This is a genomic window from Xanthocytophaga flava, assembly GCF_030068545.1.
GTDB classification, from domain to species: domain Bacteria; phylum Bacteroidota; class Bacteroidia; order Cytophagales; family 172606-1; genus Xanthocytophaga; species Xanthocytophaga flava.
Map to the genome: position 1 here is coordinate 1 of NZ_JASJOR010000010.1, position 57671 is coordinate 57671.

The following is a 57671-nucleotide window of genomic DNA, read 5'->3' on the forward strand; positions in this document are numbered from 1 at the left end:
GAATGACAATACTCTCTGGGCTACAGGGTATAATGGATATGGTCAGTTGGGTGATGGAACTAATGATAACATTTCAACCCCTAAGCAAATTGCAACGAATGTAAAAGCAATAGCAGCTGGTAGATATCATTCATTGATTCTTAAGAATGACAATACTCTCTGGGCTACAGGTGATAATGGATATGGACAGTTAGGTGATGGAACTACAACCAGTTCTTCAACTCCGAAACAAGTTGCAACGAATGTAAAAGCAATAGCAGCTGGTAGATATCATTCATTGATTCTTAAGAATGACAATACTCTCTGGGCTACAGGGTATAATGGATATGGTCAGTTGGGTGATGGAACTAATGATAACATTTCAACCCCTAAGCAAATTGCAACGAATGTAAAAGCAATAGCAGCTGGTAGATATTTCTCTTTGATTCTTAAGAATGACAATACTCTCTGGGCTACAGGTGATAATGGATCTGGACAATTAGGTGATGGAACTAGTGATAACATTTCAACCCCTAAGCAAATTGCAACAAATGTAAAAGCAATAGCAGCTGGTTCTTACTTTTCATTAGTTCTTAAAAATGACAATACTTTTTGGGGTACTGGTGATAACGGTTATGGACAATTGGGGCAATCGTCGGAATATACTACAACATATACTCAAATTTTAGTAAATCAAATACCTGTTAAGTAAAACTTAAACTACTAAGGATTATAAATACAAAGACATACCGACTACTTTTCAAAAGTTAGCAGGTATGTCTTTTCAAACAGCTTACTTGTTATAAAAGTTGATTAGTATAAGGATTAAAAATACACAGTTTGGACATAGACTTGGTTGTTAATCAGCTTATATCCCTAACAACTTTTCCCAAAATATATCCACTTTTATAAATACTCTAAGTTTATATCTAAGTCAATATACACAACTTTTCTATTGCCTCTTCACAACAGATATTTCTTTCTTAACTTCTGCTTTTGCATTATGTGAATGGGAAGTATCAACCTTAGCAATGTAAGGAGCAATTACAAGCGCTACAATTGACATAAGTTTGATCAGAATATTCATAGATGGGCCAGATGTATCTTTAAAGGGGTCACCTACAGTATCACCAGTTACAGAAGCTTTATGAGGTTCAGACTTTTTATAGAATATTTCTGATTTGCCATTCACGATAATTTCAGCCCCTTTCTCAAACGATTTTTTGGCGTTATCCCAGGCACCACCCGCATTGTTCTGAAACATTCCCATCAATACACCACTTACCGTTGCCCCTGCTAAAAATCCACCCAAAGCTTCAGGCCCAAAAATAAAACCTATCAGTAGTGGAGAGGTTAAAGCTATAGCTCCTGGAGCTACCATCTTCTGGATAGATGCCTGTGTGGAAATAGCGACACATTTGTCATACTCCGGTTTTGCTTTTCCTTCCATAATACCAGGAATTTCACGAAACTGCCGACGTACCTCCTCTACCATTGACATGGCAGCTTCTCCTACAGCCCGTATGGCCAGTGAAGAAAAAACAAAAGGAATCATTCCTCCAACAAATAAACACGCAAGTACATCTGCTTTGTAAATATCAATACCTGTAATTCCTGCAATCCCAACAAAAGCAGCAAACAAAGCTAGTGAAGTTAATGCAGCAGAGGCAATAGCAAAGCCTTTACCTGTGGCAGCAGTAGTATTACCTACAGCATCCAGAATATCTGTCTTTTCACGTACTTCTTTGGGCAGTTCACTCATTTCAGCAATACCTCCAGCATTGTCTGCAATAGGGCCAAATGCATCAATAGCCAACTGCATGGCCGTTGTAGCCATCATACCAGCCGCAGCAATGGCAACTCCATATAATCCAGCTAATTCATAAGAACCCCAGATACCAGCAGCCAATACAATGATGGGCAGTGTAGTGGATTCCATCCCTACAGACAAACCTCCAATAATGTTAGTAGCATGCCCTGTAGATGACTGCTGAATAATAGTCTTTACAGGGCGTTTGCCCATTGCTGTGTAATACTCAGTAATCATACTCATTAGTGTTCCTACTGCCAGACCTACAATCACAGCCCCAAACACACCCATAGAAGTAAACTGATGTCCACGTAATTCCAGGTGTTCGGGCAACAACCAGGTAATCAGAAAATAGGAAGAAACTGCTGTTAATACAATAGAACCCCAGTTACCTAAGTTCAAGGCGTTCTGTACAGCATCTGGTTTCAGTGATTGATCAGAAATGCGAACGAAAAATGTACCAATAATAGAGAAGATAATACCCAGGCCAGCAATAAGCATAGGTAGAAGGATTGGCGATAAGCCGCCAAAATTATCAGTAACTGTGATTTCCTGTCCCAAAACCATTGTAGAAAGCACTGTAGCTACATAGGAACCAAATAAATCGGCACCCATTCCTGCCACATCTCCTACATTATCACCTACATTGTCCGCAATAGTGGCTGGATTTCGTGGATCATCTTCTGGAATCCCTGCCTCAACTTTACCAACCAGGTCAGCACCAACATCAGCCGCTTTGGTATAAATCCCCCCTCCTACTCGAGCAAATAGGGCAATACTTTCTGCACCTAATGAAAACCCAGTCAACACTTCAAGTGCAAGCTTCATACGTTCAGGATTCATCACGCCATCAGGCCCTACTCCACCAAATATAGACACAAACACAATAAACAATGAACCCAACCCCAGTACAGCAAGCCCAGCCACACCCATACCCATTACAGATCCACCAGCAAATGAGACTGCTAATGCCTTAGATAAGCTTGTTCTTGCAGCCTGTGCCGTACGTACATTGGCTTTTGTTGCAATACGCATACCTATATATCCTGCCAAAGCAGATAAAAATGCACCTATTAAAAAAGCCCCAACAATAATAGGACTGGAATTTTCACTAAAAGCTCCTAATATACCCAGACCAGCAGAAGCGATTATGGCAAAGATTCCCAATATTCTCCACTCTGCCCGAAGAAATGCCATTGCTCCTTCAGCAATATAACCAGCAATTTCTGTCATTCGGGCATCGCCCGCCTCTTGTTTTGTAACCCAGGCTGATCGAATAAATGTGTAGAGAAGTCCAAGCAGACCAAAAATAGGAATCAGGTAAATAATACTATTCATGAAACAGAGTGTTAAAGTGATAATTATGAACTGATTAAAAAATTCAATGTATTGCTATAGTTATATCTAATACTATTGATCTATCACAAAGACAACTTTTAATTCAGACTTATCTGCATGAAACTATACACTATCCTACCTTCTCCTGCCGCTTAGCTTTATTCATTCTTATTCAATCCGAAGACCGTTAGGCACAGGTCTGTCTGGTTGTAACAATACCACTTCTTTACTCTCTCCAATTACTCCAAGTACCAAACACTCTGACATAAAATTGGCAATCTGCTTGGGTGGAAAGTTTACAATGGCAATTACCTGCTTACCCACTAACTGTTCCTTCTCGTATAATTTGGTTATTTGTGCAGAGCTTTTTCGGATTCCATATTCTCCAAAATCAATAACCAATTGATAGGCCGGATTTTTAGCTTTGGGAAAATCGTTTGCTTCCAACACAGTTCCAACTCTCATTTCAATCTTTTCAAAATCATTCCATGAAATCATTTCTTCTCAAATAATTAATATAGGTTTATAAAAAAAGATGATCTAATCAATTACTTATGATCTAATCACTCAACCTAAAATACTATTTTTTTGAAGCAAACAAGATATTCAGGCTTTATTTCCACCGTCTCTGTGCAAAATATAGAATTCAACTCAAGTTTTAAAAGAAAAATTCTATTTTTTCATAAAATACTACAGAATACATCTTATAAAATCACTGCCTCTTATCTTATTTAAGGCAAATAAAAACTAGCTAATTGATATTCAACCAGATGTATGTATTGATAAAAAACAGGTTGTTACAGACAATGACTTTAAGAAATAAAAAACGTTTTCTATTTTTAGCATTGCCTCTAGTTATAACAATTCGTTTATAGTCATGCAGACAAATTTTATATGAAATCACTTTCTAAACGTCAGTTCCTAAAGTCTGTTGCAGGAATCAGTGGATCTCTTACCTTGTCAAACTGGGAAAATACGTTTGCTCAGGTAGCACATATTTCTGCTCCAGAACTGGCAAAGAAGGAAGAGTTTTGGGTACAAATACGAAAAGGATATACAGTAACTCCGGATTTTATTCAGCTCGAAAATGGATATTATTCCTTGGCTGCAACAGAAGTACTGGAAAAATACATAGAACATATCCGTCAGGTCAATGTGGTCTCCTCTTATTATATGCGTACACGTATGACGGACGATAAACTTGTAGCTCGTAACGAATTGGCGCGTTTGCTTGGATGTACACCTGAAGAGTTGATCATTACCCGCAATACAACGGAATCACTAGATACTGTTATCTCCGGTATTACCTGGAAGGCAGGAGATGAAGTCATTATGGCTGAACAGGATTATGGTGCCATGCTGGACATGTTTGCACTACAGGCACGTAGATATGGAATTGTCAATAAACTGGTTTCTATACCCAATCATCCCAAATCCGATGAAGAAATAGTGGGCCTGTATGAGAAAATGATTACCAGCAAAACCCGCATATTAATGGTATGTCAGATTGTAAATATTACTGGTCAGATTTTGCCAGTTCGCAAAATTGCAGATATGGCTCATCATCATAATGTAGAGGTGCTGGTAGATGGAGCCCATGCCTTTGGACACCTTGACTTTAAGATTTCAGATCTGGGTTGTGATTACTATGGTAGTAGTTTACACAAATGGCTGGGCACACCACTGGGAGCAGGTATTCTCTATGTGAGAAAAGAAAAAATTCCAGGTATCTGGCAACTATTTGGCGATATGGGATTCAAAGACGATGATATTCGTAAACTCAATCACACAGGCACTCATCCGGTAGCTACAGATCTAGCTATACAGGATGCTATACGCTTCCACGAAAAAATAGGTATTCAGCGTAAAGAAGCTCGTTTGCGTTATCTGCAACATTATTGGACAGATCAGGTTCGGAACCATCCGAATATCGTACTGAACACCCCTGCTGATCCACAACGATCGTGTGCAATCGCTAATGTACATGTCAAAGGCAAAAAACCAGACGAGTTAGCCAAGCTCCTTATGAGTAAATACAAAATCTTTACAGTAGCCATTGATCGTCCGGGAGTAGCAGGTATTCGGGTAACGCCTCACGTATATACATCCACTCAGGAACTGGATACATTTGTCAAAGCATTGAAAGAGGTTGCAGGATAAATCCTCAACGAATACACAAAAAGGGAATAAAAGCATCTCGCAAAAGTTAGCTTTTATTCCCTGAAAGAACTATCTCTGCTTATACTTGAAATAGAACTCTTATATTAATTGACTGAAGGAAGAATAGTCTCATCTCCTAAAACCTCTTTTAATTCTATAGTCTCTGCGGCTGCAGCAGGTTCAGGAAACTCAGGCTCTATTCTGGAGTACTCTCCATAAACTATAAATTTATCTCCTTTGACAACTGTCTGTACCGTTGACTGATTAATCTTTGATCCAATAGGAAGCTGTTTTTCTATCTGTTCAAAATCCACTTCTATTGTAGATACAGAAGATGTTTGCACAATGCTAATAGCCTTATCATGATCAAAAGAGATGAGGTATTCTTTTACAAAAAAGTTCTTTTTCATAAGCAGTTACAGTGACCTGATCACCGATTTGTATGATTTGGATAATCAGGTCTAAAAAAGTGTACCTACATATTATGTTACAGCAAAATACTTTGCTAAAAAACGTGATAACGGCAGCAAAGCCAGCACAATCAGTCCATAGATTCCTCCAGCAAATACAGCTGCAATAGAAGCATCCATCACAATCAACGAGATCACCCCTGCTTTCACTGCCAACCCAATATTACGAGGTTGAGGATCGTTATAAGCACGAATCAATGGCGGAAATATCAGATAGATAAATAACGATAGAAAAGGAAGGCTTTGCCAGATAGGTATTCCTGAGATAAATGCTAATGTACCAATCGATAGGATTACGATGCTATATAAGAAGAAAGGAATATAAAACGACTTCTTACTACCACCATGCACTTCTCCTCTACTCACTGAGGTAATAGCCGCTATATAGATGATGGGAATGAGACATATATAAAGAACTTTATATTGCTCAAAATGCAGTAAAAATTCGCTCTTTATAGGATTCTCAATACCCCAAGACCCAAGTTCCCCTCTAACTGGTAAAGTTGTTCCTAAAAAAAGATTTAATCCCCTACAAAGTCCCATATTTATCGGCCCCCAAGATTGATGTTTACCGACTTTGTTGTACAATAAGGCAAAAAAGGCTGTTAGGATTGCAATGTAACCACTTAAATCAGATACAGAAAATGCACACAAAACTCCCCCTATCAATAAAATACTACCCAATACAACCGCTCCAATAAATGAGGCTCGTCCACTTGGAATAGGACGTTCTGGCCTTTCTACAGCATCAAGTTTTGCATCAAAAACATCATTATAAACAACCCCTCCTCCATATAAGCCAATAGTAGAAACTAATAGTAGTAAAGCATTAAAACGATATTGCTCCCACATATATTCTACGAATTTCATATCACCTACTATCATATAGGTAAATATGTAGACAACAAAAGCCTGCCTTACAGCAAAACCTGCTAAAATATCAGCCATTGCAGTGACAATATTAGCAGGACGCATCAGTTGCAGATAGGCAAACAAACGAGATGATTTCACTTGTATAAACTAAAAGAAATGAACAGATTTTATTTAGAACACTAGGTAACCCTTCCCAAACAAATGAGAATAACTACTCTCCCATCTTTACTATTTTAAACTGTTCCCATTGCTTATTCGCATAATCCAGAAAGGCTTTGGGTGCTTTATTGAATGAGGCATCTACTATTTTAGCAGGAGTTTCAGCATAATCTTTCATAGGTGAGCCATTTTCATATAAGACTGTCCGACCACGAATCGCATATTTCTCTCCATTCTCAAGCATCATCAGTTTCAATACATCGGGACTTACATCACTTCTACATCCTACTGTATACAAAAATGTAATTTCGGCAAAGCCATCTTTGTCCAGGTCTGTTACAGACAACGATCCTGCAACATGGTCAACCATTACATCAAAGGGGCAATCTTTCTCAAAATCGTATATTTGACGAAGCTGCTGAAAGGTGTTGGTGCTTTTATCAATGTAATGAAAAGCATATAATTCTTTGCTCCTTCCATCCTTTTCCTCTTTGCCCTCTTTCATTTCCGTTTCGGTGAGTATTATCAGATTTTCACCATTCTTATCTTCCCAACTCAATGCCTGAATGAAATTTCCTTTGTATTTTATCTTTTTGGCTGCAATATCTTTGACTGTTACATAGTGAGTTTGAGGAGTTTGGGCATTGCATAAAAAAATAGTTGCCATAAAGGCTATACTCACAACAAATAATGTTCTCATAAATGGAAATAAAATAGGATGATAAAAACACCGTAAAAATACAAGAATGCCTACAATAAAAAACACCACTTCTTTTCAGAAATGGTGTTTTTTAAAATTGACTTATAGTAGAAATTAGTTTGACCAATTTGGAAATGTATTTTTCAGATCATCATCCAGTAAGTCTGCCCAATATTCCAAATCAGCTATACAAGTCGCCAGTTCGTGATAATCCATACCCCGAATATCCCGTTCATAGGTCGCATATACCCAGTTGCTGTTTGGCATTATAGTAAGCTTCACCCCTAGTTTTGAGTCGTTCAATTCTAGTAGATGACGATAAAATTTCAGCAGATCATTGGCAGGAATTTGCATTAATGCGGAGAAAATGCGCAGATAATCACGGGAGGTTCCGTTTTCAAAACGAATAGTCTGAATAAAGATATCAATATAGGCTGATCCGATACGCCAGCGCCAGGTTTTCTTTTCCGAATTGAATACCTGTTCGCGTGTCAAGCCAACAGATTCTGCGTATTGATGGATCATTTCAGTAACCTTCTCTACTTGAGGGCTAACAGATTGCGGATTTGCACTCATAAGTTTAATAGTTAAAGTATGAATAATGGGTTTGGCTTAGTAATATTCTGGTGTCTGCTACCCTTGTACGGATAAGTAGTATTGAAAGTATGAATCTATCATTTTTTATTTTTTCAGTATGATTTTTTTAATCATTTTCTATTCATTAGTTGGCAACAAGAGAAAAAGTAAACAGATTGAAAATCATATTAATGTATTTCTATCTTTGTGCCTTTATATAAAGAAACAGCTTTACAGTAAACTGAAAAATAAAACTTCGCTTTTCTTTCTAAATGATTATTGTTTAGATTCGCGCCGAGACTTTCCAGTAAAGCTTCACTCCATTTGATATAGTTTTGTAATTCTTAATCCATCAGTTGTAACCTTTAACTAGTTATTCAATAATGAACATTCACGAATATCAAGGCAAAGACATTCTGAAAAGTTACGGCGTTCGTGTTCAGGAAGGTATTGTTGTCAATACTCCTGATGAGGCTGTAGAAGCAGCACGTCAGTTGCACGAAAAAACCGGCACTAATTTCTATGTAGTAAAAGCCCAGATCCACGCTGGTGGACGCGGAAAAGGAGGCGGAGTGAAAGTGGCTAAAAATTTTGAAGAAGTACGTGAGAAAGCCAAAAATATTCTGGGAATGCAGCTGATTACTCATCAGACAGGCCCTGAAGGAAAAAAAGTACATAAAGTGTTGATTGCTCAAGATGTATACTATCCAGGTCCGTCAGAACCGAAAGAATATTATCTGAGTATTCTTTTAGATCGTGGCAAGTCTTGCAATGTGATTATGGCAAGTACTGAAGGTGGTATGGATATAGAAGAAGTGGCAGAGCATCACCCTGACAAAATTGTAAAAGAATGGATTGACCCGGTAATCGGTCTGCAACCATTCCAGGCGCGTAAAGTAGCATTTGGCTTAGGTCTTGAAGGAGAAGCATTCAAAGATATGGTGAAATTTATCACTGCTTTGTACCGTGCGTATGTAGAAACAGATTCTTCTATGTTTGAAATCAACCCTGTGTTGAAAACTTCAGACAACAAGATACTAGCGGTAGATGCCAAAGTAAACCTGGACGACAATGCATTGTATCGTCATACAAACTATGCAGATCTGCGCGACCTGAACGAAGAAGATCCTCTGGAAATTGAAGCAAGCCAATCAGGTCTGAACTATGTGAAACTGGATGGTAACGTGGGTTGTATGGTAAACGGTGCGGGTCTGGCAATGGCTACTATGGACATCATTAAATTATCAGGTGGAGAGCCTGCTAACTTCCTTGATGTAGGTGGTGGAGCCAACGCACAAACAGTAGAAGCAGGTTTCCGTATCATCCTGAAAGATCCAAATGTAAAAGCTATTCTGATCAACATCTTTGGTGGTATCGTTCGTTGTGACCGTGTTGCCAATGGTGTGGTTGAAGCGTACAAGAAAATCGGAGATATTAAAGTACCTATTATCGTTCGTCTGCAAGGAACTAACGCTGAAGAAGGTGCCCGTATCATTGACGAGTCAGGTCTGAAAGTATTCTCTGCTGTTCAGTTAAAAGATGCAGCAGCAAGAGTAACAGATGTGCTCAAGACTGTTTAATCATACTAATAATCCCAAAAACAGAAAGCCTCTTATGATAAGAGGCTTTCTGTTTTTATACAGGTGTCTCCTAATTTTGGATAGAGACTTGTGTGTCCAAGCCAGTGTGTACTAGCCTTACAACGGATTTTGCATTTAACTCACTATTACAGGACCTCATAGTTAAAGTTTAGTTAAGCATTATTCACTACAGATATACTAGTGCAGTAAATTCCGCTCCCTTTCTCTTATCGCGATGAATTCCAATCAGATTTTGTTTTTGCGGTGAACGATGCGCAAGACAAAAAAGTGATCGGAGTTCCGGTCAAAAAAGTTTTTGCCGTGAGTTATGCGCAAACAAAAAAATGATCGGAACTCTGGACAAAAGCAAAAGTGATTAGAGTTATACGAAATTCCTCGGCCAACCAGTAAACCTGCCTTGCCTTCACAAAGTTGTCTTCTGCAATGAATTATGCGCAGACTGGAAAAGTGACCATAACTCTACTCATAAATCCAGATGATTGGATTATAAAAAAGTTCTTCACGCATTGATTGTCCAATCCTTCCTTCACTAAAAAACTTTTGTATAGAAGCACGTCTTACTACTGGTGGATATTTGCATTGCAGCATAAATTTTAACAAATGCTTCTTTTAATTTGGATCAATTCTAAACAAAGGACATATTGCATATATTTCTGATACTATATGTTAACACTCGTTCTATTCAGCCTCGGTATCTGGATACAATATTCTGGTTCCCGTTATTATCCTTCAACATTTTACAAAATTTCAATTCCTGGCTTCATAAGCTGGATATTTATTGTACTAGGAACAAGCAACTGGGTTTGGCAATGGGGATGGATAAGTGGATTGATTGCAAGTCTATTAGTTTACAGTTGTATTCTTTCTCTGATGCAACTACTATGTCACTTAGTAAATAAGCTATCTCATTCATGATTTTCCATATGCCAGCAAAAAAAGAATATCTGACGACACCCAGACAACGGACATTAAAAATATCAGCAGCGGTATTGGGAGGATATTTTGTTTCCATCACCTTTCATCTTTTTCTAGCCACCATATTACCTGATAGAAATATAGTAATGCTTACAGCCACATTTACTCTCTTTCTGCTATGGGGTATTTTGATGATTGTCCCTTTTCTGGCACAAAATGGCTGGAAAATATGGGGAGTCTACCTTTTGCTCATCTGTATCTTTTCAAGTATAACCTTTTGGCTTCGTTAACTCATGAAATTCTCTGGTCTGCCTAACCGAGCTTACAACATTTTATTTCATACCCATACAGTTTCTGGAATTGTAATCAGTGTAGCACTTTATATCATTTTCTTTGCAGGAGCTTTCACATTATTTCGGGATGAATTTTACAAATGGGAAAATCCAACAGCCCGATACTATACGGGTAAACCCATAGATTATGACACTACACTACAAAAAGTTAAAAGTGTCATTCCCAATTTTGACTGGAGTGATGATACGTATTTAACAACACCATCCTATACGCGTCCTGATATATGGGTAAGTGGGCATATTCAGACCTCCAGTCACCAGGAAGAACATTTTCAGGGAACCTATTCACCAGTCAACCAAGCGTTTAGCAAAGAACTTAAAACCACTACTGGTGAAACTTTATACAGACTGCATTTCCTGGATCAACTGCCGGGCCTAGGTAGATACATAGCAGGGTTTGTGTCATTATTTTTTTTGTTTGCCACACTGACGGGCGTACTTATCCATTGGCGAAATATTGTTACCAAATTTTATGGATTCTCACTAAAAGGTTCCTGGAAGCAACTCTGGACAAATGCCCATACAGTATTAGGAATCTTAGGATTACCTTTTCAACTGCTGTATGCAATCACAGGTACATTTTATATTTTATCCATTCTTATTCTATTGCCAACAGTCCTCGTGTTTTTTGGTGGTGATCAACAGAAAGTGATTAGTGCTATACGTCCAAATGAAGGTATTGTATTGAAAGAAAATGCCCAGACTGTATCCAACCATCTTTCGATCAATCAATTTGTAACCAAAGTACAACACGAATATCCTGGATTTGAGATCAACCTGATTGGCTTAAAGCACTATAAAAAGGAAGATGCCCATATAACATTTATGTTAAAAGATGCACAAAGCTTTACAGGAGACGGACTGGTTTCGTACAGCTTAATAGATGGTAAAAAGTTAATAGAATCCATGCCTGGTAATAAAACCTATGTACAATCTGTATTATTCGGAATTGGCAGAATACATTTTGGCACCTTTGGAGGTATAATAGTAAAGATTATTTATTTCATCCTGGCACTGTTAACCTGTTTTGTTCTGATTAGTGGGATTTTAATCTGGAAAGAGGCTCGCAACAAAAAAGAATATACAGACCAGCAAAAACGATTTCATCACAAAGTAACGATGTGGTATCTGGCTATTTGCTTTGGTTTATATCCAGCTATAGCACTTCTGTTTATTTCAGAACAACTTATTCCGTTTCAACTGAGCAACAGAATTACTATTGTTAATTCCCTGTTTTTTGGAGGCTGGTTAGCTATTTCTATTTGCAGCTACTTTTATAGAACGGAGTCCCGCTTAACACGTTTTACTTTGCTTATGGGTGGTATACTCTCTTTAGCAGTACCCTTGTCTAATAGTATAGTCACAGGTGACTGGATTGGACAAGCGCTTTCTACAAAACAATATACTGTATTGGGAGTAGATTTGTTCTGGTTACTTACTGGCATTGTAAGCTTGGGCATTTTTAGTTACCTACGTAAAACAGAAAAACGCAATAATCAACTAAAGCCTGTAAAAGAAATTGCGAGATAGTGTAGTTTCTTGCCCATATTCTTCCTACAAATTATTCTCGTCCGTAACTGCTTACCATATATCAAAGTTATATATGGTAAGCAGTTGTAGTACTGTCCTCTCCACTTTTTAATATCAGACAATTGTAAAAAACAGATTCAGTAAAAGATTCCAGTCAAAACCTGCCTTTGCAATCCCCATGAAACAATCTTACATATTTTCCAGCAAGGATTTAATAAAGACTTCTTCAATCTGAATATGAGGAATGTGTCCTACATTATCAAATTCAATTAGTTTGCAGTTAGGGATTTTTTTGGCGGTTTCTTTACCCAACACCTGATACTGTCCATGTTTAGCCTTCTCTGAATCAGAGATAAATCCTTTTCCTACAATCGTTCGATCTTCTTTACCAATGAATAAAACCACCGGAACTTTTAACTGGCTAAATTCATAACATACAGGTTGTTCATAAATCATCACATAGGTAAGAGCCGCAACTTTGGCATATCTTGGAAAATCAGCACTTCCGGTTACACCTGCACCTATTTTAACTAAATAGTCGTAAGCAGGTTTCCATTCAGGGAAATAGGAGTTCTGATAATATTTTTTTACACTTTCTGCCGTAGTTTTTAATTCCTTCTGAAACTCTTCTTCTGCTGTCATATAGGGCACAAAGGTTCTGTAATCTTCTAACCCTATAGGATCTTCCAAAACTAACTTCTCTACTTTGTCAGCAAACATAAGAGCAAAACGGGTAGCCAACATCCCTCCCATCGAATGTCCCATCACTGTCACTTTTTCAATTCCTAAGGTATCCAGAAGTTTTTTGTTATTTGTAGCCAGTTGATGAAAGCTATAGTGAATGAATGCCTTAGATGATTTTCCAAAACCTATCTGGTCTGGTACCACTACCCGAAACCCTTTTCCAATCAAAGCTTTTATCACACCAGTCCAGTAATACCCGCCAAAATTCTTCCCATGAAAAAGCATTACTGTACGACCATTTGCCTTTACAATAGGCTTGATATCCATATAAGCCATTCGTAGATCCTGACCTTCTATTCTTAAGGGAAGGAACTTTACCGGATAAGGATAAGGTACATTTTCCAATGTAACTGATAAGGTATCCGATTGTGCAGATACAGCAAATACACTATTTATTAATACAAACAGTGCAAACATCATTTTTTTCATAGCAGAATAAGGCTCACAGATAATACACAAAAAAGTGCAATACAAATTATCAAAGGAATGAATCAAGAATGGAAATAGCCATAACTAATTTTACCCATCATTTTTAATGTCAATCATTTCTTCGAAATTTGGCTAAAAAACAATACCTAATAAATCAAATTATTTATCTATTATCAAATAAATAAAGTGAAGACCAGCAATCACTCAAAAAAACGGGGCGTACCGAAAAGCCTTATGAGTAGGACTATTTAGTAAACCCAGATTATGAGTACAAAATTTTTCCAGACCAACAGTTATTTTATTGACGAAAAAGTTAATTTCTTAAAATTCGAAAACGAGTACAAAGTATTTGACGAATCAGGTGCATCAACAGGGGCTGTCCTGCAAAAAATCTCTTTCGGACAAAAACTACTGCGCCTCTTAGTAAACAAAGCCATGCTTCCTTTTAAACTTGACTTTGTTAATGTTGATAATGTAGTAGAAGCTTCACTGTCAAGAGGATGGACTTTTTTTATGTCTAAACTAACAGTAACAGATGGTACAGGTACCAGTATTGCTACTATCAAACAAAAGTTCAAGTTTTTCAAACCTACCTTTCGTATCTTTGATTCAACCGAAACACAGATAGCAGAAATCACCGGAGACTGGAAGGCATGGAACTTCAGCATTAAAGATATGAACGGCAATGAAATTGGTGCCATTAGTAAAAAATGGGGAGGATTAGCTAAAGAGGTATTTACCAGTGCAGATAAATACAATGTCAGCATTACTGTACCGTTGAAAAACGAAGATCACAAAAAAGCAATATTATCTTGTGCCATTGCCATTGATATGATTCTAAAAGAAACAAAATAGCCTCTTGTGTGGCAGGATAATCCTGCCATACTTCTCTTCAATTTATCGCAAACTCTCATTGCCAATAATAACAATTTGTGGAAACCATTCTGATTACAGGGGCACGTGCACCCATAGCAATGGAACTAGCCAGAAGTTTTCATAGTCAAGGGCATACAGTTATCATGGCAGATTCACTTACACTGCCTGTGAGCAGATGGAGTAATACAGTAAGCAACTACTTTAAACTACCTTCTCCTAGATTTGCACCTCAGGAATTTGCAGATACACTACAACAGGTCATTACAACTCATCAGGTTACACACCTTATTCCAACTTGTGAAGAAGCATTCTATATCTCATCATTCAAAGATGTCTTTCCTTGTAAAGTCTGGACCTCTGGTATAGAGTTAATGAATCAATTGCATAATAAATTTCTGTTTACTCAAGTAGCAAAAGAATACTTACCCATACCCGAAACAGAATTAGTAGATAAATTTACTACCTGGACTGAAAGTGAGAATTATGTATTTAAACCTGTTTATTCCCGGTTTGCAGGACAGATCATTAGTAACAAAACTCTGGTAAACACATACTTTACCAATTCTGAGCAAAAAAACTGGATAGCGCAAAAACGCATTCAGGGTAAAGAAATATGTATCTATTCCATTTGGGATGAGGGCAAATTAAAAGCGTATGTAGCCTACCATCCTTTGTATCGTGTTGGGAAAGGGGCTGGAATTTTCTTTGAACCAGTTAACCATCCAGATGCCCATGAAAAGGTAAAGTTGTTTGGTGAAGCTATCAGCTATACAGGACAATTATGTTTTGATATAATCATTGATCAAAATGATATACCCTGGTTTATCGAATGTAACCCACGAGGAACTAGTGGAGCACATTTGGTCCATACAGACTTAGCAAATGCATTTCTTTATTCAGATACTGAAATACAACAAAACACTGCTGAATATGCAGTCAAAGGTGCGATGGCTTTTTTATATCCTCAAAAACTTCTGACTAAGCGTGTAAGGCAAGCAAAAGATGTGATTTTTCGAAAAAAGGATTTTCTACCCTTTCTGCTTCAATTTGTAAGTATATTGGAAGTAACCTATATCATGCTAATAAAACGAATGACTTGGCTTCAGGCAACCACAAGAGACATTGAATGGAATGGAAACGAACATTGAATGGGTTTTACCAGAATCGCTTCCGGAAGGAGTTCTTAAGAAGTTTTCTCTTTTATTTTCAACATATGCATCCAGTCAACTAATTCGAAATGTAGAAACACAAATCCGAATTATAAAAGTTAGTGACAATTTGTATTTTCCAGTATCTGTAAATAATACTGAATGGAATAACTCATATGTCTGTTCGCCATATACTGCCTATGTATTGTATGCAAAGGATGAGCTAACCCGAAAGGTTAAAAACAAACTATTGCAATTCCCTCTACTCTTACTGATACAAGGTATATCCGGCTGGCTCAAATCAGCACAGATTAATAAAAATATTCATGTCAATAATTTTCTTCTTTCTACCAATCCTTATCCAGACTGGAATGGTGAGCATCTGGATGCTCTAACAAATTTCCTGAAAGATCAATACCCTGAACATGCTATTATCTTTCGATCTCTTAACAGATATCAGCACTCACATCTATTAACGCAATTTAAAAACAATACCTATTACCTTATTGGAAGTCGGCAGGTATATATGTATGATGACCCATTTGAAAAATGGCTTAGTCATAATAACAATAAACAAGACAAACGCATTATTAAAAACAAAAAACTTCAGTATGTCTCTCATGAAGATATGAAAAAATACCTGCCCGAAGCATTGGATTTGTATAATCAGCTTTATCTGGAAAAATATTCACCACATAATCCTCAGTTTACACTTGAGTACTTTCAGAAAATGTATGATAATGATGTCATTCACTTCCAGGGGTATATTAATTCAGATAATCAGTTAAAGGCTTTTTCTGGACTCTTTGTGATAGAAAATACGATCACCTCTCCTTTGGTTGGCTATGATACGAAAGCTCCACAAAAAGATGCGTTATATATTCATGCCATTCAATTGATATTTGAGTATAAATATCGTTCAGGAAAGTTACTTAACCTTAGCTCAGGGGCTCCTGGCTTTAAACGCCTACGGGGAGGGCTGCCCTCAATTGAATACTCTGCTGTGTACCTAAATCACCTGAAAATATATAGAAGAATCGTATATAAAGTGCTTCAATTCATCACCAATAAGATAGGTATTCCATTGCTTGAGAAATATGAGCTGTAATGCTTACTCTTGGTTTCACTAAGCTACTAATATAGAGAAGTTAACTGATAATGAACAAATTACTATTCATTAAAGGATAACCCTTAATTGATCTTTCAACCTCTATACACTATGAACACCTATTTATGGGTACTCTGGAGCTTTGATGCACTGATAGCTCTCGTAGTCCTTTATTTCTTCTTTGTTGGACTCGCTGATGGTTCTGTATCTTTGGACAACATGCTGATGTGGTTATTGATTTTGCTAGGAATTGGAGGTATATTACTAATTGGATTATGGTTACGATCGGCTACAATACTCTGGATTCTGGCTGCTCCAGGCCTGGTATATCTTTTGTTCCTCCTGATTGTAGTCATTGGCAAACCTCGCTGGAATTAATAATTTTTTTCATATTTTCATTTACCTAATGAGTAAAATTTCAATTATCCTTTTAGTAGTCGTCCTTTTAGAAAGTTGTACTTCAACTAATCCCTCTCAGGAAAAAACAACAACACTAGATACCACTCAGATCTCAGTTGAAGTAACAGATAGTGTTACCAACACTGCTGATACATCTACTTTTCAATGGGATACAGAACTTTGTCAGAATAAAGGTACCTACTTAACTAAGCAATATTCCGAAGCACAACTCAAAGATACTTATACACTGTGGTCTTCCAGTTCGTTATTGTCAACATCAGCAACTGTTTTTAAGCCTCAGGATATAGTCCAGCTTGACCAGAATACATCTAAACTAGAAAAGGAGTATGCAGATAAGAGAAAACAGTTAGAGCAATTAAGTCCAATTCAAACTCCTTATTGGATCAAACTAAAGAAAGCACGTTTGCAGGAACTTGACGAAGATTACCAGCTTCGAAAACTTACTCTGGAAGCCAATCGAAACCCATCTGTTTTGTTAAACAGCAAGTATGCAAAAAGTTGCAGGCAATATGCCGAAGCATTAGCATCTGCTGATAGCACACAAATACTGGAAACATGGAAGGCAATGGCCGAAGAACAGAAAAAAAACAATGGTTCTCCGGAACAATACATGCGAATCTTTTATACCAAGTACAATAGCGCTGAGAATCTTGATTATGCTAAAGTGGAAATTATGACATTTGGATGGTGGAACTGTTGCAATATGCAACTAAACCGTGTGAATCAGGATATGGCAATGGAGGAAGAATTCAACAAACTCTTTACATCTGTACAATCACAATGTGATGAACCCTGACACGTTATATATCAGGGTTCATCATATTATTTCCGTATTTTGAGTACCTGAGCTTGCTTCTGTGCTTTCAGAGCTAGTTCGGTAGCCAGAAAGCAATGATCCTGAGTCATGGCTGTTTCTGTTCTATTCAAAACATCATTTACCAGTTGTGTTCCAAAAGGTAAAGGTTCTTTACTACAATCAAAATAACGAGTCTCTTTCTGATCAGTCAGAAAAAGATGGTTGCCTCCACTTCTTCCTGCCAAATCTGTGTTTTTACGAATTTCTATAAATCCATCTGTGCCCAAAATTGTCAACCGACCATCCCCCCATGTATTCAATCCATCGGGTGTAAACCAGTCAACCCGAACATATCCTGCACCACTATTTCCCTTAAGTGTTATATCACCAAAATCTTCAAATGCCGGATATTGGGGATAATGTACATTGCCAATCTGGGATGATACCACATCGGCTTCTGTCGAACCTGTAAAAAACAGAAACTGATCACATTGATGAGAAGCAATATCACACAGAATGCCACCATAGTATTTCCGATCGAAAAACCATTCTGGACGAGATTTGAGATTGATTCGGTGTGGTCCCATTCCAATTGTCTGGACAACCTGTCCTATGGCACCTGCTTTGACCAGTTCTCCTGCCTTGACTGTAGCAGGATTTTCAAACCGTTCACTATACATAATGGAATATATACGCTTCGTTTCTTTCTGCACCTTCCTCACTTCAGCTAATTGCTCCAAAGTTATAATACCTGGCTTATCCACCATAAAATCTTTTCCATGACGCATTACCTGAATCCCTAATGGTGTTCTGTCAACAGGAATAGATGCGCTAAGTATAAGTTGGACAGATTTATCTTCCAGAACTTCCTTTTCACTTTTTGCTTGCTTTGCCTGTGGGTATCGTTTGGCAAAAGCGGCAACTAACTCAGGTTCTTTCGCATAGAAAGAAACTAATTGCCCCCCTCCTCTAGTCACGGCTTCTACCTGCCCGTAAATATGTCCATGATTCAATCCGATTACAGAAAACTTAATAGTACCTTCAGGCTTCACTAGAGGTGTATGCCTCTGATAACTCACCTGTATACCAGAAGGTGTAAGTTCCATTGTCTTTGCCAGTTCTTTAGAGAAAGCACTAATAGTAGATAGTCCGGCAGCTGTAGATAAAGAATACCTGATAAATTTACGTCTATTGGTCATAAGAACATGAGGTTATTTCTTCGGATTAGAAAAAGAAAGAGATTTTGATGGTTGATCCCTTTTAGCCAGTTGTAAAGCAGTAGTTGTTGTATAATATTTAGCTTTCATATTAGGCACTTCCCACTCTGGCAACTTTCCATCTTTTAAATACTGTAGGAACCGCTCCATTACTTCTGCAAAATGAGCTTCATGACCAATTCTGTATGTGTCTGGTATCTGGATTATCCATCCATCTCCCTGCTTTTGTAATCCAACACCTGGGTACTTCTGCGTGATTTTCTCAAATGATTTTGTTAATCCTGTTCCGTATGTATTTAGATCGGTTCCTTTACTCGGTTCTATGTACAATTGTGGGATATAGTTTTCTTCTTTGTTCTGTCGAATGACAAGATTTGCCTTATCACCTCGCATAATAGAGTAATGTGTATCCCCTGCACCTTCCGGAGCCTGATAATTCCAGATCACAGAAACTTTAGCATATACACCCTTAATCTGGTAAGTGATTTCTCCATTGGAGAAAACTGATAATATACTATCAGAAACATCCTTTTTAAGAAAGTCCGTAAACGATGTCATACCTGTAATAGCACTAAACTGTGATTGTGTCATTGGTGTAGGCCAACGACGAGCTTTCAGCACATGAATGTCTTTTGTATAGTCAATAATCTGTTCAGGAAAACATTCCCACTGTACCAGATCCACCAAATGGGTTGTAACATCTACCAAACCCTCACCTTGCTGAGTTACATCCATAAACCAGGCAGGTCGTTTCAGTGCTTTCCCTGATACATATTTATAAAAGTGATGTATACTTTCTTTGGTCACTGCAGGTTCTTCCACACTACCCGTTTTCAGCTTTCCGAAAATGTCCGGTATCTGTGACAACTCTTTCTGTAGGATGGTAGTAATCTCAGATCGCTCTGTCATGATATCATAAAGTAATACTTTATTACGATCTGCTACATCAAAGCTTTTGAGCAAACTTTGAAAGCCTGTTGAATCAATACACATAGGTTTATCTGCCAAAACATGCAGGCCCGCATCAACTGACTTTTGTATATATTCAGATTTCTTCCCATTGTTTCCAGCAATCACTACTACATTACCAGGCTTCTGAGTCAGCATCTTTTCCAGGTAATCATTACCTGTATACACAGACTCTTTCCAATGGGTAGGATCGTCTGACCGCCTATTATATCCGTCTATACGCTTCAGATGCTCTTCTACATCCAGGCCATCTGGAGCAAAAACAGCTACAACCGAATCAATAGCTGCATACATTTTCTTTTGTACTAATGCAGCATGGAAATGTCCGGGATCGAGTGTAATTAACTTCACACTTTTTTGAGATGGTTTATCAGTATGAGTAGTATTGCAGGCTGCACATAGTAATGCAATCGCAACTATCCAAAATTCTTTGGTAAAATGCTTCATTCAGGTGTAAAGTGACTAACGATCAAAAATAGAAAAGTATATTCAGTGTAATTTATGATCACGCCTTGATCTGATACGGAGCACGCATCTGACGGGATAGTAACAGATTAGCCTCTGCATCATTGATAAACTGTTCTTTAGCAGGGTCCCAGAAAACTTTACGTTTAAGTTTCATTGCTATATGATGGATCAGACAGGTAGAACAGGACCGGTGGGCGACCTCAACGGGTGCAATTGGAGCTTTTCGGCTCACGATACAATCCAGCCAGTTTCCATGGTGGTCTTTACTCTCATATAAATGAACCTCATTCGGACCAATGACAGAAGATAAAACAGAAGGGTTGCTCGCTTCTAATGGTTTTACTTCGCCACTTTTGACCACAGGATCACTGGCTGTTGCAGTATAGTTTCCACGTGTTACAAAAATCCAACCTTCAGACCCTTCATATTTGATGCCATTCGGTAAATCATTACTTACGATCATTCGCACCCCATTGGCATACAAGGCTTCCGTACGAAATTTACCATGTACATTCCACAATCCAGCGCTTGGAAAATCAGCCCAACCAGAAACCTCAATAGGGCCGGTGTATTCTGTATCCATAGCCCAATGTGCACAATCTATATGATGAGATCCCCATCCTGTAATCATTCCAGCACCAAACTGCTCACACCGTAGCCATCCGGGCCGGTCATAGCCTATATGTGGATGTACACGTTTTTCTGTATAATATACTTCTGGTGTTGATCCTAACCACATGTTGTAGTTCAAATTAGCCGGCACAGGCATTTCAGGCTCTTCGTTTCCAGACGGATCTCCGGGTAACCCCACATAAATAGTATGTAACTTGCCAATACGCCCATTTCGAACTAACTCAGCAGCATAGCGAAACTGTGGAGAGGAACGTTGTTGGCTACCAATCTGAAAAATACGATTTTGTTTCTGAATAACATTACTTAATGTACGGCCTTCTGTGATAGTGAGCGATGCTGGCTTCTGAAGATAGATATCTTTTCCAGCCATAGCGGCTTCAATAGCAGGCAAAGCATGCCAATGATCGGGAGTACTTATCACAACAGCATCAATATCCTTATTAGCCAATAGGTCTCTATAATCTGTATATGTTTGTACACCTTTATATTTTTTTGGCTTTTTTTGACTATAGTATTCTTCTACCAGTTGTTTTCCTTCCTGTACCCTTTTACTATCAACATCGCAGACTCCTATAATTCGGGCCTGTTCATATTTCCATATACCAGGCATATCATGACCTCGGGATATACGCCCAACACCGATACACCCAATATTGATGCGATTACTGGGAGCATGCCGTCCAAATACAGATGCAGGAACAATAGTTGGTGCAAAAAATGCAGATCCGGCAACTAACGCAGACTTTTTTAAAAAGTCGCGTCGGTTTTGCACTGAAGATTCATCACTTACAGATGCCATTTTATGTAAAGATTAAATGTGGTCTGATAATAACTGGATAAAAATTACACTTCAGTCAAGAGATTAAGGGTATATCTCTTCAAAAAATTAAAAACAAAGCCAATCTGATATACTAGAAGCTCCAAATTAATCATTGAAGCCATTCCAGCCCAATGTTGTCTTCCTAAAAGTAAAATGAAACATTAAATTATGCAATCGATTGCATACTATTTTTTTTGATATTTCTATAAGAAATTGTAAAATCCCATTTCGACCAATAGAAGGCCAAAGCATTAACGAATAGTATACCTATAAATATTTTTCTGATTTTTTTGAGTTCACTGAAATCCGACCTCAATGGAGATTGCGTAGGTATGCATGTTGGCCAACACAAACAACTGGTATAACCAGTAAAGAAACAAATCTCATTTTCAACGCAATAACAAATCCAACTTATGAAAAAGTCATTGTTAATATGGTGTGGAGCTGCAATGTTATGTATTACTTCAATGGTAAATACTTCAGCTCAAAACATGGGTAACAAAACAGAGAAAACAGTAATGGTAGGTGGTGCAGCTATGTATCCTAGCAAAAATATAATAGAAAATGCTGTTAACTCAAAAGATCATACAACACTGGTTGCAGCAGTAAAAGCGGCAGGTTTAGTAGAAACACTACAAGGTAAAGGCCCCTTTACAGTTTTTGCTCCAACCAATGCTGCCTTCGACAAATTACCAGCAGGAACGGTAGATGAACTGGTAAAACCTGAAAATAAAGATCAACTTACCAAAATTTTAACTTACCATGTAGTTGCAGGAAAATATACATCCAAAGATATCATGAAAGCTATTAAAGAGGGCAATGGGAAAGCTACCTGGAAAACTGTAAGTGGAAAAACTCTTACAGCTATGATGGATGGCTCTAAAGGAATCGCTCTTACAGATGAAATGGGAAATACGTCAAAAGTAACTATTCCAGATGTGAATCAGTCAAATGGTGTGATTCATGTAATAGACACAGTTGTAATGCCTAAATAATAAGTAGTTTAGTATAGGTTTGTGGTGAATGAAAATCCTCTCTGGTCTATCATCAGGAGGATTTTTCATTCAATATCCTTCTCATTTACTTTACCAAACCTCCATTTGGTACATATTTATGTCCAAGTCCTTTACCTATTTTTTCAAGGTTCCGAATAGCAGATGAGCTTATATGTTCAAACTGTTTGTCACAACGAATAAAAATCACTTTGATATCTGGTTTCATATCTTCCATAAAACGCAACTGGTTTACTTCATAATCCAGATCATCTCCATTGCGCAAACCTCTTACCAAAGTAATATCACAATCACTCTCTTTTTTCGAAAGATAGTCTGTCAGCAAACCAGGAAACTTTTCAGTTTGTCTGTATTTAAATACATTCAGTTGAGTAATGTCTGTTTCCTGTGCATCTTTTTCAGGATTAATTCCTTGTGCAATTATCACCTTATCAAAAATCTTCTCTGCTTTGTGTAAAATATTCAAATGTCCATTATGCAAAGGATTAAACGAACCGGGATATACACCAACCCTGGGTCGGTGATGCATCAGATAGGACATCAGATTTTGGAGATTCTGGCTATTATTCGGATACTTTCTTGTCCACTCATCTAACAATGCCAGACGTCCCATCTTATACATGCTGTAATCTACAAATTGAAACTCCTTAAATACTCCTCTCTCCCATTCCATTAATTGCGTAAAATCTGAATCCGAAACAACTGCCATGTCCCAATCAACAAATTGACGGGAAAGTTCTGTTCTTGGTTTATGCGTCTTAGTATCCAGAATCATCTCTACTACTTCTTGTGTAACAGAATGTTGTGTGACCTCCTTTAACATCTCGGCAGAACGTTCTTCATTATCCTGAGCAGTCGGATCATACACAACATCATGAAAAAAAGCGGTTAGCCGTAACTTATCCTTTTCCTCTTCCGACAATGAAGATTTTTCAATTTTGTCAATCAGAAAAGACAAATGTTTTTCTGTATGATAAAATCGATGAGGTTCATTCCAGGAATATTGCAAACGCTCTACTCCAGCAGGAGATACCTGATACTTTTCAAAAAAGTTACTATAATTAGCGTATTCGAATAAATATGAGCTCATAATGAAGACAAAAGTGGAACGGACACTCAGTAAATAACTTCGTAAGTATAGTAAAAGAATATGTACAGGCCAATTACTCTGTAAATTCACTTCTCTATTCCGAACGAAAATCAATCATTCCTCGTTCTACACGCGGGTATAGGAACGATTTGTCTGGCAGCTCATTAAACATTTTGATGAATTAAGTAGTTGATGCTAAAGAATAAATAAATCAAACAAAAAGAAGCTGATCTATGTTAGTAATCTACTATCACTATACTTTGGTCTTATTGAGTATAGTAATACGTATCACTTCCTCAGCCAATACACTATTAACAGATTATTTTACTGCGAATGAAAGTAAGTGTTTTTCGAAAAGAACAGTTTAATGCAGCCCACCGATTACACAATCCAGCCTGGTCGGATGAACAAAATGCCAGAGTATTTGGTAAATGCAACAATCCCAACTATCATGGTCATAACTATGAGTTAATAGTTAAAGTCACAGGAGAACCTAATGCGGAGACTGGGTATGTAATGGATATGAAGATTCTGTCTGATATTATTAAACAACATATAACAGACAAATTTGATCATCGCAACCTGAATGTAGATACAGAAGAATTTAAACATAAAAATCCTACCGCTGAAAATATAGCTATTGTGATCTGGCATATTCTCCGTGAAAAAATTGACTCGCAACTTGATTTAAAAGTAACTTTGTATGAAACCGAACGAAACTATGTCGAATTCCCAGCATAATCACAGTCACCAACATCTACAAAGCGGAAAAATACATGATGTAAGCCACCTGACTATTGACGAGATTGGCGATGATCACATCCTTACCTCTTTTGACACCCCTATGCGTGCGGATGCCTTTGATAGAGATGATGATCTGAAAGTTGAATTGATTGAAAAGCATTTTCGCGAAATTATGCATATACTTGGTCTTGACCTCACAGACGACAGTTTGAAAGGTACACCAAACCGGGTAGCAAAAATGTATGTAAAGGAAATATTCAGTGGCTTGAATCCTGAAAATAAGCCGTCAGTAACACTGTTTGAGAATAAATACAAATACAGCGAGATGCTGGTAGAAAAAGATATTTCGTTTTATTCTAACTGTGAGCATCACTTTGTCCCTATTTTTGGGAAAGCACATATTGCGTACATCTCTAGCGGACAGGTTGTAGGCTTGTCTAAATTAAATCGTATTGTGCAATATTATGCGAAACGCCCTCAGGTTCAGGAAAGGTTAACGGTACAGATTGCTCGTGAATTGCAGGAAGTATTGCAAACAGAAAATATTGCTGTGGTCATTGATGCCAAACACATGTGTGTTGCTTCAAGAGGAGTAAATGATATTACATCTTCAACAGTGACAGCATTTTATAGTGGAAAATTTAAAGAAGAAGCGACTAAAAATGAGTTTCTTAAATATCTGGAACTCAAAACAGAGTTTTAATCTAGCAGCTTCAACATAGTATCTCAGAAGGACATGGCAATAAACCATGTCCTTCTTTTTTTGCAAAATAAAAATCCCTAGCTTTGTATTTAAAATCCATATAGAGATAGTAGAGAAGAATCATCCTATTTAACTCTCAAAGCTATCCTACATAAAGTTTACTTCAAGCATCATGGCTACTATTATAGATTTAATTGGAAACACTCCCCTGGTAGAACTCAATCATATTAATCCGAATCCCAATGTTAAGCTTTATGGCAAAATGGAAGGACATAACCCTGGAGGAAGTGTCAAGGATAGAGCAGCACTGGGAATGATTAGCGGGGCATTAAAAAGAGGAGAAATCAAACCAGGAATAAAACTTATTGAGGCAACGAGTGGAAATACAGGTATAGCACTGGCTATGATTGCCAGTATGTACAATTTAGAAATTGAATTAGTGATGCCTGAAAATGCAACAAAAGAACGCGTGCAGACAATGGAAGCTTTTGGTGCAAAAGTTATTTTAACACCCAAAGAACAATCAATGGAAGGGTCCATTGACTATGTCAATGAGCAGGTTTCCAAAGGTGGATATTTTGTACTGAATCAATTCGGTAATCCTGACAACTGGAATGCACACTACCATACCACAGGGCCAGAAATATGGAAAGATACCCAGGGAACAATCACACATTTTGTGTCCGCTATGGGCACAACGGGTACTATTATGGGTGTATCCCGCTATTTGAAAGAACAAAACCCTAATGTACAGATTATAGGGTGCCAACCTACAGATGAATCTAATATACCAGGTATACGCAAGTGGCCTGAAGCTTATCTTCCTAAAATATTTGATAGAGAACGCGTAGACCAAGTACAGGAAGTTTCACAGGAAGAAGCAACCATAATGACTCGTCAGTTAGCCCGTAAGGAAGCTGTTTTTTGCGGTATGAGTGCAGGCGGAGCAGCAGCAGTTGCGACACGTATAGCAGGACAAATAGACAAAGGTGTTATCGTTTGTGTGATCTGTGATCGGGGCGACCGTTATTTATCTTCAGATTTATTTGCCAATTAATAGTTTGTGCGCTTCAAACGTTCTAATTAACCTCTCACAATTATATAAGTTTGGATATGTTCTAACCTCATCCAAACTTATATACGTACTTTAGAATAGTACCCATCCGATAAAATTATACATTCAGCATCTTCTGAATTTTCCGTCTTCAGATTCTCCCACCTACATTCCCCATCAAATTTACACCCAACTACTTTTTGAAAGTTTAGTATTGTATTTTTGTGAAATGAATATTTTATTATTTGCAGATCTGCATGGAAGAATTTTGCCAGCTCTTAAGTTAGCTACACGACTTCAGAAGGAAAGAAACGTACAATTAGACCTGATAGTGCAATGTGGGGATATGGGCATTTATCCGGAACCCGAAAAATTTGACAAAGCAACACTCCGCCACGCTCAACGGGATGAAACTGAATTAGGCTTTAGTCGCTATTTCACACATCCATCAACAGAAGTAGCCTCTTTACTCGAAGAATTGTCCTGTGATGTTATATGTGTCAGAGGCAATCATGAAGATCATGAATTTCTGAATGGGCTAGAGCAAAAATCATCAGAGTCGCGGTTTCCTGTCGACTGTTACAAACGTATATATGTATGCAAGACTGGACATATCCAGAAATTTGAAAAAGAAGGACAACAGATAAGTATTGCAGGTATAGGACGTATTGGCCATAGAGGTAATAAGAGTCCAAACGGAACTCAACGTTTTATTCAGCCATATGAACAACAAGCCTTACAGTCTCTTCGTAAACAAATTACGCATATTGATATTCTAGTTACCCATGATTGTTCACTTCATTTTTTTGATAAGGATTTTGGTATGCAGGAGATTCGGGACTTTTTAGACTATCACAAACCCTTTTATCACTTCTTTGGTCATACAGGACATTCGTATCAGGCTGTTCCAGATGAAAACCGCTTTACTACCTCTGTTAAAATAGCAGAATTGGAATGGCAGCACAATGGGACTTTTCCAGAAGGAAGTATGGTACTATTACGATGGAAAGATCAATATGAGCATGAAATAGAAGTAATTAATGATACATGGATAAAAGAATATACTCCTGAAACATGGAAATATATGTAGCTCAAGTATATCCTGAATCATTTATTGATAACATCATTTTCTATTCCCCTGATATTTACGGACATTTGCACCATCTTTTGTTTTATTAAAAAATCCTCATCGCAGGAAATACAATCCCTCTATGATTCAAAGTATTAAAGATATTGTTCTCTTTGAAAACGACGATTACATTCTGGTCAACAAACCTCCTCATGTAGCAACCCTTGACGAACGGACAGGCGATAAAAGCAGCATTCTGCGCATTGCCAAAAATTATCATTCGGATATACAGGCAGGTCATAGACTTGATAAAGAAACATCGGGTGTATTAGCTCTTGCTAAAAATCCGGAAGCCTATCGTCACCTATCCATGCAGTTTGAACATCGGCAGGTTGATAAGATCTATCATGCAGTAGTACATGGTACAGAAGCACTTGAAAATGTAAATGTGTATCTGCCCATTCTTCCACTCAAAGATGGATCTGTTCGGATTGATACACAAAGTGGCAAAGAAGCTGAGACGTTTTTTGATACAATGGCTATCTATAAAAAACATTCATTGGTACAATGTGCACCTGTAACAGGTCGTATGCACCAGATTCGTATTCACTTAAGTTGCCTCAAAATGCCCATTGTATGTGATCCTCAATATGGGGGGGCGCCTATCTTTCTGTCAGAGATAAAACGAAAATTCAATCTCAAACAAGGTACAGAGGAACAACCCCTGATTCAGCGGGTAGCATTGCATGCATTCTCTCTTTCATTTCATCTTTTAAATGATGAATTAATTACTGTAGAAGCCCCCTATCCTAAGGATATGCAGGCATTAATTAAACAACTGGAAAAAAATGTTTAGGTACAAAAAACGCTGAAAAAGAACTTTCAGCGTTTTTTAGTATAGTATTTTAAAAATCGTCATTTAAAGCAAAAACAGGCTTACGATTGCTCCACTTTCCTTTTGTAAAATCCGGAAACTCTATCAAACTTCCTCCTTTACTAATTGATTCCTCTGACAATGGGCTGATAGCACTCCAGGTAACAGCATCATATACGTCTATAGGTGGTGGTAACTTACGTTTTACAGATTCGATAAACGTTCGCAATACAAAGAAATCCATCCCCCCATGTCCTGCATTCTCGGCATCTTTCTCAAACCTTTTCCATAACGGATGATCGTATTTGGCTTGGTAGTCAGCAAAGGGTTCCCATTGATCATGCTTAGGGCTTACCTTTGCCAAATAGATCTGATTTCCGTCATTCATCCAGATACCTTCTGTACCTTGGGCTCTGAATCCCAGAGAATACGGACGTGGAGAATTTGTGTCATGTATAATGACAACGTTTTCCCCATTCTGACACTGAATGCTTGTAGTGACGATATCACCCAGCTTAAAATTCACTTTGGCATTTGGATGGCTTTCACCCCCATTGTCTACAATATACTTATGCAGACCACGGGATTTGGTAGCCATAGAGCTTAATCGGATAAAGCGATTCCCTCTGTTTATATTTAACCATTCAGCCACAGGACCAATACCATGTGTTGGATACAAATCACCATTACGATCTACTGAGTGTTGTGTACGCCAGTGTGCTTCACTTAATCCTTTCTCTCCAAACTCTACACCTCCACCATAAGGTTGTTTACCATCATTGAATTTAACTGGACGCAAATCGTGTTCGTAACCACAATGAGCATATAACATCTCTCCAAATAACCCCTGACGCACCATATTCAGTACAGCCATTACATCCCTACGATAACACACATTTTCCAGTAACATCAAATGAGTACCTGTTTTCTCATGCGTTTCTACCAAATCCCAAGCTTCCTTTAAAGTAACCATTGCAGGTACTTCCAATCCTACATATTTTCCAGCATTCATGGCTGCAATTGCCATGGGTGTATGCCATTGCCAGGGAGTAGATATTACTACACCATCAATATCTGAACGTTGTACTAGTTTTTCAAAATCTTTTTCTCCTGAATAGACTGCGGCAGCCTTCCTACCAGACTTTTGAATCATCTGATTGCTTTCTTTAATAGTAGCAGGATCAATATCAGCAATAGCTGTTATTTCTACATCCGGCCTGTATAATGCCTGTTGCAAATGATTCCGGCCACGTAATCCTACTCCGATAAAGGCTAAACGGACATTTGCCTTCTCCTGATAACCAAAAGAAGCCCAATTGGGCTGAATTACAGAACCAGCGATAAATGCAAAAGAAGATTGTTTGAGAAAACTTCGTCTATCCATGGTGAAATATTGTAGAATAAGGTTGTTTATACAATTCTAAAAAAAATTTGCATTGATTTTAGTAAAAAGAAAGAAGTATTTTATTTCCACTCATATAACATAGAAATACTGAATCAATAATAAAAGAAAACGGACCAACCTTTTCCAGGAGTAGTCCGTTTTCTTTTATTATTGAAGTTGAGGAATTATTATTGATCCCACCATACACGAGTAGTCCATGTATCACCACCAGTCAGACTTTTCACAGCATCCTGATAGCTTTGTGGGTTTTGAGTAGCTTCATTTGATGGATAAGGTTCTCTTCTCGGGATTGTAGAATTAGAGAAGTTACCTGTGTAATCAATAGGAGTCAGAACCGGATATCCAGAACGTCTCCAGTTACTCCAAGCTTCTACAAAATTGAACAACGTACCATTTACAACCCAATACTGCTCATTGATTTGTTGTAGTGCAGTTCCTGAATTCAAAGGATGTGCATTTGCGTAAGCATCTGCGGCAGCAGCAGTGATTGTTGCAGAGGCACCAAACTTAGCTAAAGATTGAATACCAGCAGAAACACCCTTCTTGTAGAAGTCAGCAGCAGTTCCACCTACAGTATAACCACGTTCAGCTGCTTCAGCCAAAAGTAAAGCAACTTCTGCATAAGTAAGTACAAATAAAGGACTATTACGATCACTATAAATAAGTGCTGTAGGACGTGAGTATTTTCCAAGTACTGCTGGTTGATCTGTGGTATCCTTCGGAGTAATTACTGCAGGTGTTGAACCCGGATAATCAGTTCTCTTTGTTAAATCAGTTGCTCCGCCATTCAAATCATATCCGTTAGGTAATCCAAGTTGTTTAGCAATAGTCGTATCTCCTCTAACTGCACTTTCGTTTGCATGCAAGCCATTAGGTGGCACTTCAGATACCTTTGATAAGCGAATATCATTAGTAGCTTTTAAATAATCAATAAAGGTTTTACTCCAACGAACTTCATACCGATCTGCAGGTACGATCAAAGCTGAGGCATTTCCATTACTATAATTATTAGGTTGATCACCCATCACATATGCATCATCTTCTACACTTGTAAAAACTCCTCCTGCTACTGCTTTTTCCGCATAGGTTTTAGCTGTTGTTGGATCAGCCTTCACTAACCGCATAGCTAATTTCAGCATTAATGAGTAGCCATATTTCTTCCATTTGGCAATATCACCTTCATAGGAGAATGCATCATAAGCAGGTTTATCACCTGCTACATCTAACTTACTTACCACAGAGTCAAGCTTGCTCAACATTGCTTTGTAAAGAGTCTCTTGAGAATCATATTTTGGCGTAAAAAATCCATCTTTTGCCTTCAATGCTTGAGAATACGGAACATTGCCATATACATCGGAAATAGTAGCAATACTCTGAATCTGCATAATAACGGCTATCTTACTCACATTGGGATACAATGGATTATTTTTCGTCTGGCGTTCCATCTCATATGCATAACTCGCAGCCTTATACCCTTCTCTCCAAACACTTTGCACATAAGAATTTGTGTTAGATGAGATCCTGTATTTATCCCCATTGGAATAGTAGTTTGCACCTCCTGTTGATGTAGAAGCTAAAATTTGCACCCACATACTTTGAAACAGAATCCCGGAATTATAGCCATATGTTGAGTTTGCATACGTAAATTGGCTGGATGGCAACAATAATTGAGGATCAAAGGAGCTTTCTGTAGCTTTGTTTGGATCTGTATTAATGTCGTCAAAATTCTTTGAACAAGACACCTGTAAAAGTCCTATTCCTATAAGTAAACTAAAAGCGATTAGTGTTCTTTTCATAATTTTATTTAAACTTTATGTTCAAATTTACACCATAAGTACGTGCAGTTGGAAGACTGGTTCCTTCGATACCTGCATACTGAAGATTTGCACCAAATGTTGCTTCAGGATCTATATCAGATGCTCTTCTCATTAGATAGAACAGATTTCGTGCTACCAATGAAATATTTACTGTACGAACTAAAGGCCATTTCTCAACCAACTTTGAAGGTAAAGTGTATCCCAATGTGATTTGGCGAAGTTTAATAAAATCCCCATCTACTACACTAATTTTTGTTATGTTATTTGCCACAGCAGTGTAGTAATCCTGAGCAGTTGCAGTTTTTGTATTCGCAGCCCCACCTTCTAAAACACCAGTTGTAATACCAGTTTCACGACCTACCAATGTGGCTTTGTGTAAGCCTCTTCGGTAAGCATAATTTTCTGTAGCAGATAATATGCTGTTACCATAGTTATAGTCAATCAGGAAAGCAAGGTTAAAATTGGAGTAGGTAAATTCGTTGTTCAAACCACCATATAAAGTAGGGAGAACTGTACCATAGTTTTTCATTTCACCTTGCACTGGCAGACCAGATGCATCTACTATAATCTGGCCATCGCTGTTATATTTATAATCATATGCTCTGATTTGTGGTCCAGCTAAGCCAGGAACAAATGCAGTGATTGCATTTCCCAGTGTAGCACGGTTTTGTCCCAAAGGTCTTGCGGTGTTGCCTTCATCTGTGTGGAGGATCTTATTTTTTACTGAAGTCAGGTTAAAGGACACATTCCAGGCAAATTTTTCCTTTTTAACAGGAGTGCCAGTAATTTGTAGTTCCAATCCTCTGTTCTGAGTTGAACCTGTACCCACAAAACCATCTGTATAACCACTTGCAGGGCTATAATTAGTTGGCATAATTTCATTCTTAGTTTTTTGAGTAAACCAAGCCACATCCAATCCAAAGCGTCCACTGAAGAACTTCATTTCCAAACCTAGTTCAAATTCATTTTTTGTAAATGGTTTTAGCTTTGTATTAGGAAATGTCATAAGAAAGCTCCCTGCAGGAACACCATTAATAGAATTTTCTACTTTATAATAGAAGTCCGTACCATAAGCAGTAGCAGGTTCGCCACTTGTCACTGCATAAGAAGCTCTGAACTTACCGAAATCCAATTTAGGTATTTTTACTAAATCACCAAATACAAATGCTCCCGTAACAGAAGGAGTAAAGATACTACGATTTGAACTTGGTAAAGTAGAATAAGTATCATAACGTCCAGTAGTACTTATGTTCAGGAATCCTTTGTATCCTAAATCAATGTTATAGTATGCAGATTGTACCTCTGTTTTCCAAAATTGATAATCACGGTTATAATTAGCTACGTTGCTCCAGCTGTATAAATAAGGTAATACAAATGGGCCACCACCAATTTTCACCCATTCATATTGATTACGACGAATATTCCCTCCAAGTAAAGCCCCAAAAGAGAAATCAGGAGTTATGTTTTTATTGATACCAATTAAACCATCCACGTTTAATTCTGTACGTTGTGCATTTGATAATTCATCAAGGCTACCTTTTGTATCTGCTGTATAGGCAGTCCCCCAAGGAGCTACTTTGAAGATATGGTCATTTGCATTATCATAACCCACCCGAGCCTGAGCATAAATCCAATCAGCAAATTGGTATTTAACAGACATCATGGAAATCAAACGCTTACGAGTTACATCATTTACAAACTTATTTGTCACAAAATATGGATTAGTGACATAATTATCATCTGTAAATTCAACTTCCCGACCTGAAATCGGATCAAATCCTGGCTCTAAAATACGCTCATCAATATTAGTTGCCAGGAACATACCATTATTACCGTTCAATGGACCATCACTCAAGATTGGTTTATTACTCACTTTCTCATCAATATAATTTGCCATTACACTGAGACTCAGCTTAGGAGCAATATTCTGATCAACTGTTACATTGATAGTTTTTCTGCTTAAACCGCTGTTAGGTAAAATAGCCTTACTATCCAGGTTGGCAGCAGATACTCGGAATGAACCATTATCACCCCCTCTTGTAACAGATACACTATTGGTGAAGTTAGAGCCAGTTCTATAGAAATTTTTGATATTATTTTTTTGCGCAGAATAAGCATATTGCTTGCCATCAAACTGCATAACCATAGACCCATCCAGTTTAGCACCCCAACTCATTCTGGTAGAAGATTTGGCGTTTGCAACAGTAGTAGGTTTATTTCCAAATACCCCTTGTCCATATTCATACTGAAAATCAGTATAATTCAAAGCTTGATCAGCTGAATAGTTCATATTATATTCAACAGCAAAGTCTCCTTTTTTACCTTTCTTAGTAGTAATTAGGATTACACCATTTGAGGCTCTGGCACCATACAAAGCTGACGCAGACTGACCTTTCAATACAGTCATAGTCTCAATATCATCAGGGTTGAGGTTTCCAAGTCCATCGCCTCCATCAGCACCACCCCACTCACCAGCACTACCTCTTTGTGTGTTATCCATTGGTACACCATTAATAACAATCAATGGAGATCCTCCAGAGTTCATACTTGGCATACCACGCATCAGAATCTTAGCAGTTCCACCTGGACCACCACTAGTTCCCTTTACGTTCACACCAGCAATCCGACCTGCCAGTGAATTACCAACATTTGTCTCTCTGGCTTTGGTCATCAGATCTCCATTTATAGTTGTAACTGCATAGCCAACTGTACGTGCTTCTTTTGATACACCTAGGGCTGTTACAACTACTTCTCCCAATGCTTTTACATCAGGCACCATTTGTAAATCTATTGTAGTGCGATTACCAATAGCAATTTCTTCTGTAGCATATCCAATAAATGAAAATACTAATGTACCACTACCATCCGCCTGTATAGTATAATTACCATTTGCGTCACTGCTTACACCATTAGTGGTACCTTTAACTACCACACTCACACCTGGTAGTGGCTCTTTGGTATCACTTGTAATTTTTCCTTTAATCGTCTGCTGAGCCCAGACAAACTGGCAGCAGAGAAAAAAGAGAAAAACAAAACTAAAAGAGTAGGTACTTTTCTTCATAGGGCTGTTCGATTTGTGTTTAATGAAGGGATTTAGGATAAAGAAAATAGGAAAAGGACAAATTTTGCTTCATTCTTTAATGTTTAGATTGAAAATTTTTATTTATTGATTTAACATAACTGGTACAAGTAAAAGTAAGATATTGCAAATTTTTAAAACAAATTAAATCCAATCCTAGCTAAGAATTATATCATATATAAAAAAATTACTAATACTTACAGAAATACAAAAATAATTTTTATTTCGTACTAACAAAAAAATACAAACTAAAATTTTACAGCAGACTTTCTATGCAAAACAGAAATACTAAAAAATGAAGCTCCACCAAAAGCAGAATATACTTAAAACTGCTAAGAAGTGATTTTGTGAATGTTTTTAAATGGATGTAAGAAAGAAGCTGGATTCGAATTATGCTATTTCTACTATCTTTTACCAAAGATTTAGTATTAGAAACAGAACCATATACAAAGCAGATAGCCTAGTCCCTAAGGGGTGTCATTTTATGAAATAACATGGCTATGAGAGAATAGATTGGGTATACAATATAAATCATTGTATATCAACTACAAAACTTTACTTTTAAACTTTAACTATCAAAATACATAAAATGTTTAAAGACAACAAAATAACCTATTTACAGATCCTGATACTATAGGTAGAAGTATACCTACTCCAGCAAATACAATCCTATATTCGCCTAATGAACTAATTTACTTAAAACAAACTTTCCAATCTTATTCCCTTGTTTTTGTCCCTCTTCAATGGAATCCCGAAAATGTATTCCGCCATATATGCGGGAGATTCCAGCTTCAGATGAGGCATGACGAAAGGAAGTGAAATTACGTGGAGGCAAACCAAAATACTCTTCAGAAGTGTCAGTAAATCTAAATGAGTCTCCAATAAAATAAGAAAGTATCTCTGCACTAGCAGCAGACACCACACTATGACCACTGGTGTACTCAGGAAATGGAGGTGTTTGCAACATAGGTCTCCATGCAGGATCTATGTATTTATTAATAGCCGTTTCAGGTCGGATACGATCACTAGTATATTTTTCTTTCCAACAACAGATAAAAGCATCATGCAGTGTCAGCGCAACCATAGTATGTATTAAGATAGCAGAGTCCACTGGTACCTGCTTCTGTTTACAGACAATTCCAGTAATACCCATCCAATGTCCTCCTGGTGATATTTTTTTTAATCCAATAGCCATATGTCCGGAATAACTCACAGCAAAAGGATTGCAATCCCAGAAAGCAGCAATCTGCTTTTGTTCAGGTGTCATAGTTTTAGTTACATCATACACTTCCTTCATCAAGGTATAAAAAGAACTTTGTGGCTCTTTTGAAAAGGAAGCAGGACGAGCAGGATTAAAATAATGTTTACTGGAATCTATAAAAAAGGATCTGACTGTAGGCCAGTAAGGTTCAACCGGAGCCATGTATTCTGGTGGCGTCGGATACCAATGTCCATCTTCTTTATTGGGCGTATATCGTTTGTAGGTACTTAGTTTATTATATCCGTCACTTTTGGCATATGCCAGTACCTGCATAGCAACTGCCTCTGCATAGGTTTTATTGGAATTAATCTGTGTTTGGCTGAACTTAAGTTTTTTCTGGTATTTGGCGATCAACTCTTTTTGTTTCGCTTCCAGTTGAAAACCTGAGGGCATAATGTTACGCCCTACTTCCAGCATAGCATAGTTCGCACAAAAAGGCAGGTATAAATCTGCAGGCTTTGAAGGCAGGGTAAACTTTGGTTTAGTATGAAATTGCTGTGAGATATCAGGAAACGTATTATTGCTTTCAGCTACAACTTCATAAGCTCCTAAAAGCGAGTAGGCATAAAAACGACTGGCAGCAGGAGGACTTGCCACATCATGTAGCATTACTTCAGACAGATGAAATACATTCTCTGTAAGATCACTGATAAGCCACTCGTTAGATACTTTCTTCTGTGCAGATACAAAATGAACTATACTTAAAATACAAATAATAGTGGTAATACTTTTACTCATGGTTTACTTAATTGATAAATTTCCACTTCTGCATTATTGATACCAACAAGGAGATAGGTTATACCACCTAATTGAATAGCTTTTGTTGCTTTTACATCTCCCTTTATATTTAATCCTGATTGGATTTGATTGATGTATGCAAAATTTCCTTTTCCATCTCCCATAAATAATTGACCGTAGTTTGCATCAATCATTCCCAATCTAATACGAATAGCACTTTGATTTCCAGCCAAAACAAAATCCAGATTTCCATCCCTATTGTAGTCTAGTACATGGATAGCATATACTGGACTAAACTGAGCTTCAACAGGTAAGGAATGTTTGATCAGCTTACCATCTTTATTTTCCAGATAGATAGTTTCCAAAGTATTTACAGACAGCGTATTAGCACTTTTGAGATCTTCAGAAGAAAAGATGTCTGTAATCTGTGCATCAGCATAGGAAGCATAATTGGTAAATTTTCTACGCATACTGTACATTTGATCTAATAACTCATCTCTACTCACAAATGGATAGGGCTTTCCTTGTACATAGGCAATTAGGATGGATTCTAAAGAACCATTATTGTCAAAGTCCTTATATGTGAGCGTGATGGGTTCTTTATCCGAGGCATGTAGCTGGCTATTTAAGCCAAAATTTCCAATAATCAAATCCAAATCGCCATCTTTATCAAAATCAGCGGCTACCATTCGACTCCATATCCCACTTTCAGCATGTGTAAAATACTGACTTGTAGCCTCTTCCAACATTTTTCCATTTTTATTACCGAATACACGAATTGGCATACACTCTCCTGATAAAACCAGATCTGGCCACTGATCTTTATCCAGATCCATCCAAACAGCATCAGTAATCATACCTATATTCTGTAAACCAGCTAAAATAACTGATGTTTGATCCGAAAAGACACCTCTACCATCATTCAGTAGAATAAAGCTGGAAGGGGCCTGAGGATATTTTCCAGGAATAACCCGTCCACCTACAAACAAATCTAAATCTCCATCTTTATCAAAGTCAACTGCCCGTACACAAGACTTACTCACCTTAAGCTCTGGCAAAGCATTCACAGCCCGATAAAATTTACCACTACCATTATTTAGATATAAGCGATCTGTTAATACACTGGAAGAAGATTCATAATCATGATATCCACCACTGGCAATAAACAAATCCTGATCTCCATCTCTATCTACATCCAGAAATAAAGCGTCAGCATCTGTACTTTCAGCATCATCTTTTAACACTAACCCAGTAGACTCTATAAATCCTCCTTTCTTTGTCTGTAAATATAATTTTCCAGGATGCTCTTTTCCTCCTCCAACATATACATCCATAAGTCCATCCCCATTTACATCAGCAGTCGCCATAACCGGACCACAGGGTGACAACATAGTCATCAATAATGGTTGACGTTTGAAATCATTTATATCATATTCTTCATGTTTATAGGGAATAAAGGATGTGATTTTTGAAAATACTGGCTTCACTGAAGAAAGTGTAGCACGTATATTGGACTGATTTTTTTCTTCAATTACCAGTACATCATTTGTCTTTACAGCTTTTAGTAACTCTACTCCTCCTCTAGGCCACTCTATCCGAATTGAATCTACAAGCTGTGCTGCTCCTACCCCCACATGAATTACTGGACTTACCGATGACTGATATCCTCGGGTAGGCATCTGTTCAAAGTATTGCAGGTCTTTGCCTACATATACAGATATTTTACTTCCTAAAGCCTGTGTGTTTAATCCAGCACCTTTCAATTTTATTTTCAGGTATCTGCTTTGTGATCCATTCTCTACAGAACGGTTTCTATAAATAGAGGCTACCTCATTCTGATTATTCACTACCAGATCCAGATCGCCATCATTATCCAGGTCTGCATAGGCTGCCCCATTGGAAAAGTTCTTTACATCAAATCCCCATTCTTCACTTTTATCTGAAAACCGAAGGTTCTGCTCATTCTTGAAGATATAATTGTGTAACGGAGTGGAAGACATGGACTGAACCAGTTCAAATGTATCGACCTTTTCTTTGGCTACTGCTTTTTGAAAGTAAAAATCTCCTTTGTACTTCAGGAAGTCACGATTTGTATAATCTCTGAAATACCCATTGGTGACAAATAAATCTTTCCAGCCATCATTATCATAGTCTGCAAACAAAGGTGCCCAGCTCCAATCAGTATTGGATATGCCAGCCAGCTGACCTATCTCACTAAAAGTGCCGTTGCCATTATTTAACTGCAACATATTTCGCATATTCTGATGATAGAACCCTTGTCGGACCATCAATCCATATTGCTCATAGTTTTCAGGTCCGTATAACAACTTTTGCCGTTTATTATCCTCAGGAAGCATATCCAATGTAAAAATATCTGGCCAGCCATCATTATTAATATCACTCACATTAGATCCCATAGAGAAATAGGATATATGATGAATATATTCTGTGAGTTTATCAGTAAATGTTCCGTCTCCATTATTAATATAAAGATAGTCAGGCTCTATATAGTCGTTTGACACATACATATCCAACCAACCATCTTTATTAATATCAGAAACTGCAATTCCTAAACCAAAACCTAAAGCATTCGATTTGATACCAGCAGGAAGTGTTACATCTGTAAAAACTCCATTGTCATTTCTCAACAATTTATCTCCGGCATACGGGTGAGTTGTTTTTTGAGCTTGTTCAAATTCTAACTGACGTATCACCTGTACATTGGTATTCAGAAGAAACATATCCAGATCGCCATCTTTATCATAATCAAAAAAAGCACCTTGTGTTGAGTATCCAGGATCATCCAGTTTATAGGCTGATGCCTTTTCTTCAAATGTCAGATCACCTTTGTTTATAAAGAGTTGATTCCTCCGCTCTTCCGGGTTCTTCTTACCTGAATAACAAACGTAGATATCCAATAAACCATCTCCATTGATATCGATCATAGTTACACCTGATTTCCATCCTTTTCTCCCTCCCACCTTCGCTTTGTCTGTAATATCCTTAAACTTCAGGTTTCCAAGATTCAGATACAGTTTATTCAACTGCATATTAGAGATAAAGTAAATATCATCTAAGCCATCATTGTTAATGTCACCAATAGCAACGCCTCCTCCATTATAGAGATTTTCATAAGTCAGGGCATTTTCCGTACGGCTTTCAGTAATTGTATTCTTAAAGCTAATACCTGTTTCCTGTGCAGATACTGCTTCAAAGAGTTTAGTGTTTTGCGCAAAACTTTGTATTACATAGCAAAGACAAAACAACAACGTAATGGGTAAGCGTTTTCGGAAAAATGCATTTGTAGTTTTTCTAATCATAGGTAAGTCAGAATTCAGCTCAATCAGCTCGTATAATAGCGGTGATGTGTGTAAGTAAAATTGAGTATGGTTTATACTCTTATAGGCTTCGGAACAGAAAGTTAAAATAAATATTTTCAAATGCATACTTTCAAATATTTATTTCTCTAGAAAGGCTATATAAAAAAATATTTTTTTATATTTGAAGCAGGAAGCCAAAACTATATTTGTTATACACCCGAAGAATTATTTTGTTTCACCATCTCTATTATTTTCTCCGCCAATGCAAACAGTAGCCCCTGTACAATCAAAGACCAAGCAAAACTATGCATTGCCATTAGCTATCATTGGCGTTCTGTTTTTCTTATTCGGCTTCATCACCTGGACAAATAGTGTCCTGATTCCATACTTGAAGTTAGCTTGTGAGTTAAATACTTCTGAGTCCTATCTTGTCACATTTGCCTTTTACATTTCCTACTTTGTAATGGCTTTACCATCCGGATGGGTTTTACAAAAAACAGGTTTCAAGAAAGGAATGATTCTGGGATTATTAGTTATGTGCATTGGTATGCTGGTCTTTATTCCCGCTGCACTTACACGTACTTACAGTGTCTTTTTGCTAGGTCTGTTTATTGTTGGTAGCGGCCTTGCCATCTTACAAACAGCATCCAATCCCTATATTACAGTACTGGGTCCTATCGAAAGTGCCGCACAACGTATCAGTATTATGGGTATCTGTAATAAGCTGGCAGGTACACTAAGTCCTCTCCTTCTGGGAAGTATCTTTATGAAAGATACAGACAAACTGGAAGCACAAATAAAAACATTAAGCGAAGCAGCCAAAGCCGCACAACTGGATGAGTTAGCCCAACGGGTTATTGTTCCTTATTCTATTATGGCAGCCGCATTGGTAGGCTTGGCTATGATGGTATATTTTAGCCATTTGCCAGAAGTAAGTCAATCCGATGATACTGAAGACAAAGCAACAGAAACCACAAGTACACGTTCTTCTGTATTGTCTTTCCCTAATCTGGTATTAGGATTCATTGCATTGTTCTTATATGTAGGTGTGGAAGTAATTGCAGGAGATACAATTGCGGGTTATGGACAATTCTGGGGATATAAATTATCTGAAGCCAGTAAACTTCCCGCATATCCTTTAGGTGGAATGGTAATTGGATACATCGCCGGGATTTTGCTTATCCCTAAATATCTCACTCAAAACAAGGCACTTGTTATCTCAGCCGTTTCTGGATTAATCTTTGCCATTGGAGCTCTTTTTACCAGGGGAGATCTATCTATTTACTTATTAGCGGGTTTGGGACTTGCAAATGCTTTGATATGGCCGGCTATATGGCCTTTAGCACTCAACAAATTAGGATCTTTTACAGCGTTAGGCTCTTCCATTCTGGTAATGGGTATAGCAGGAGGTGCAATACTTCCACTATTATACGGTCAGCTTACAGATAAACTCAACGCACAACAAGCCTATTGGCTTGTTATCCCCTGCTATTTGTTCATTCTCTACTATGCATTGGCAGGTCACAAGAAAAAAAGTTGGTAATTAAAAATGGAACCAATCAAAAAGGTGTAGGTAATTTACCTGCACCTTTTTTTATTTCTGATATTCTAACCAGAAATAAAAATGCCCCTGATAAAATCAGAGGCATTGAAAAGACTTAAGAGATTACGAAACCTGCTTTTCGCAAATCATCCCAAAATCCTGGGTAGGATTTTACTACCACATTGGGATGTTCTATAACCGTTTCCCGTTGTAGAGCTAAGGGTGCAAATGCCATAGCCATTCGATGATCATCGTAGGTATGTATGCGCACAGGTGTATGATTATCCAGTAAAACTGGCTTAGGGATTTTATATGTATGGTTGGTTTCGACTTCAATTAATTCACCATTAAATTTTCCCAGTTCGTTTTGAATAGCTTTTACCCGATCTGTTTCTTTGATCTTTAAACTCTCGATACCTGTAAATTCAGCTTCAATGCCTTTAGCTGCACAACAAACAGCTACCGTTTGTGCCAGGTCCGGGCAATCCGAAAAATCAACTGCGATAGCAGGCTTGGCAGTTACCTTCTTCAAAAGCACACCTCTTTCTGTAAAGGTAGAAGCTACGCCTAGTGGCACCATTATTTCAGCAATACGGCTGTCTCCCTGCAACGAATTTTCTTTCAAACCCAACAATTCAATTTCTGCTTCTTCTGCCAAAGCCACAATGCTATACCAATAGCTTGCTCCAGACCAATCTGACTCTACCTGATAGCTAGTAGGCTGATAGGTTTGAGGTTTTACACGAATGATATTTCCATTCCACTCATGATATACACCAAAAGCTTCCATCTGACTTAATGTCATTTCTATATAGGGTCGAGAGCCTATCACACCAGTCAGTTCCAATTGTAACCCTTCAGGTAATAATGGAGCAATCATAAGCAAGGCAGAGATATACTGGCTACTCACATCTCCTCTTATCTGAATATGGGATTTTCCTGAAAACTGAAAGCCTTTGATATGAATAGGTGGATACCCTTCCTGTTTTACATAGTCAATCGTAGCACCTAAAACCCTTAAAGCATCTACAAGCAGTCCGATAGGTCGTTCACACATACGAGCAGTGCCTGTCATGATCTTATCCTGATTGGTAATGGTAGCATAGGCTGTCAGAAAGCGCATCGTCGTTCCGGCATCCAGTACATCCCATATCTGGTCATTACTGGCAAGAAGGCGTTGCATAGTTTGTGTATCCCGAGCTTCAGACAAATTAGTTAACGTACCTTTACCTCCACTTAGTGCATTAATAACCAGTGATCGGTTGCTTTCACTTTTGGAAGATGCCAATTGAATAGTTGTGTTAATCTTTCCGGTAGGATGATGTAAACGAATGAAATCCAAGTCAATTAAAATTAAATTGAAGAATAAATCTATTTATCCGGAGCACATGAAAAGGATATAACAAATCCATGTACTCAGTGATTTCTGCTTTCTGGTATAACAGAATGGAAGATCTGTATACGATCTGTAATCAGCTTGTTGATAAGGCTTATTTTTCTGCAAGTTTACACAATCCGGTTGTAGGTTGGAAGAGAACCCTTAAAAAACTCCTCAAAATGTAGATTTTTTATCTCACCAAATAAAAAATCAAATAATTTGTATAAAAACCAGATTACTCTGTACTTTACAACTTCAAAGGAGGTTTCTATCCCTATAATTACATTTTTGCAAACTTATGGAGCTTAAACTTAGTCCTAAAAATATAGTAAATCAACTCGATGTTTTCGGCCTATTTGACAGAGATGAACTTGGAAATTTTACAATTCTTAAACGCACATTGATTTCTGCTGTAGGCGCAGCCACTTACTGGCGTTACGCAGTGATTAATAAAATGCATATTGAAGGAACAGAATACCTTCAGGACTTACCAGAACATAATGTCCTTTTTCTGTCGAACCATCAAACGTATTTTGCGGATGTAATTGCCTTCTATCATATCTTTTCAAGTGTCAAATGGGGATTTAAAGATCATATCAAAGTTCCTATTTATTTGTTATCACCACGGGTAAAGAGCTACTATGTAGCAGCTAATGAGACAATGAATAAAGGAATTATACCCAAACTACTAAGCCTTGCAGGTGCGGTCACTGTCGAAAGATCATGGCGGGCCAATGGCAAAGAGGTGAAACGAGATGTAGACACAAGTGGACAGGATCGGATTGGCAAAGCATTACAGGAAGGATGGGTTGTAAGCTTTCCACAGGGAACTACCAGTCCCTATGCTCCTATTCGTAAAGGCACAGCGCATATGATCAAAGAATTTAATCCAATTGTAGTACCAGTGGTTATCAATGGATTTCGCAGGGCATTTGATAAAAAGGGACTAATATTCCGAAAAACAAATACTCAGTTATCTGTTCGGTTCAAAGAGCCTGTACAATTTGATCCCTCTTTATCTGTAGAAGATATTGTCGAGCACATTCGTCAATTGATAGAACAAGAAGTGCCCGTTGAAAAAATGAAATGGATGAAATAATATCATTACTTAAATATACAATCTACTAACTCCTTATTTAACAGTCTCATGCACAAATCTCTAAGTTTTATAGTTGCACTTTTTATGGTATTCCTAACAGTTAGCAGTTTAACCCAAGCTCAGTCACCAGTGGGTGTACAATTATATAGCTTTCGGGAGCAGTTTGCTAAAGATGTAAAAGGCACTATGCAGAAAGTAAAGGATATGGGAATTACCTATTGTGAAGTAGCTGGTTATTATGGTATGGATGCCAAATCTTTTAAAGCTATACTGGACGAATATGGAATCAAACCTACCGGAACAGGTGCAGGTTTTGATCAGCTTGCAGATCCTGAAAAATTAAAAACTGTAATTAGTGAGGCAAAAATACTGGGTGCAAAAACAGTTATGTGTGCCTGGATACCACATAATGGTACTGACTTTACTATTCAGGATGTTGAAAAAGCGGTAAAAGTCTTCAACGAAGCAGGAAAAACTCTGGCAGCAAATGGATTATCGTTACTGTATCATAATCATGGATATGAATTTCGTTCGTACAAAGATCATTATCTGATGGACGAAATAATTACCCGAACCAATCCTTCCTATGTAAATTTTGAAATGGATATTTTATGGACACAACACCCTGGTCATAATCCTGTAGCCTGGATGAAAAAATATCCTACCCGTTGGAAAGCCATGCATGTAAAGGATCGTAAAAAAGGAACCGCAGGAAATCAGTTCGGTACAATGGATGTCGACAATGATATGACTCTGGGAGAAGGAGATCTGAACATTGCAGATATCATCAAACAAGCTCGTCAGATTGGCATCAAACATTTCTATATTGAAGATGAGTCACCTCGTTCGTTAGAACAAGTTCCTCATAGTATTGCCTTCCTTAAGCCAATGTTCTAACTATCAGATAGCTTTATAAAGCTTTTACAATACCCTCCACATGTTGCTAGGTAATTAGCTATAATGAGGAGGGTATTTGTTTTAAAAGATATTTTATTGGTAACGTTGTTTCAACATTGGTAACGTTGTTTCAACAATTGCATCATATATACATTTACATCCCATTGGCTGGTAACAGGCTGATTAGTAAATGGTAAGGTTGGTAAATACCCTGGAGGTCCAAACTCTGTAGTAACTGTAAGCGGTGTGCCTTTTTGCTTGTGTAAAGCCACCACTTTGTCCCACCAGGCGAGATGCTTGTCTAGTGCCACTTTCCATTCGGGGGCACGAGGGTCTGAAACCTGTGGTCCTTCCGGATGTCCTACACGAGAATGAATATGATCTGTACGTTCTAAAACAGTTTGTATGGCATCAGACTGATCATCCAGATAAGATTCATGGACAGCACACCAGTGAGAGATATCCAGTGTTAGCCTTAGTGAAGGTATTTTATCCAAGTAGTTTTTTGTAACATTAGCCGCATAGCTAAATCTACCACGATGTGTTTCATGAATAATTTTGATTCCAATTTCTTTTGATACTCTATCTGCAACATCAATCACAGCTTTATTCTGTTCAAATGCAGTAAAGTCTTTTCCTGTGTGACTATTGATAAAAACAGGCTTCATGGTTGCCACTGTACGAATCTGTTGTTCATAATCTTTCAGATGTGCTTGTGGAGCAGGATTGTAAAAGATCATCCCAACATACAACAGTTCATACTTCTTCAATGCATCCATAGCTTTTTTACGTTCTGTTTCCTCTGCAGGAAAAGGTGCTTCTACCCCATCATATCCTGCATCTTTTACTTTTTTACAAAAATCCTCCCATGACAACGACTCAGCACCCCACTTAGGACAAAAGAATTGCATTTTTAAACTCTTTCCAGTATTCTGCGCCACTGAAAAACTCAGAACAGAGAAAACCAATAATACAGTCAATAGATATTTCCTCATATGTAATTACTATTTTATCAGGTTATTATTCAATTCGAAAGAAATATAGATTTTTTTTTCACCTCCATGCAACCTTTATTTTCTTTTATTACTCTTTTGGATGAAAGTAATTACAATGAAGCATATAGATTCTTATAGAATAGTCAAAGACTCTATATCCAAGACCTTACTCTAAACCTAACACGTATACTGACTACTTGGAAGCGCAAGTTTTCTATGATATTCATCAGCCGATTATTGAACGGTGTCGTCTCGGTGACCGAAAGGCTCAGTATGAGGTGTATAAGCTATACTCTAAGGCAATGTTTAATGTTGCCATACGGATCACTAATAACTATGCAGAAGCAGAAGATGCATTACAGGAAGCATTTCTAAATGCCTTTCAGCATATAACAAATTTTAAAGGAGATTCGACATTCGGAAGCTGGTTAAAGAAAATTGTAATCAATCAGGCTTTAGCTGTACTTCGTAAAAGACGGGTTCAATGGTCATCAATTGAAGAACATGATTTTGAAGAAACAAATGATTCAGGGGACGAAGAAGAGATGAACTTTCAAATTGATACAATTCGTAATGCTATACAATTATTACCAGAAGGCTACAGAGTGGTATTGTCTTTGTACTTACTGGAAGGCTATGACCATCAAGAGATCGCAGAAATTCTGAATATTAGCGAATCAACTTCTAAATCACAATATAGCAGAGCGAAACAAAAATTAATGCAACTAATAAAAAAATAAACATAGAGATCTTAATTCATTCTAAAAGAGAAGAGTAAACAAGAAATACCCTTATAAATAATAATTCTATGAGTAAGCTAGAGCAATTTATCAGAAACAACCGGCAGGAATTTGACACATTCGAGCCTGATTCTGATTTGTGGAAAGGAATAGAACAAAAACTAAATGAAAAGGAAAAAAAATCGATACGGCTGTTGTGGTTTCAAACACCTATGATGCGCTATGCCGCTGCAGCAATCATAGTATTTATAATGGGTTATGGTGTCTTTCAACTAGGCAGATATTCGGCAGGAGGCACACCAGAAGGCAGAGTAGCGACAGCAAATCCAAACGTAACCCAAATTAGTCCTGAATTAGCTCAGGCAGAGGCTTATTATACAAGTTTGATTAATGAAGAGAAAGCATTACTTGATCCTAAAGAAGTAGAGGCTCTAGGTCTAAAGGATGATTTCAATGAGGATCTGGTTGTACTTGATTCAACCTATAAAAATCTAAAAAAAGAACTGGTAACAGAACCTAATAAAGATCGCATTATAGCAGCGATGGTTAAAAATCTTCAACTACGGGTAGAAATAATCAGGCAGCAGATTGAAACACTTCAGCGTGTAAATAAAAATCAAAGAAAAGAACCCAAATCACTCAGTATATAATTACCACAGATGCTGGAAGGCTTAGATTCAAGGCGCCAAAACTATCCTGAGGCATCCTATGAAAACAGAGGTAACGTACAGACGAATACTGCGCTTATGCACAGCGTCTTACAGTAAGAAACAAATAGTTAGAGGTCATTCTCAGCATTTCAGTATTTAACAATTAAAAAGATGAGACGCAAACAGAAAAATAGCTGGTTTATAATCTTACTTATTCTGGGAGTATGCACGCATACATATGCCCAGGACAAGAAGGAAGAAACTTCAAAACGAAAATCCAAATCTATTACAAATTGCCAGGAAAAAGACTGGAGAACTATTGGAGAAGAAATAGGCACAACCTTTCGTGATCTGGGGATTCGGATTGGAACTGATGTGAGTATTGCAGCACGACGGGTTGGAGAAACCCTAGCTGAAGAGCAAACCTGGCAGGATGTAGGTGATCAGGTAGCTAATGTGGGTAGAGAAGTGGCGGATGCAACACAAGAGGCAATCTCTAATCATAGTTCTGATAGAGATACATACGCTCATCGTTATGACGAAGAGAAAACAAAAAAGTTTTCCAAGACCTTCAAACTAGGTTCTAACGACAGGCTGGCAATTGAAAACAAGTTTGGCAAAGTTCACATTAACACCTGGGACAAACAGGAAGCCTCTGTTGATGTGGTCATGATTGCCAAATCTTCCAATGAATCAAAAGCTCAAACCTTATTAGACAGAATAAATATTGTTGTCAATGAAAATTCATCCGAAAACGAAATTCTGGTAAAAACTCAGTTTGACAATATGAACAACTGGAGTGGTGGCAAGCAAAGCTTTGAAATTAACTATACTGTTAATATGCCACGTAACAATCCTTTGCGTATCAAAAACTCTTTTGGGGATACTTATGTGGCAGATATCAACGGCAAAAGTGATTTGCAATGTTCGTATGGAAGTCTAAAAGCTGAAAAACTCAATAATGCAGACAACTATGTAAAGGTATCGTTTGGAGATGGTAGAATAGGTTATTGCAAAAGTGGAGAAATCAAGGCTTCTTATTCAAACATGGAGATTACAGAAGGGAATAATCTAACCATTGAGAGCAGTTTTTCAGAACTGGAAGTTAGAAATATACAAGCAGCGAAAGTAAAGGCTAAATATGGTAGCGTAGATATGGGAACAAATGGCAAAGGTTTTAAATCTTTTGACATAGATGGCAGCTTTAGCGACATAGACTTGCGCATACCCTCTAGTCTAGGTTTTGACTTTGACATCAAAGTTTCCTTCGCAGATCTGGACTGGAACGAATCAGGAGCACATTTTACTTCTGTAGAAAAAAGTGGCAGTTCAAAAAATTATGTAGGTTCTTTTGGCAAGTCATCGGGTAGTAATATACGGGTAAGCTCCCGCTATGGAGATGTTGACTTTAAAATAAATGATTGATTTTTTATAGGTTTAGAGGTTACAAAATCCTAAAAACGGAGCAGATAACTGCTCCGTTTTTATTTACTCAATACTATTTTTTCACAGGTTTACTTGCCATATAAAATACCAGATTACCTCCATTCATGATATCAGAATGTGTAATGTAATGTTGAGTCAAAGGCTTTCCATTCAATAAAACCTTTTGCACATACACATTTTTATCGCTCTGATTTTTAGCTTCAATAGTAAACACTTTTCCATTCTCCAGTTGAATAGAAGCTGTTTTAACTGCTGGGCTACCCAATGAATATTGCTCTGATCCGGGACATACCGGGTAGAATCCTAGTGAGCTAAAAATATACCAGGCACTCATCTGTCCACAATCATCGTTTCCACCTAGCCCATCAGGTGTTGGATGATACATCTTCTTCAAAATCATACGAATGCGATCCTGTGTTTTCCAGGGTTGAGTTGTCCAGTTATACAGATAGGCCACGTGGTGTGCAGGTTCATTACCATGTACATAATTTCCAATAATACCATCCCGGGTAATATCTTCAGTTTCAGCAAAAAATTTATCAGGCAGATCCATCGTAAACAAAGAATCCAGATGAGGAATAAAACGTTTATCCCCTCCCATCAGCTGTATCATTGCTGCAGGATCATGTGGCACATAGAGACTATAATTCCAGGCATTTCCTTCAATGAATCCCTGGTTATGTGTACTCAATACATCAAATTGTGTTTTAAAACTTCCATTGCTCAGTTTAGGCCGCATAAAACCAATAGAAGCATCGTAGACATTTTTATAATTTAATGCCCTTTTGCTAAACTCTTCATACAAATCCATACGATTTAGCTTTTTTGCCATCTGGGCAATACACCAGTCATCATAGGCATATTCCAGCGTTTTGGAAACAGACGAAGAACTTTTGTCATCTGGCACATATCCTTGTTCCATATAATACCCAATCCCATCAAAACTCTTATGACGTGCGGTAGTAGCACAAGCTTCCAAAGCTTTCATCGCATCAAAGGGAGCATTGCCTTTCATAACAGCATCTGCAATAACAGGCACACTGTGATAACCAATCATACACCAGTTCTCGTTTGCATAATGAGACCAGACAGGCAGCATTTTATGTACACTCTGGTCATAATGTGCCAGCATGGATTGTACCATATCTGCATTCCGTTTGGGTTGCAATACATTAAACAGAGGATGTAACGCCCGATAGGTATCCCATAAGGAGAAGGTAGTATAATTGGTAAACCCATTGGCTTTGTGGATGTTTTGGTCTAATCCCTTATACGAACCATCTACATCCATATAGGTGGTTGGCCCCAGGAATGCATGATATACTCCTGTATAGAAGTTAATCTTTTCATCTGCATTCAACATCTCAACTGTCACCTTGCTTAATTCTTTGTTCCAGAGTGCCTGACTTTCCTGTTTTACCTGCTCAAAATTCCAGTGAGGAATTTCAGTCCGCATATTCAGTAAAGCCCCTTCTGTACTTACCGGAGATAATGCAAACTTGATTTTGATCTTCTCTCCTTCTGTCGTTTTAAAATCAAAATAAGCTCTTAATTGACGACCAGCCATCTCCGGAAAGTTATGCGCCTGGTCAAATCTTCCCCAGAAACCACGATATACTTCCTTCTTGGAATTATTCTGACTTCCGTATTGATAAAAAGGCTTAGAAAAGGACATGGCAAAATATACCGTACGAGTACGTGCCCATCCTGTAGTTTGTCTGTATCCGGTAATCAACGTATCGTTTTCAACCCGAACAAATGTCCAAACATTCTTATTTTCGTAATTATAGATACCTGCCATCAGATCCAGAATAATGTGTGACTGATCGGATGCAGGAAAGGTGTACTGATGGAAACCTACTCTGTTGCTGGCAGTAAGCTCTGCAGTGATATTATGATCATCCAGTTTTACTTTGTAGTAAGCAGGCTCAGCGAGTTCATTTGCATGTGAAAATGCAGATCGATAACCGCCAGCCGGATTATTGGCGGTGCCAGGATTTAACTGCAATGCGCCTGTTGTGGGCATAATCAGAAAATCTCCCAGATCGGAATGTCCGGTACCACTGAAATGTGTATGGCTGAATCCAACAATAGTACGATCATCATACTGATAACCTGCACAATACCGATACATATCCGGATTGTATTTTCCATCTTTTTCATAACTCAGTGTGTCAGTATCCGGACTCAGTTGCACCATGCCAAATGGTACGGTTGCACCTGGAAATGTATGTCCCATTTTTTGTGTACCAATAATGGGTTTTACAAATGGAATTAAATTGGGTGTGTTTTTTGTCTGCGCAAAAGCTGTTGATTGAAGCAGAATAAGTAACGAGATAAACGTTTTTTTCATTGAGGTTGTACGGGATTGAACTAATAAGAAAGCTGTCTTAAAATTGACAACATTTTCAATTATACACAATTTCCTCAACTATGTGATAACAAACTCAGGTTTTAGTCAATTCAGATGCAATGAGAAAATAGTTTATATCTTTTGAACTGTTGACATAACATTGTCACTGATGCATCTTTTCTTTGTATATCTATATAACTTTATCAGAAATACAAAAACCTTGCTTATGACCTCTACCCATCTGATTCATACCCGACTTCATAATCAACAACTTCTAACCTCATCCTTTACTAAACCAGAGGAAGTTGTACAGTGGTTGGGAGCTGTACAGGCACAGGATTATGCAGGAGCTAAATGGGCCATTGCACAACGTTGTCCGGCAATAACAGATAAAGCCATAGATACTGCATTAACAGATGGCAGAATTATTCGTACACACATAATGCGTCCTACCTGGCATTTTGTAACACCTGAAGATATACAATGGATTTTAGCGATTACATCACATAAGGTTAAGGCTCTGAATGCCCCCTATTGTAGCAAATATGGTTTGGAACGACCCTTTATGGAACGTTGTCTTAACCACCTGCAAGAAACGCTGACAGGTAATCAACAAAAAACCCGTTCCGAACTTCTTTTGTCCTTACAGGAGGCTGGATTATCTGTGACCCAGGAAGGAATTTCACACATTATGATACAAGCAGAACAAGAAGGGATTGTATGCAGTGGTGGATTAAAAGGAAAACATCATACATATAGGTTGCTATCTGAATGTGCACCTTTTGTAAATCCTTTATCCAAAGAAGAAGCATTGGCTAAACTTAGCTTACGTTATTTTACCAGTCATGGTCCTGCTACACTAAAAGATTATATATGGTGGTCAGGATTATCTGTCACAGATGCACGAAAAGGTTTGGCGTTGATACAATCCAATCTGGTACAAGAAACTATCGATAATCAAACATATTGGTTTGCAGAATCCGCATCTCCAATCAATGATGAATCAACCAAAGTATATCTGCTCCCTAACTACGATGAGTATATTGTTGGTTATGCCAATCGGGAAGTCCTCACAGACAAACAAACACAAATACCCAGGGGGAATATTCTCTTTAGCAACACATTGATTGTAAACGGACAGATAACAGGGACATGGAAACGAACACTGAGAAAAGCATCTGTACAGGTAGATATTACTTTATTCCGTAGTCTTAAAGAGAATGAGGAGCAGTCTCTCCATGAAGTAGCCCGACAATATGCTTCTTTTCTGGAATTACCAGAAGGTTATACCCTGAATATTTCCAGATGAAACAATCTAAATCAGTACCGATGAACCTGATATTTTAAAAACAGCAGTTGCTTCATCTCTGGAAGCTATAATAACTTCTGTGTCACCTGCATGTGCTTCAAACAATGCTTTTGCCAGCAATGGATTATTATTATTTTTTGACAAATGTGATAATAGCACATGGGTTAGATCAGACGATTTACATGTTCTGAAAAGTTCAAGTGCCTGATCATTTGACAAATGCCCATACATACTTCTGATACGTTTTTTCAAATAAGCAGGGTATCCGCCCTTGTCGAGCATTACTTCATCAAAATTAGACTCCAGAAATACAGCCTGACACTTTTTAAAATACTCAACTACATTATCGCAGCAGGTACCAATATCTGTAAGTATGCCAACAGTTACATCATTATAGGAAACAATAAAACTATGCGGATCTGCTGCGTCATGCAATTTTGGAAAAGCAGTGATCTGCAATCCGCCAATCTGAATAGGCTGATGAGCCTGAAAGGGCAGAGTAGTTAACCGTTTACCATACAAACCAGCTTGCTGCATTGTTTGTGGAGTAATATAGACAGGCAGATGGTATTTTTTAGCCAGAACAGGCAATCCACGTATATGATCCCAGTGTTCATGTGAAATAAATACAGCTTTTACCTGTTGCATAGATAATCCCAGTCGAGCCATACGAAGTTCAGTTTCCCGGCATGAAATCCCGGCATCTACTAATATGGCTTCGGTATCATTTCCGATATAGTAACAATTTCCATTGCTACCAGAATTAAGAGAGGCAATAAACAATGACATATGTATATACAAAGAAACTATTTTTTGGACAAATAGTCAAACCAGATGGTCCTTACTATTACTAGCAAATTATACAACCTACCAGTTAATCTAATGACAATAGGGGCTGTTTAGTTTCAACTTTTTCCTAAATAAAAGTATTGTTTGTGACAACCTTATGTCAACAGTCATTTCTGATTCTGCTGTAAAACAAACCAAAATGAAAATAGAGTCTATTATCGCATTAAAATCTATACTATTGCTTTATCAACTGTAGTGAAAGATTAGGAACAATCAAGGTATAATGTGGCGAAAGAGGTTGATGCCATTTCCAGCTAAACGGATATATAGATCCTGCCTGTAAAGATACAGAAGGTAAGGGCAACTTATACAAATCCTGTGGAATCTGAGCACTTAAAGAAAATGGAATTTCTTTCTGAAAGTAATTGTATAGTTTAATTAGTAACTGGTTCTTTCCTTTTTGCAGCGGCAATAGGATCATATCTTCCAGACTTTTAACCTTTTCAGGATTATTATGAATCAGCAATTGTTTTCCATTTAATAATACCAGTACAGCATCTCCACTGGTTATTCGGATTAAAAGAGATTGAGCTTCAGCAGATGTTATTTCCTGTAATACATACCAGGCTGTACTGGATTCAGAGGGAATGGTATAAGTTTCTCCTTGTTTCCATTCAGATTGTGGTGTCCAGGGTTTATTTTCCCAGGCTGCGGTGGTAGTCAGTTTGGTTACATCTCCATGTACCCCTTCAATTCCAGAATAGAAAGGTCCAGCCAGATAGAGTGGGCTCCAGATTAAAGCAGTCAGATTATTCTGTAACTTCACCACTTCTCTACCGTCTAATGTAATTTGCTGGGTTTTATCAGTAATCTGAATGTCTAATTTCTTTCCTTTCTCTTCCGCACTATAATAGAGTACAGGTGTCCATTTGCCTGTAGTTGCAGGTTGTACATTCCAGGATTCTTTTACGGTGCTTAGATAACGTGTATTGTAATCAATACCTGAGTTGCTATAATGCTTAAATGCATTGGTGGAGCTTAGCACAATCTCGTTTTGTCTTATTTCTTTAGTAACAGGAAATGGAGCAACTTTATATCCATTAGAAAATGTTATTCCGATAACCTGAAATTCTTTTGATACATCCAATCCTTCTGGCAATGTCAAAACAACACCATCTGATTTAGAACTCAGTTTAATCTTGTATTTTTTATTCCCTAATACCTCAACAGATTTTATTTTCCCTGTAAGCCCAGGCAAAACAATTGTATTATTTTGGGGTAGAGAAAGAAGATGCAGATACAATTTATCAGAACTGGATGTTACACTACCCCATTCAAAAGGTGTGTGAAATGGATCTGGATTAACTCCATATATGGCCTCACTATTCTTTTTCAGCCACTCCCCTGTTTTCAACAAAACTTCTTTTTCATAAGGAACAACCGATCCATCTCCCTTTGGACCAATATTCAGCAAATACTTTCCTCCACGACTTACTACCCGTATCAGACTGGTCAACTTCTCTTTCTGTTTCTCCTCCAAAGGAACTCGTTTCTGCCAGGAACGATACCCCCATGTCTCATCAAAAAAGGAAGCAGGAGATTGCCATGGCACCTCAATTACATAATCTGGTTCCTGATTATCACCCATTACAGTAAAATCACCCATATCATTTCCGATACGACTTCCTATCATACAGTCAGGTTGTAGTCTATGTACTAGTTCCCGCAATTCCTGACTTTGCTGTAAACTTTGTGATCCCATGTCAAACCATATTTCTGTGACAGAACCATAATTGGTAAGCAATTCTGTCAGCTGTTGTTTGTTGTATTCATGATGGGAAGGCGTTATTCTATCTGAATTATGGCTGGAGATTGGAGATGCTTCCGGATAATGCCAGTCTATGAGTGAAAAATAAAGCCCAAAGCTGATTTCATGGCGTTTGCAAGCATCAGAAAGCTCTTTCAGTACATCACGCTTAAAAGGAGTCGCATCTACTACATCAAAATCAGTACTACGGGTATTCCACATACAAAATCCATCATGATGTTTGGATGTGATTACAATAGAACGCATGCCTGCTTCTTTGGCAAGTAGAGCAATAGAATCTGCATTCCAATAGATAGGATTAAACTTTTTGGCAACGTTTGCATAGGTATCACTATAAATACCAGCATGTGCCTGTATTTGTTCACTTAGTCCCCGATCAATGGGCTTTCCATCCCATACACCTCCTAATACAGAATAGATACCTCCCCAATGAATAAACATTGAGTATTTCTGGTCTTTCCACTGCTTCAAAGCTTGCGGAGAAATCTGAGAGAAGGTTGAATGAGTATATAGAGTACAAAAGAATAAAAGAAAGAAAATATAATAATTCCTTTTTGTCATAGAAGTAAGTGAGGGTAGATCAACAGCAAGGTAAGGAGAGAAAGGGATATTCTCCAAGTTATGCTATAGTGATCTATCAAAAAATGCTAGTTCAGAAAAAGGAATCGTTCATTTCAAATCCTATCATCTAAAATAAATTTTGAAGGTTGTGCCTGCATCCACTTTACTCTCAACTTCGATCTTTCCACCCATAGCCTCAACCTGATTCTTTGTAATAAACAAACCAATACCTTTTGCATCCGGATTTCCATGAAATGTCTTATACATGCCAAATAATTCTCTCCCGTTTCCTTCCAGATCTATACCTATTCCATTATCTCCAATTTTTAATAACAGTTTTTCGTTTTCATAGAAAACATCCAATGAGATGATAGGTTCACGTTCCGGATGCCGATAGCGTATACCATTGGATATAAAGTTTAAAAGTATATTCTCCAGATAGGCAGGATTATAATCCACTGATACCAAAGGAGAAACATTATTGACAATTTTAACTTTATTTATATTGATATCTTTTGTGAGGGAAGAAACGGTTTTCTGAATGTAATCTCTCAGGTTCAGATGCTGACGTGGCTGATTCGGATTAGACTGAATATCCACTACCTCTACTAAGTGTCCAACAGTCTCACTTAATGATTTGGAAATACGATTCAGATAACCTACTGTTTGTTCCCGTTCATCCTGCATATTCTCGTCTTCCAGAAAAATAAGCATCATTTCCAAATTGACAGTATGCGATCGAAGGTTATGAGAAACGATATACGCAAAGTTAAGCAGGCGTTTGTTTTGCTCGTTTACAATATTCAACGCCTGTGTCAGTTCAGTCTCTTTGTTCTTTTGCCAGCTTATATCTGAGAGAGTGCCAATCATCCGAACAGGCTTCCCTTTTTCATCATACAAAATCACCTTTCCCCTGGATAATATCCACTGATAAGTACCATCTTTACGACGAATACGATACTCATTAATATACACATCAACTTCTCCGGAAAGATATTTATTTAGCTCTCTGTCATGTGGTAGACGATCCTGAGGATGTATACGCGTAGTCCATTCTTCTCTTTGATCTCCAATCTCATTGGTTTCATATCCTAGCATACTCTTCCAGCGATTGGAATAAAAAACCTGCCCCGAAGGTATATGCCAGTCCCAAACACCATCACCTGAACCTTCCAGGGCAAATTGCCAGCGTTGCTCACTTTCTATCAGAGCCAGCTCTGTTTTTTTGCGTTCTGTTATATCAGTAAGATAGCCATGCCATAACACGCTTCCATCTCGCTGTCTTTCAGGCTTTGCATTGCCTTGTATCCAGCGTATTCCTTTTTTAGGTAAGAGTACACGATATTCCTGTAACCATAGAGAAAGGGTCTGAAAGGACTCTTGAATAGAAGCTATCGTTCTTGCATAATCGTCGGGATGAAGTCGTTCTCTTACCAATGATCCTTTCTTTTTCAACTCTTCTGAGGTCAATTCATAAATATCCAGTACTCCCTGACTAGTGAAAGGAAAAGAAGAAGTTCCATCTGGAAAAAGCTGATACTGGAAAATTGCACCAGGTACTTGTGCAGAAAGCTTAGACAGTAAGGCATCCCGCTCAAGTAGTAATTGTTCAGAACGTTTCCACTCTGTAATATCCTGTATTTGGGAAATAAAATGTAACGGGGTCCCTTGTATATCTTTTACAAGGGAAACGTTTAGCAATGCCCAGATTATATTACCATTCTTATGAAAGTATCTTTTCTCAAGCTGATAGCTTTCAATTTCTCCTTTTATTATCTTTTCTACTAATAGAAGATCACCTTCCAGATCTTCTGCATGAGTCAG

Annotated in this window: 45 protein-coding genes (1 of these 45 running past the window's edge); 23 read left to right on the forward strand and 22 right to left on the reverse strand. The window is 37.8% G+C overall.

The window, feature by feature from the left end; all coding sequences use genetic code 11:
• Positions 1–691: RCC1 domain-containing protein (locus QNI15_RS15720; protein WP_390902198.1), on the forward strand; the 691-nt coding region annotated here is incomplete at its 5' end.
• A 240-nt stretch (positions 692–931) separates the two neighbouring features.
• Here QNI15_RS15720 and QNI15_RS15725 read toward each other — a convergent pair.
• Positions 932–3127, reverse strand: a complete 2196-nt coding sequence (locus tag QNI15_RS15725; protein WP_314003612.1) for a sodium-translocating pyrophosphatase — start codon at positions 3125–3127, stop codon at positions 932–934.
• A 168-nt stretch (positions 3128–3295) separates the two neighbouring features.
• On the reverse strand, positions 3296–3625 hold the full coding sequence (locus QNI15_RS15730; protein ID WP_314003610.1) for a tRNA-binding protein: 330 nt from the start codon (positions 3623–3625) through the stop codon (positions 3296–3298).
• Positions 3626–4021: 396 nt separating this feature from the next.
• Here QNI15_RS15730 and QNI15_RS15735 point away from each other — a divergent pair, with 396 nt between their 5' ends.
• Positions 4022–5287, forward strand: a complete 1266-nt coding sequence (locus tag QNI15_RS15735) for an aminotransferase class V-fold PLP-dependent enzyme (RefSeq protein ID WP_314032525.1) — start codon at positions 4022–4024, stop codon at positions 5285–5287.
• Positions 5288–5391: 104 nt separating this feature from the next.
• Here the strand turns inward: QNI15_RS15735 and QNI15_RS15740 are convergent, their stop codons facing one another.
• From QNI15_RS15740 to QNI15_RS15755, 4 genes are all read right to left on the reverse strand, one after another.
• The gene (locus QNI15_RS15740) at positions 5392–5697 is read right to left on the reverse strand and encodes a hypothetical protein (RefSeq protein ID WP_314003606.1); all 306 of its coding nucleotides are present in this window, start codon (positions 5695–5697) and stop codon (positions 5392–5394) included.
• 72 nt (positions 5698–5769) lie between these two features.
• Complete coding sequence (gene eboC, locus QNI15_RS15745; protein ID WP_314032526.1) at positions 5770–6768, reverse strand: UbiA-like protein EboC; 999 nt, start codon at positions 6766–6768, stop codon at positions 5770–5772.
• A 73-nt stretch (positions 6769–6841) separates the two neighbouring features.
• Entirely contained in the window at positions 6842–7489 is a 648-nt protein-coding gene (locus QNI15_RS15750) for a M949_RS01915 family surface polysaccharide biosynthesis protein (protein ID WP_314032527.1), read from the reverse strand.
• Positions 7490–7603: 114 nt separating this feature from the next.
• On the reverse strand, positions 7604–8065 hold the full coding sequence (locus QNI15_RS15755; RefSeq protein WP_313983959.1) for a YbjN domain-containing protein: 462 nt from the start codon (positions 8063–8065) through the stop codon (positions 7604–7606).
• A 383-nt stretch (positions 8066–8448) separates the two neighbouring features.
• On the opposite strand from QNI15_RS15755, the gene sucC reads away from it, so the two are divergent.
• The 3 genes from sucC (at position 8449) to QNI15_RS15770 (ending at position 12464) form a co-directional block, all read left to right on the forward strand.
• Complete coding sequence (gene sucC, locus QNI15_RS15760) at positions 8449–9645, forward strand: ADP-forming succinate--CoA ligase subunit beta (RefSeq protein ID WP_314003601.1); 1197 nt, start codon at positions 8449–8451, stop codon at positions 9643–9645.
• 944 nt (positions 9646–10589) lie between these two features.
• Positions 10590–10871, forward strand: coding sequence for a hypothetical protein (locus QNI15_RS15765; protein ID WP_314032528.1), 282 nt, complete (start codon positions 10590–10592; stop codon positions 10869–10871).
• A gap of 3 nt (positions 10872–10874) precedes the next feature.
• Positions 10875–12464 (forward strand): PepSY-associated TM helix domain-containing protein, encoded by a 1590-nt coding sequence (locus QNI15_RS15770; RefSeq protein ID WP_314032529.1) that lies wholly within the window; start codon positions 10875–10877, stop codon positions 12462–12464.
• Positions 12465–12653: 189 nt separating this feature from the next.
• On the opposite strand, the gene QNI15_RS15775 is transcribed toward QNI15_RS15770, so the two are convergent.
• On the reverse strand, positions 12654–13637 hold the full coding sequence (locus QNI15_RS15775; RefSeq protein WP_313997207.1) for an alpha/beta fold hydrolase: 984 nt from the start codon (positions 13635–13637) through the stop codon (positions 12654–12656).
• Positions 13638–13901: 264 nt separating this feature from the next.
• Here QNI15_RS15775 and QNI15_RS15780 point away from each other — a divergent pair, with 264 nt between their 5' ends.
• From QNI15_RS15780 to QNI15_RS15800, 5 genes are all read left to right on the forward strand, one after another.
• Entirely contained in the window at positions 13902–14492 is a 591-nt protein-coding gene (locus QNI15_RS15780; protein ID WP_313997205.1) for a phospholipid scramblase-related protein, read from the forward strand.
• A 77-nt stretch (positions 14493–14569) separates the two neighbouring features.
• Positions 14570–15661: an ATP-grasp domain-containing protein gene (locus QNI15_RS15785; protein ID WP_314032531.1), complete on the forward strand. Its 1092-nt coding sequence runs from the start codon at positions 14570–14572 to the stop codon at positions 15659–15661.
• Positions 15645–16769 (forward strand): hypothetical protein, encoded by a 1125-nt coding sequence (locus QNI15_RS15790; protein WP_313997201.1) that lies wholly within the window; start codon positions 15645–15647, stop codon positions 16767–16769. The genes QNI15_RS15785 and QNI15_RS15790 overlap by 17 nt, the downstream gene beginning before the upstream one ends.
• 111 nt (positions 16770–16880) lie before the next feature.
• Positions 16881–17147, forward strand: coding sequence for an osmoprotectant transporter permease (locus QNI15_RS15795; RefSeq protein ID WP_313997200.1), 267 nt, complete (start codon positions 16881–16883; stop codon positions 17145–17147).
• 28 nt (positions 17148–17175) lie between these two features.
• Positions 17176–17985 carry a hypothetical protein gene (locus QNI15_RS15800; RefSeq protein WP_313997198.1) on the forward strand — a complete coding sequence of 270 codons (810 nt, stop codon included), beginning with the start codon at positions 17176–17178 and terminating at the stop codon, positions 17983–17985.
• Positions 17986–18011: 26 nt separating this feature from the next.
• Here QNI15_RS15800 and QNI15_RS15805 read toward each other — a convergent pair whose 3' ends face one another.
• Genes QNI15_RS15805 through QNI15_RS15815 form a run of 3 tightly spaced genes read right to left on the reverse strand, consistent with a single transcriptional unit; the run spans position 18012 to position 22071 of the window.
• Positions 18012–19184 (reverse strand): Gfo/Idh/MocA family protein, encoded by a 1173-nt coding sequence (locus tag QNI15_RS15805; RefSeq protein ID WP_313997196.1) that lies wholly within the window; start codon positions 19182–19184, stop codon positions 18012–18014.
• Positions 19185–19196: 12 nt separating this feature from the next.
• Positions 19197–20618: a putative oxidoreductase C-terminal domain-containing protein gene (locus QNI15_RS15810; RefSeq protein WP_313997194.1), complete on the reverse strand. Its 1422-nt coding sequence runs from the start codon at positions 20616–20618 to the stop codon at positions 19197–19199.
• 58 nt (positions 20619–20676) lie between these two features.
• The gene (locus QNI15_RS15815) at positions 20677–22071 is read right to left on the reverse strand and encodes a Gfo/Idh/MocA family protein (protein ID WP_313997192.1); all 1395 of its coding nucleotides are present in this window, start codon (positions 22069–22071) and stop codon (positions 20677–20679) included.
• Positions 22072–22541: 470 nt separating this feature from the next.
• Between QNI15_RS15815 and QNI15_RS15820 the strand changes: the two genes are divergently transcribed.
• Positions 22542–23087, forward strand: coding sequence for a fasciclin domain-containing protein (locus QNI15_RS15820; RefSeq protein ID WP_390902200.1), 546 nt, complete (start codon positions 22542–22544; stop codon positions 23085–23087).
• A gap of 85 nt (positions 23088–23172) precedes the next feature.
• Here the strand turns inward: QNI15_RS15820 and QNI15_RS15825 are convergent, their stop codons facing one another.
• On the reverse strand, positions 23173–24195 hold the full coding sequence (locus QNI15_RS15825) for an adenylyltransferase/cytidyltransferase family protein (protein ID WP_313997190.1): 1023 nt from the start codon (positions 24193–24195) through the stop codon (positions 23173–23175).
• 333 nt (positions 24196–24528) lie between these two features.
• On the opposite strand from QNI15_RS15825, the gene QNI15_RS15830 reads away from it, so the two are divergent.
• From QNI15_RS15830 to QNI15_RS15850, 5 genes are all read left to right on the forward strand, one after another.
• The gene (locus QNI15_RS15830) at positions 24529–24936 is read left to right on the forward strand and encodes a 6-pyruvoyl trahydropterin synthase family protein (protein WP_313983995.1); all 408 of its coding nucleotides are present in this window, start codon (positions 24529–24531) and stop codon (positions 24934–24936) included.
• The gene (gene folE / locus QNI15_RS15835; protein WP_313997188.1) at positions 24899–25642 is read left to right on the forward strand and encodes a GTP cyclohydrolase I FolE; all 744 of its coding nucleotides are present in this window, start codon (positions 24899–24901) and stop codon (positions 25640–25642) included. The genes QNI15_RS15830 and folE overlap by 38 nt, the downstream gene beginning before the upstream one ends.
• 172 nt (positions 25643–25814) lie before the next feature.
• Complete coding sequence (gene cysM, locus QNI15_RS15840) at positions 25815–26699, forward strand: cysteine synthase CysM (protein WP_314032532.1); 885 nt, start codon at positions 25815–25817, stop codon at positions 26697–26699.
• A 226-nt stretch (positions 26700–26925) separates the two neighbouring features.
• Positions 26926–27786: a metallophosphoesterase family protein gene (locus tag QNI15_RS15845; RefSeq protein ID WP_314032534.1), complete on the forward strand. Its 861-nt coding sequence runs from the start codon at positions 26926–26928 to the stop codon at positions 27784–27786.
• A 121-nt stretch (positions 27787–27907) separates the two neighbouring features.
• The gene (locus QNI15_RS15850; protein WP_314032536.1) at positions 27908–28621 is read left to right on the forward strand and encodes an RluA family pseudouridine synthase; all 714 of its coding nucleotides are present in this window, start codon (positions 27908–27910) and stop codon (positions 28619–28621) included.
• 49 nt (positions 28622–28670) lie between these two features.
• Here the strand turns inward: QNI15_RS15850 and QNI15_RS15855 are convergent, their stop codons facing one another.
• From QNI15_RS15855 to QNI15_RS15875, 5 genes are all read right to left on the reverse strand, one after another.
• Positions 28671–30023 (reverse strand): Gfo/Idh/MocA family protein, encoded by a 1353-nt coding sequence (locus QNI15_RS15855; protein WP_314032537.1) that lies wholly within the window; start codon positions 30021–30023, stop codon positions 28671–28673.
• A 188-nt stretch (positions 30024–30211) separates the two neighbouring features.
• Positions 30212–31840 carry a SusD/RagB family nutrient-binding outer membrane lipoprotein gene (locus tag QNI15_RS15860; RefSeq protein ID WP_313997179.1) on the reverse strand — a complete coding sequence of 543 codons (1629 nt, stop codon included), beginning with the start codon at positions 31838–31840 and terminating at the stop codon, positions 30212–30214.
• A gap of 4 nt (positions 31841–31844) precedes the next feature.
• Complete coding sequence (locus QNI15_RS15865) at positions 31845–34922, reverse strand: SusC/RagA family TonB-linked outer membrane protein (RefSeq protein ID WP_314032539.1); 3078 nt, start codon at positions 34920–34922, stop codon at positions 31845–31847.
• Positions 34923–35619: 697 nt separating this feature from the next.
• Entirely contained in the window at positions 35620–36939 is a 1320-nt protein-coding gene (locus QNI15_RS15870) for a vanadium-dependent haloperoxidase (RefSeq protein WP_314032541.1), read from the reverse strand.
• Positions 36936–40259, reverse strand: coding sequence for a VCBS repeat-containing protein (locus tag QNI15_RS15875; RefSeq protein WP_314032543.1), 3324 nt, complete (start codon positions 40257–40259; stop codon positions 36936–36938). Before QNI15_RS15875 ends, QNI15_RS15870 begins: the two co-directional genes overlap by 4 nt.
• 262 nt (positions 40260–40521) lie before the next feature.
• Between QNI15_RS15875 and QNI15_RS15880 the strand changes: the two genes are divergently transcribed.
• Positions 40522–41802, forward strand: coding sequence for a sugar MFS transporter (locus tag QNI15_RS15880; protein ID WP_314032544.1), 1281 nt, complete (start codon positions 40522–40524; stop codon positions 41800–41802).
• Between the two features lie 115 nt (positions 41803–41917).
• On the opposite strand, the gene QNI15_RS15885 is transcribed toward QNI15_RS15880, so the two are convergent.
• On the reverse strand, positions 41918–43144 hold the full coding sequence (locus QNI15_RS15885) for a 3-phosphoshikimate 1-carboxyvinyltransferase (RefSeq protein ID WP_314032546.1): 1227 nt from the start codon (positions 43142–43144) through the stop codon (positions 41918–41920).
• 334 nt (positions 43145–43478) lie between these two features.
• Between QNI15_RS15885 and QNI15_RS15890 the strand changes: the two genes are divergently transcribed.
• Both QNI15_RS15890 and QNI15_RS15895 read left to right on the forward strand, forming a co-directional pair.
• Positions 43479–44279: a lysophospholipid acyltransferase family protein gene (locus QNI15_RS15890; RefSeq protein ID WP_313997167.1), complete on the forward strand. Its 801-nt coding sequence runs from the start codon at positions 43479–43481 to the stop codon at positions 44277–44279.
• A 48-nt stretch (positions 44280–44327) separates the two neighbouring features.
• Complete coding sequence (locus QNI15_RS15895; RefSeq protein WP_314032548.1) at positions 44328–45176, forward strand: sugar phosphate isomerase/epimerase family protein; 849 nt, start codon at positions 44328–44330, stop codon at positions 45174–45176.
• A 110-nt stretch (positions 45177–45286) separates the two neighbouring features.
• Here QNI15_RS15895 and QNI15_RS15900 read toward each other — a convergent pair whose 3' ends face one another.
• Complete coding sequence (locus tag QNI15_RS15900) at positions 45287–46171, reverse strand: sugar phosphate isomerase/epimerase family protein (RefSeq protein ID WP_314032549.1); 885 nt, start codon at positions 46169–46171, stop codon at positions 45287–45289.
• Positions 46172–46368: 197 nt separating this feature from the next.
• Between QNI15_RS15900 and QNI15_RS15905 the strand changes: the two genes are divergently transcribed.
• The 3 genes from QNI15_RS15905 (at position 46369) to QNI15_RS15915 (ending at position 48986) form a co-directional block, all read left to right on the forward strand.
• Positions 46369–46911, forward strand: a complete 543-nt coding sequence (locus QNI15_RS15905; RefSeq protein WP_313984033.1) for an RNA polymerase sigma factor — start codon at positions 46369–46371, stop codon at positions 46909–46911.
• 68 nt (positions 46912–46979) lie between these two features.
• Positions 46980–47561, forward strand: coding sequence for a hypothetical protein (locus tag QNI15_RS15910; protein WP_314032550.1), 582 nt, complete (start codon positions 46980–46982; stop codon positions 47559–47561).
• A 171-nt stretch (positions 47562–47732) separates the two neighbouring features.
• On the forward strand, positions 47733–48986 hold the full coding sequence (locus tag QNI15_RS15915) for a hypothetical protein (RefSeq protein ID WP_313997159.1): 1254 nt from the start codon (positions 47733–47735) through the stop codon (positions 48984–48986).
• A 73-nt stretch (positions 48987–49059) separates the two neighbouring features.
• On the opposite strand, the gene QNI15_RS15920 is transcribed toward QNI15_RS15915, so the two are convergent.
• On the reverse strand, positions 49060–51360 hold the full coding sequence (locus QNI15_RS15920) for a GH92 family glycosyl hydrolase (protein WP_313984039.1): 2301 nt from the start codon (positions 51358–51360) through the stop codon (positions 49060–49062).
• Positions 51361–51586: 226 nt separating this feature from the next.
• Here QNI15_RS15920 and QNI15_RS15925 point away from each other — a divergent pair, with 226 nt between their 5' ends.
• Positions 51587–52669, forward strand: a complete 1083-nt coding sequence (locus QNI15_RS15925; protein ID WP_314032551.1) for a winged helix DNA-binding domain-containing protein — start codon at positions 51587–51589, stop codon at positions 52667–52669.
• Between the two features lie 6 nt (positions 52670–52675).
• On the opposite strand, the gene QNI15_RS15930 is transcribed toward QNI15_RS15925, so the two are convergent.
• The 3 genes from QNI15_RS15930 to QNI15_RS15940 form a co-directional block, all read right to left on the reverse strand.
• The gene (locus tag QNI15_RS15930; RefSeq protein ID WP_313997152.1) at positions 52676–53458 is read right to left on the reverse strand and encodes an MBL fold metallo-hydrolase; all 783 of its coding nucleotides are present in this window, start codon (positions 53456–53458) and stop codon (positions 52676–52678) included.
• Positions 53459–53693: 235 nt separating this feature from the next.
• The gene (locus QNI15_RS15935; RefSeq protein WP_314032552.1) at positions 53694–55847 is read right to left on the reverse strand and encodes an alpha-L-fucosidase; all 2154 of its coding nucleotides are present in this window, start codon (positions 55845–55847) and stop codon (positions 53694–53696) included.
• Between the two features lie 123 nt (positions 55848–55970).
• Positions 55971–57671: the 3' portion of a PAS domain S-box protein gene (locus QNI15_RS15940; RefSeq protein ID WP_313997148.1), read on the reverse strand. It continues 534 nt past the right edge of the window; only the last 1701 of its 2235 coding nucleotides appear in the window; the start codon falls outside the window, past its right edge; the stop codon is at positions 55971–55973.

What these genes read in the sequence shown, in the direction of transcription:
- QNI15_RS15795 (WP_313997200.1), top strand. Translation starts at nt 16,881, where the DNA reads ATGAACACCTATTTATGGGTACTCTGGAGCTTTGATGCACTGATAGCT.
- QNI15_RS15735 (WP_314032525.1), top strand. Translation starts at nt 4,022, where the DNA reads ATGAAATCACTTTCTAAACGTCAGTTCCTAAAGTCTGTTGCAGGAATC.
- QNI15_RS15805 (WP_313997196.1), bottom strand. Translation starts at nt 19,184, where the DNA reads ATGACCAATAGACGTAAATTTATCAGGTATTCTTTATCTACAGCTGCC.
- QNI15_RS15860 (WP_313997179.1), bottom strand. Translation starts at nt 31,840, where the DNA reads ATGAAAAGAACACTAATCGCTTTTAGTTTACTTATAGGAATAGGACTT.
- QNI15_RS15895 (WP_314032548.1), top strand. Translation starts at nt 44,328, where the DNA reads ATGCACAAATCTCTAAGTTTTATAGTTGCACTTTTTATGGTATTCCTA.
- QNI15_RS15775 (WP_313997207.1), bottom strand. Translation starts at nt 13,637, where the DNA reads ATGAAAAAAATGATGTTTGCACTGTTTGTATTAATAAATAGTGTATTT.
- QNI15_RS15865 (WP_314032539.1), bottom strand. Translation starts at nt 34,922, where the DNA reads ATGAAGAAAAGTACCTACTCTTTTAGTTTTGTTTTTCTCTTTTTTCTC.
- QNI15_RS15915 (WP_313997159.1), top strand. Translation starts at nt 47,733, where the DNA reads ATGAGACGCAAACAGAAAAATAGCTGGTTTATAATCTTACTTATTCTG.
- QNI15_RS15930 (WP_313997152.1), bottom strand. Translation starts at nt 53,458, where the DNA reads ATGTCATTGTTTATTGCCTCTCTTAATTCTGGTAGCAATGGAAATTGT.
- folE (WP_313997188.1), top strand. Translation starts at nt 24,899, where the DNA reads ATGAAACCGAACGAAACTATGTCGAATTCCCAGCATAATCACAGTCAC.
- QNI15_RS15830 (WP_313983995.1), top strand. Translation starts at nt 24,529, where the DNA reads ATGAAAGTAAGTGTTTTTCGAAAAGAACAGTTTAATGCAGCCCACCGA.
- QNI15_RS15730 (WP_314003610.1), bottom strand. Translation starts at nt 3,625, where the DNA reads ATGATTTCATGGAATGATTTTGAAAAGATTGAAATGAGAGTTGGAACT.
- QNI15_RS15770 (WP_314032529.1), top strand. Translation starts at nt 10,875, where the DNA reads ATGAAATTCTCTGGTCTGCCTAACCGAGCTTACAACATTTTATTTCAT.
- QNI15_RS15740 (WP_314003606.1), bottom strand. Translation starts at nt 5,697, where the DNA reads ATGAAAAAGAACTTTTTTGTAAAAGAATACCTCATCTCTTTTGATCAT.
- QNI15_RS15790 (WP_313997201.1), top strand. Translation starts at nt 15,645, where the DNA reads ATGGAAACGAACATTGAATGGGTTTTACCAGAATCGCTTCCGGAAGGA.
- QNI15_RS15820 (WP_390902200.1), top strand. Translation starts at nt 22,542, where the DNA reads ATGTTATGTATTACTTCAATGGTAAATACTTCAGCTCAAAACATGGGT.
- QNI15_RS15765 (WP_314032528.1), top strand. Translation starts at nt 10,590, where the DNA reads ATGCCAGCAAAAAAAGAATATCTGACGACACCCAGACAACGGACATTA.
- QNI15_RS15815 (WP_313997192.1), bottom strand. Translation starts at nt 22,071, where the DNA reads ATGGCATCTGTAAGTGATGAATCTTCAGTGCAAAACCGACGCGACTTT.
- QNI15_RS15935 (WP_314032552.1), bottom strand. Translation starts at nt 55,847, where the DNA reads ATGACAAAAAGGAATTATTATATTTTCTTTCTTTTATTCTTTTGTACT.
- QNI15_RS15890 (WP_313997167.1), top strand. Translation starts at nt 43,479, where the DNA reads ATGGAGCTTAAACTTAGTCCTAAAAATATAGTAAATCAACTCGATGTT.
- QNI15_RS15810 (WP_313997194.1), bottom strand. Translation starts at nt 20,618, where the DNA reads ATGAAGCATTTTACCAAAGAATTTTGGATAGTTGCGATTGCATTACTA.
- QNI15_RS15780 (WP_313997205.1), top strand. Translation starts at nt 13,902, where the DNA reads ATGAGTACAAAATTTTTCCAGACCAACAGTTATTTTATTGACGAAAAA.
- QNI15_RS15900 (WP_314032549.1), bottom strand. Translation starts at nt 46,171, where the DNA reads ATGAGGAAATATCTATTGACTGTATTATTGGTTTTCTCTGTTCTGAGT.
- sucC (WP_314003601.1), top strand. Translation starts at nt 8,449, where the DNA reads ATGAACATTCACGAATATCAAGGCAAAGACATTCTGAAAAGTTACGGC.
- QNI15_RS15850 (WP_314032536.1), top strand. Translation starts at nt 27,908, where the DNA reads ATGATTCAAAGTATTAAAGATATTGTTCTCTTTGAAAACGACGATTAC.
- QNI15_RS15755 (WP_313983959.1), bottom strand. Translation starts at nt 8,065, where the DNA reads ATGAGTGCAAATCCGCAATCTGTTAGCCCTCAAGTAGAGAAGGTTACT.
- QNI15_RS15800 (WP_313997198.1), top strand. Translation starts at nt 17,176, where the DNA reads ATGAGTAAAATTTCAATTATCCTTTTAGTAGTCGTCCTTTTAGAAAGT.
- cysM (WP_314032532.1), top strand. Translation starts at nt 25,815, where the DNA reads ATGGCTACTATTATAGATTTAATTGGAAACACTCCCCTGGTAGAACTC.
- QNI15_RS15750 (WP_314032527.1), bottom strand. Translation starts at nt 7,489, where the DNA reads ATGAGAACATTATTTGTTGTGAGTATAGCCTTTATGGCAACTATTTTT.
- QNI15_RS15880 (WP_314032544.1), top strand. Translation starts at nt 40,522, where the DNA reads ATGCAAACAGTAGCCCCTGTACAATCAAAGACCAAGCAAAACTATGCA.
- QNI15_RS15875 (WP_314032543.1), bottom strand. Translation starts at nt 40,259, where the DNA reads ATGATTAGAAAAACTACAAATGCATTTTTCCGAAAACGCTTACCCATT.
- QNI15_RS15845 (WP_314032534.1), top strand. Translation starts at nt 26,926, where the DNA reads ATGAATATTTTATTATTTGCAGATCTGCATGGAAGAATTTTGCCAGCT.
- QNI15_RS15855 (WP_314032537.1), bottom strand. Translation starts at nt 30,023, where the DNA reads ATGGATAGACGAAGTTTTCTCAAACAATCTTCTTTTGCATTTATCGCT.
- QNI15_RS15825 (WP_313997190.1), bottom strand. Translation starts at nt 24,195, where the DNA reads ATGAGCTCATATTTATTCGAATACGCTAATTATAGTAACTTTTTTGAA.
- QNI15_RS15925 (WP_314032551.1), top strand. Translation starts at nt 51,587, where the DNA reads ATGACCTCTACCCATCTGATTCATACCCGACTTCATAATCAACAACTT.
- QNI15_RS15870 (WP_314032541.1), bottom strand. Translation starts at nt 36,939, where the DNA reads ATGAGTAAAAGTATTACCACTATTATTTGTATTTTAAGTATAGTTCAT.
- QNI15_RS15725 (WP_314003612.1), bottom strand. Translation starts at nt 3,127, where the DNA reads ATGAATAGTATTATTTACCTGATTCCTATTTTTGGTCTGCTTGGACTT.
- QNI15_RS15920 (WP_313984039.1), bottom strand. Translation starts at nt 51,360, where the DNA reads ATGAAAAAAACGTTTATCTCGTTACTTATTCTGCTTCAATCAACAGCT.
- QNI15_RS15910 (WP_314032550.1), top strand. Translation starts at nt 46,980, where the DNA reads ATGAGTAAGCTAGAGCAATTTATCAGAAACAACCGGCAGGAATTTGAC.